The 55,660-nt window shown below is 68.4% G+C and carries 58 protein-coding genes and 1 pseudogene (2 of these 59 running past the window's edge); 32 read left to right on the top strand and 27 right to left on the bottom strand.

Features of this window, described 5'->3' with window-relative positions:
- From ON34_RS25830 to ON34_RS25820, 3 genes are all read left to right on the top strand, one after another.
- Nucleotides 1-87, top strand: partial view of an ABC transporter permease gene (locus ON34_RS25830; protein WP_040784060.1) — the end only. The gene continues 660 nt to the left of window position 1, outside the view; only the last 87 of its 747 coding nucleotides appear in the window; its start codon lies off the left edge, out of view; its stop codon occupies nucleotides 85-87.
- The gene (locus ON34_RS25825) at nucleotides 84-881 is read left to right on the top strand and encodes an ABC transporter permease (protein ID WP_040784057.1); all 798 of its coding nucleotides are present in this window, start codon (nucleotides 84-86) and stop codon (nucleotides 879-881) included. Before ON34_RS25830 ends, ON34_RS25825 begins: the two co-directional genes overlap by 4 nt.
- Before the next feature lie 89 nt (nucleotides 882-970).
- Complete coding sequence (locus tag ON34_RS25820; RefSeq protein WP_040784055.1) at nucleotides 971-2,059, top strand: ABC transporter substrate-binding protein; 1,089 nt, start codon at nucleotides 971-973, stop codon at nucleotides 2,057-2,059.
- Here the strand turns inward: ON34_RS25820 and ON34_RS25815 are convergent, their stop codons facing one another.
- Complete coding sequence (locus ON34_RS25815) at nucleotides 2,060-3,097, bottom strand: XdhC family protein (protein ID WP_040784051.1); 1,038 nt, start codon at nucleotides 3,095-3,097, stop codon at nucleotides 2,060-2,062.
- A gap of 13 nt (nucleotides 3,098-3,110) precedes the next feature.
- Nucleotides 3,111-3,707 carry a nucleotidyltransferase family protein gene (locus tag ON34_RS25810; protein WP_040784049.1) on the bottom strand — a complete coding sequence of 199 codons (597 nt, stop codon included), beginning with the start codon at nucleotides 3,705-3,707 and terminating at the stop codon, nucleotides 3,111-3,113.
- Nucleotides 3,708-3,848: 141 nt separating this feature from the next.
- Between ON34_RS25810 and uraD the strand changes: the two genes are divergently transcribed.
- The 10 genes from uraD (at nucleotide 3,849) to puuE (ending at nucleotide 15,203) form a co-directional block, all read left to right on the top strand.
- Entirely contained in the window at nucleotides 3,849-4,352 is a 504-nt protein-coding gene (uraD, locus tag ON34_RS25805) for a 2-oxo-4-hydroxy-4-carboxy-5-ureidoimidazoline decarboxylase (protein ID WP_040784046.1), read from the top strand.
- Nucleotides 4,349-4,666, top strand: coding sequence for a hydroxyisourate hydrolase (gene uraH / locus ON34_RS25800; RefSeq protein WP_040784043.1), 318 nt, complete (start codon nucleotides 4,349-4,351; stop codon nucleotides 4,664-4,666). The genes uraD and uraH overlap by 4 nt, the downstream gene beginning before the upstream one ends.
- Before the next feature lie 7 nt (nucleotides 4,667-4,673).
- Complete coding sequence (gene pucL / locus ON34_RS25795; protein ID WP_040784041.1) at nucleotides 4,674-5,579, top strand: factor-independent urate hydroxylase; 906 nt, start codon at nucleotides 4,674-4,676, stop codon at nucleotides 5,577-5,579.
- The gene (locus tag ON34_RS25790) at nucleotides 5,567-6,928 is read left to right on the top strand and encodes an 8-oxoguanine deaminase (protein ID WP_040784039.1); all 1,362 of its coding nucleotides are present in this window, start codon (nucleotides 5,567-5,569) and stop codon (nucleotides 6,926-6,928) included. The genes pucL and ON34_RS25790 overlap by 13 nt, the downstream gene beginning before the upstream one ends.
- A gap of 653 nt (nucleotides 6,929-7,581) precedes the next feature.
- Entirely contained in the window at nucleotides 7,582-8,430 is an 849-nt protein-coding gene (locus ON34_RS25785) for an FAD binding domain-containing protein (RefSeq protein WP_040784037.1), read from the top strand.
- Entirely contained in the window at nucleotides 8,427-8,780 is a 354-nt protein-coding gene (locus ON34_RS25780) for a hypothetical protein (protein ID WP_040784035.1), read from the top strand. Before ON34_RS25785 ends, ON34_RS25780 begins: the two co-directional genes overlap by 4 nt.
- On the top strand, nucleotides 8,780-11,779 hold the full coding sequence (locus ON34_RS25775; RefSeq protein ID WP_040784277.1) for a molybdopterin-dependent oxidoreductase: 3,000 nt from the start codon (nucleotides 8,780-8,782) through the stop codon (nucleotides 11,777-11,779). The genes ON34_RS25780 and ON34_RS25775 overlap by 1 nt, the downstream gene beginning before the upstream one ends.
- Nucleotides 11,776-13,110, top strand: coding sequence for a DUF6986 family protein (locus ON34_RS25770; RefSeq protein ID WP_040784032.1), 1,335 nt, complete (start codon nucleotides 11,776-11,778; stop codon nucleotides 13,108-13,110). The genes ON34_RS25775 and ON34_RS25770 overlap by 4 nt, the downstream gene beginning before the upstream one ends.
- A gap of 44 nt (nucleotides 13,111-13,154) precedes the next feature.
- Nucleotides 13,155-14,117: an allantoicase gene (gene alc, locus ON34_RS25765; RefSeq protein WP_040784275.1), complete on the top strand. Its 963-nt coding sequence runs from the start codon at nucleotides 13,155-13,157 to the stop codon at nucleotides 14,115-14,117.
- 171 nt (nucleotides 14,118-14,288) lie between these two features.
- Complete coding sequence (gene puuE / locus ON34_RS25760; protein WP_040784030.1) at nucleotides 14,289-15,203, top strand: allantoinase PuuE; 915 nt, start codon at nucleotides 14,289-14,291, stop codon at nucleotides 15,201-15,203.
- A 98-nt stretch (nucleotides 15,204-15,301) separates the two neighbouring features.
- Here puuE and ON34_RS25755 read toward each other — a convergent pair whose 3' ends face one another.
- From ON34_RS25755 to ON34_RS25735, 5 genes are all read right to left on the bottom strand, one after another.
- Nucleotides 15,302-15,739, bottom strand: a complete 438-nt coding sequence (locus ON34_RS25755) for a hypothetical protein (RefSeq protein WP_157172431.1) — start codon at nucleotides 15,737-15,739, stop codon at nucleotides 15,302-15,304.
- 188 nt (nucleotides 15,740-15,927) lie between these two features.
- Nucleotides 15,928-16,383, bottom strand: coding sequence for an RDD family protein (locus tag ON34_RS33840; protein ID WP_051023101.1), 456 nt, complete (start codon nucleotides 16,381-16,383; stop codon nucleotides 15,928-15,930).
- 116 nt (nucleotides 16,384-16,499) lie between these two features.
- Nucleotides 16,500-16,952 carry a DUF4254 domain-containing protein gene (locus ON34_RS25745; protein ID WP_051023100.1) on the bottom strand — a complete coding sequence of 151 codons (453 nt, stop codon included), beginning with the start codon at nucleotides 16,950-16,952 and terminating at the stop codon, nucleotides 16,500-16,502.
- Nucleotides 16,949-17,455 carry a DUF4254 domain-containing protein gene (locus ON34_RS25740; protein ID WP_051023099.1) on the bottom strand — a complete coding sequence of 169 codons (507 nt, stop codon included), beginning with the start codon at nucleotides 17,453-17,455 and terminating at the stop codon, nucleotides 16,949-16,951. The genes ON34_RS25745 and ON34_RS25740 overlap by 4 nt, the downstream gene beginning before the upstream one ends.
- A 299-nt stretch (nucleotides 17,456-17,754) precedes the next feature.
- Nucleotides 17,755-18,213: a MarR family transcriptional regulator gene (locus tag ON34_RS25735; protein WP_040784025.1), complete on the bottom strand. Its 459-nt coding sequence runs from the start codon at nucleotides 18,211-18,213 to the stop codon at nucleotides 17,755-17,757.
- 71 nt (nucleotides 18,214-18,284) lie between these two features.
- On the opposite strand from ON34_RS25735, the gene ON34_RS25730 reads away from it, so the two are divergent.
- From ON34_RS25730 to metE, 4 genes are all read left to right on the top strand, one after another.
- Complete coding sequence (locus ON34_RS25730; RefSeq protein ID WP_051023098.1) at nucleotides 18,285-19,133, top strand: alpha/beta fold hydrolase; 849 nt, start codon at nucleotides 18,285-18,287, stop codon at nucleotides 19,131-19,133.
- Nucleotides 19,134-19,586: 453 nt separating this feature from the next.
- Complete coding sequence (aceA, locus tag ON34_RS25725) at nucleotides 19,587-20,876, top strand: isocitrate lyase (RefSeq protein WP_040784022.1); 1,290 nt, start codon at nucleotides 19,587-19,589, stop codon at nucleotides 20,874-20,876.
- A gap of 211 nt (nucleotides 20,877-21,087) precedes the next feature.
- Nucleotides 21,088-21,957, top strand: coding sequence for a 3-hydroxybutyryl-CoA dehydrogenase (locus tag ON34_RS25720; RefSeq protein WP_040784019.1), 870 nt, complete (start codon nucleotides 21,088-21,090; stop codon nucleotides 21,955-21,957).
- Nucleotides 21,958-22,327: 370 nt separating this feature from the next.
- Nucleotides 22,328-24,643 (top strand): 5-methyltetrahydropteroyltriglutamate--homocysteine S-methyltransferase, encoded by a 2,316-nt coding sequence (gene metE, locus ON34_RS25715; RefSeq protein WP_040784017.1) that lies wholly within the window; start codon nucleotides 22,328-22,330, stop codon nucleotides 24,641-24,643.
- Nucleotides 24,644-24,687: 44 nt separating this feature from the next.
- Here the strand turns inward: metE and ON34_RS25710 are convergent, their stop codons facing one another.
- Complete coding sequence (locus ON34_RS25710) at nucleotides 24,688-26,184, bottom strand: amino acid permease (protein WP_051023097.1); 1,497 nt, start codon at nucleotides 26,182-26,184, stop codon at nucleotides 24,688-24,690.
- A 167-nt stretch (nucleotides 26,185-26,351) separates the two neighbouring features.
- On the opposite strand from ON34_RS25710, the pseudogene ON34_RS34990 reads away from it, so the two are divergent.
- Nucleotides 26,352-26,552, top strand: a pseudogene (locus ON34_RS34990) (TetR-like C-terminal domain-containing protein); the annotation flags it as partial.
- On the opposite strand, the gene ON34_RS33835 reads toward ON34_RS34990, so the two are convergent.
- From ON34_RS33835 to ON34_RS25690, 3 genes are all read right to left on the bottom strand, one after another.
- Entirely contained in the window at nucleotides 26,542-27,867 is a 1,326-nt protein-coding gene (locus tag ON34_RS33835; RefSeq protein WP_169333898.1) for a tetratricopeptide repeat protein, read from the bottom strand. The pseudogene ON34_RS34990 and the gene ON34_RS33835 sit on opposite strands and share 11 nt — an antisense overlap.
- 96 nt (nucleotides 27,868-27,963) lie before the next feature.
- Nucleotides 27,964-29,157 carry an AI-2E family transporter gene (locus ON34_RS25695; RefSeq protein ID WP_051023095.1) on the bottom strand — a complete coding sequence of 398 codons (1,194 nt, stop codon included), beginning with the start codon at nucleotides 29,155-29,157 and terminating at the stop codon, nucleotides 27,964-27,966.
- 73 nt (nucleotides 29,158-29,230) lie between these two features.
- A complete protein-coding gene (locus ON34_RS25690; protein ID WP_040784015.1) occupies nucleotides 29,231-30,283 on the bottom strand; it encodes an NAD(P)-dependent alcohol dehydrogenase in 1,053 nt (350 codons plus the stop codon).
- Nucleotides 30,284-30,431: 148 nt separating this feature from the next.
- Between ON34_RS25690 and ON34_RS25685 the strand changes: the two genes are divergently transcribed.
- A complete protein-coding gene (locus tag ON34_RS25685) occupies nucleotides 30,432-31,550 on the top strand; it encodes a S1C family serine protease (protein WP_051023132.1) in 1,119 nt (372 codons plus the stop codon).
- A 10-nt stretch (nucleotides 31,551-31,560) separates the two neighbouring features.
- On the opposite strand, the gene ON34_RS25680 is transcribed toward ON34_RS25685, so the two are convergent.
- The 4 genes from ON34_RS25680 to ON34_RS25665 all read right to left on the bottom strand — a co-directional run bounded on the left by ON34_RS25680 (nucleotide 31,561) and on the right by ON34_RS25665 (nucleotide 34,332).
- Nucleotides 31,561-32,124: a vitamin K epoxide reductase family protein gene (locus tag ON34_RS25680; protein WP_373291981.1), complete on the bottom strand. Its 564-nt coding sequence runs from the start codon at nucleotides 32,122-32,124 to the stop codon at nucleotides 31,561-31,563.
- Entirely contained in the window at nucleotides 32,124-32,900 is a 777-nt protein-coding gene (locus ON34_RS25675; protein ID WP_040784260.1) for a DsbA family protein, read from the bottom strand. Before ON34_RS25675 ends, ON34_RS25680 begins: the two co-directional genes overlap by 1 nt.
- Nucleotides 32,901-33,385: 485 nt before the next feature.
- Nucleotides 33,386-33,619, bottom strand: a complete 234-nt coding sequence (locus tag ON34_RS25670; protein ID WP_157172430.1) for a hypothetical protein — start codon at nucleotides 33,617-33,619, stop codon at nucleotides 33,386-33,388.
- Nucleotides 33,620-33,756: 137 nt separating this feature from the next.
- A complete protein-coding gene (locus ON34_RS25665) occupies nucleotides 33,757-34,332 on the bottom strand; it encodes a TetR-like C-terminal domain-containing protein (protein WP_040784011.1) in 576 nt (191 codons plus the stop codon).
- A gap of 94 nt (nucleotides 34,333-34,426) precedes the next feature.
- Between ON34_RS25665 and ON34_RS25660 the strand changes: the two genes are divergently transcribed.
- Nucleotides 34,427-35,764: a carboxylesterase family protein gene (locus ON34_RS25660; RefSeq protein ID WP_040784008.1), complete on the top strand. Its 1,338-nt coding sequence runs from the start codon at nucleotides 34,427-34,429 to the stop codon at nucleotides 35,762-35,764.
- Nucleotides 35,765-36,053: 289 nt separating this feature from the next.
- On the opposite strand, the gene ON34_RS33830 is transcribed toward ON34_RS25660, so the two are convergent.
- Both ON34_RS33830 and sigM read right to left on the bottom strand, forming a co-directional pair.
- Nucleotides 36,054-36,995, bottom strand: a complete 942-nt coding sequence (locus tag ON34_RS33830; RefSeq protein WP_157172429.1) for an RsmA family anti-sigma factor — start codon at nucleotides 36,993-36,995, stop codon at nucleotides 36,054-36,056.
- An 82-nt stretch (nucleotides 36,996-37,077) separates the two neighbouring features.
- Entirely contained in the window at nucleotides 37,078-37,662 is a 585-nt protein-coding gene (gene sigM, locus ON34_RS25650; RefSeq protein WP_373291980.1) for an RNA polymerase sigma factor SigM, read from the bottom strand.
- Nucleotides 37,663-38,119: 457 nt separating this feature from the next.
- On the opposite strand from sigM, the gene ON34_RS25645 reads away from it, so the two are divergent.
- The 3 genes from ON34_RS25645 (at nucleotide 38,120) to ON34_RS25635 (ending at nucleotide 40,722) form a co-directional block, all read left to right on the top strand.
- On the top strand, nucleotides 38,120-38,992 hold the full coding sequence (locus tag ON34_RS25645; protein WP_040784004.1) for an SDR family oxidoreductase: 873 nt from the start codon (nucleotides 38,120-38,122) through the stop codon (nucleotides 38,990-38,992).
- 6 nt (nucleotides 38,993-38,998) lie between these two features.
- Nucleotides 38,999-39,793, top strand: a complete 795-nt coding sequence (locus ON34_RS25640) for a helix-turn-helix domain-containing protein (protein WP_040784001.1) — start codon at nucleotides 38,999-39,001, stop codon at nucleotides 39,791-39,793.
- Nucleotides 39,794-39,858: 65 nt separating this feature from the next.
- Entirely contained in the window at nucleotides 39,859-40,722 is an 864-nt protein-coding gene (locus ON34_RS25635; protein WP_040783999.1) for an LLM class flavin-dependent oxidoreductase, read from the top strand.
- A gap of 7 nt (nucleotides 40,723-40,729) precedes the next feature.
- On the opposite strand, the gene ON34_RS25630 is transcribed toward ON34_RS25635, so the two are convergent.
- The 4 genes from ON34_RS25630 to ON34_RS25615 all read right to left on the bottom strand — a co-directional run bounded on the left by ON34_RS25630 (nucleotide 40,730) and on the right by ON34_RS25615 (nucleotide 43,501).
- Nucleotides 40,730-41,575: a polyphosphate kinase 2 family protein gene (locus ON34_RS25630; protein ID WP_040783996.1), complete on the bottom strand. Its 846-nt coding sequence runs from the start codon at nucleotides 41,573-41,575 to the stop codon at nucleotides 40,730-40,732.
- A gap of 106 nt (nucleotides 41,576-41,681) precedes the next feature.
- On the bottom strand, nucleotides 41,682-42,407 hold the full coding sequence (locus ON34_RS25625) for a hypothetical protein (protein WP_040783994.1): 726 nt from the start codon (nucleotides 42,405-42,407) through the stop codon (nucleotides 41,682-41,684).
- Nucleotides 42,404-43,069 carry a hypothetical protein gene (locus tag ON34_RS25620; protein ID WP_051023093.1) on the bottom strand — a complete coding sequence of 222 codons (666 nt, stop codon included), beginning with the start codon at nucleotides 43,067-43,069 and terminating at the stop codon, nucleotides 42,404-42,406. The genes ON34_RS25625 and ON34_RS25620 overlap by 4 nt, the downstream gene beginning before the upstream one ends.
- A gap of 39 nt (nucleotides 43,070-43,108) precedes the next feature.
- Complete coding sequence (locus ON34_RS25615) at nucleotides 43,109-43,501, bottom strand: hypothetical protein (RefSeq protein ID WP_040783993.1); 393 nt, start codon at nucleotides 43,499-43,501, stop codon at nucleotides 43,109-43,111.
- Between the two features lie 162 nt (nucleotides 43,502-43,663).
- Here ON34_RS25615 and ON34_RS25610 point away from each other — a divergent pair, with 162 nt between their 5' ends.
- Nucleotides 43,664-44,404: a GntR family transcriptional regulator gene (locus tag ON34_RS25610; RefSeq protein WP_040784252.1), complete on the top strand. Its 741-nt coding sequence runs from the start codon at nucleotides 43,664-43,666 to the stop codon at nucleotides 44,402-44,404.
- 61 nt (nucleotides 44,405-44,465) lie between these two features.
- Complete coding sequence (locus ON34_RS25605) at nucleotides 44,466-44,657, top strand: hypothetical protein (RefSeq protein ID WP_040783992.1); 192 nt, start codon at nucleotides 44,466-44,468, stop codon at nucleotides 44,655-44,657.
- 29 nt (nucleotides 44,658-44,686) lie between these two features.
- Here the strand turns inward: ON34_RS25605 and ON34_RS25600 are convergent, their stop codons facing one another.
- Nucleotides 44,687-45,118, bottom strand: coding sequence for a tautomerase family protein (locus tag ON34_RS25600; RefSeq protein ID WP_040784249.1), 432 nt, complete (start codon nucleotides 45,116-45,118; stop codon nucleotides 44,687-44,689).
- Between the two features lie 96 nt (nucleotides 45,119-45,214).
- On the opposite strand from ON34_RS25600, the gene ON34_RS25595 reads away from it, so the two are divergent.
- Nucleotides 45,215-45,790, top strand: a complete 576-nt coding sequence (locus ON34_RS25595) for a TetR/AcrR family transcriptional regulator (RefSeq protein WP_040783991.1) — start codon at nucleotides 45,215-45,217, stop codon at nucleotides 45,788-45,790.
- Nucleotides 45,791-45,952: 162 nt separating this feature from the next.
- Nucleotides 45,953-46,480 (top strand): hypothetical protein, encoded by a 528-nt coding sequence (locus ON34_RS25590; RefSeq protein WP_157172428.1) that lies wholly within the window; start codon nucleotides 45,953-45,955, stop codon nucleotides 46,478-46,480.
- A gap of 167 nt (nucleotides 46,481-46,647) precedes the next feature.
- On the opposite strand, the gene ON34_RS25585 is transcribed toward ON34_RS25590, so the two are convergent.
- The 4 genes from ON34_RS25585 to ON34_RS25570 form a co-directional block, all read right to left on the bottom strand.
- A complete protein-coding gene (locus tag ON34_RS25585; RefSeq protein WP_040783987.1) occupies nucleotides 46,648-47,280 on the bottom strand; it encodes a class I SAM-dependent methyltransferase in 633 nt (210 codons plus the stop codon).
- A gap of 4 nt (nucleotides 47,281-47,284) precedes the next feature.
- On the bottom strand, nucleotides 47,285-48,535 hold the full coding sequence (locus ON34_RS25580; protein WP_040783986.1) for a saccharopine dehydrogenase family protein: 1,251 nt from the start codon (nucleotides 48,533-48,535) through the stop codon (nucleotides 47,285-47,287).
- A gap of 35 nt (nucleotides 48,536-48,570) precedes the next feature.
- Entirely contained in the window at nucleotides 48,571-49,989 is a 1,419-nt protein-coding gene (locus tag ON34_RS25575; RefSeq protein ID WP_040783985.1) for an ABC1 kinase family protein, read from the bottom strand.
- Between the two features lie 219 nt (nucleotides 49,990-50,208).
- Nucleotides 50,209-50,877 carry a TetR/AcrR family transcriptional regulator gene (locus tag ON34_RS25570; protein ID WP_083889790.1) on the bottom strand — a complete coding sequence of 223 codons (669 nt, stop codon included), beginning with the start codon at nucleotides 50,875-50,877 and terminating at the stop codon, nucleotides 50,209-50,211.
- A 368-nt stretch (nucleotides 50,878-51,245) separates the two neighbouring features.
- Here ON34_RS25570 and ON34_RS25565 point away from each other — a divergent pair, with 368 nt between their 5' ends.
- The 5 genes from ON34_RS25565 (at nucleotide 51,246) to ON34_RS25545 (ending at nucleotide 55,241) form a co-directional block, all read left to right on the top strand.
- The gene (locus ON34_RS25565; protein WP_245548197.1) at nucleotides 51,246-52,463 is read left to right on the top strand and encodes a DUF445 domain-containing protein; all 1,218 of its coding nucleotides are present in this window, start codon (nucleotides 51,246-51,248) and stop codon (nucleotides 52,461-52,463) included.
- A gap of 105 nt (nucleotides 52,464-52,568) precedes the next feature.
- Nucleotides 52,569-53,075, top strand: a complete 507-nt coding sequence (locus ON34_RS25560; protein ID WP_040783982.1) for a helix-turn-helix domain-containing protein — start codon at nucleotides 52,569-52,571, stop codon at nucleotides 53,073-53,075.
- Nucleotides 53,072-53,734 carry a hypothetical protein gene (locus ON34_RS25555; protein WP_040783980.1) on the top strand — a complete coding sequence of 221 codons (663 nt, stop codon included), beginning with the start codon at nucleotides 53,072-53,074 and terminating at the stop codon, nucleotides 53,732-53,734. Before ON34_RS25560 ends, ON34_RS25555 begins: the two co-directional genes overlap by 4 nt.
- Before the next feature lie 79 nt (nucleotides 53,735-53,813).
- Complete coding sequence (locus ON34_RS25550) at nucleotides 53,814-54,104, top strand: DUF2516 family protein (protein WP_040783979.1); 291 nt, start codon at nucleotides 53,814-53,816, stop codon at nucleotides 54,102-54,104.
- A gap of 93 nt (nucleotides 54,105-54,197) precedes the next feature.
- Nucleotides 54,198-55,241 (top strand): alpha/beta fold hydrolase, encoded by a 1,044-nt coding sequence (locus ON34_RS25545; protein ID WP_040783977.1) that lies wholly within the window; start codon nucleotides 54,198-54,200, stop codon nucleotides 55,239-55,241.
- Between the two features lie 21 nt (nucleotides 55,242-55,262).
- Here ON34_RS25545 and purU read toward each other — a convergent pair whose 3' ends face one another.
- Nucleotides 55,263-55,660: the final stretch of a formyltetrahydrofolate deformylase gene (gene purU, locus ON34_RS25540; RefSeq protein ID WP_040784244.1), read on the bottom strand. Its footprint extends 493 nt past the window's final position; the window shows 398 of its 891 coding nt (coding positions 494-891); its start codon lies off the right edge, out of view; its stop codon occupies nucleotides 55,263-55,265.

The raw sequence follows: 55,660 nt of genomic DNA, 5'->3' as shown, positions 1-55,660 counted from the left end.
GCTGCGGCATTGGCCGGACTGGGCTACGCGCTGGTGGCGCTGGCCGCCCGGCTGGTCGCTCCGTGGACTGCGCAGGAGGCGCGATGAACCTGCTGCGCCGGATCGGGCGGTTCCTGTTCCCCCTGGGCACCTCGCTGCTGCTGATGCTGCTGATCTGGTACGTCTTCCTGAAGGCGTTCCCGCAAGTCGGCCCGCGGGTCGGCAAGACACCCGGCGATATCTGGACCTATCTGGTGACCGCGCCCAACGCGGACACCGCGCGTCAGGCCATCCTCGACGATCTCCAGATCACCCTGCGGGACGCGGCGATCGGATTCGGCGCGGGCATGCTCGCCGCGCTGGTGGTCGCCGCGTTGTTCGTGTCGTTCGCCGCGGTGGAGCAGACTTTCCTTCCGGTGGCGATGCTGCTGCGCTCGGTGCCGCTGGTGGCGTTGACGCCGATCATCGTGCTGGTCTTCGGCCGCGGCCTGGCCGGGGTCGCCGTACTGGCCGCCATCGTGGTGTTCTTCCCCGCCTTGGTGATGATCATGGCCGGACTGCGCAACGCGCCGCGGCAGGCGCTGGAGTTGGTGGCCGCCTACGGCGGATCCCGGTGGACCGGGCTGCGCATGGTCGCCGTGCCCGCGGCGCTGCCCTCGGTGTTCGCCGCCGCGCGGATCTCGGTGCCCGGCGCGCTGATCGGCGCGCTGCTGGGCGAGTGGCTCGGCAGCGGGACCGGGCTCGGCGCCAGCCTGATCCGGGCCATCCCGACCTTCCAATACAGCAAGCTGTGGGCCTCGATCGTCATCGTCACGCTGGTCTCGGTGGTGCTGTACGCGATCGTGGGCGTCATCGAGAATCTGGTGCTGGCCCGCTTCGGGGCGGAGGCGGGACGAAACTGACCGCCCGGTCGCCCGGCGAAATTCGCGCAAATTCCGGCTCGGAACGTCAAAGTAAAGAATTCGAAACGCGGTGCACTTAGATTCGGCCCATGACACCCGTGCAACGCTCCACGTTCGGGCACCTGAACCGACGCACCTTTCTCCGCTACTCCTCGCTCACCGCGGCCGTGCTCGGTGGCTCGGCGACCCTTGCCGCCTGCGGCGGCGAGTCGAGCGACACCTCGGGCGGCTCGACCCCGGACGGCTCGAAGTACGGCAAGGTCGCGGTGCAGCTGTCCTGGCTGAAGAACATCGAATTCGCGGGTGAGTACTTCGCCGACGCCAGAGGCTATTTCAAGGAAGCCGGTTTCGGCGCGGTCGACCTCATCGCGGGCGGCGCGGCGAGCACGTCGGTGGAAGCGGGATTGGACACCGGAAAGGTGTGGCTCGGACTGTCCGCGCCGCAGACCACCGCACCGGCGATCCTGGAGGGGCTGCCCGCGAAGATCGTGGCGACCACCTACCAGAAGAACCCGTTCGCGATCGTCAGCTCCGCGGCCAAGCCGATCCGGACGCCGCAGGAGATGAAGGGCCGCAAGATCGGCGTGCAGGACACCAACCAGCTGATCTTCAACGCACTGCTCACCGCCAACGGGATGAAGCCGAGCGACGTCACCGTCGTGCCCGCGCAGTTCGATCCGACCCCGCTGGCCAACGGCGAGGTCGACGGATGGGTCAGCTATGTGACCAACGAGCCGATCACCCTGGCCGCGAAAGGCTTCCAGAACACGCACTTTCTGTTCGCCGACTTCAACCTGCCGTTGGTCGCCGAGACGTTGACGGTCGCGCAGTCCACCATCGACAAAGAGCGCGACAAGCTGAAGGCGTTCTTGGCCGCCGAGATCAAGGGCTGGAAGGACGCGGTGGCGAACCCGGCCGAGTCGGCCCGGCTCGCGGTCGAGGTGTACGGCAAGGATCAGAAGCTCGATGTGGCCGAGCAGACCGAAGAGGCCATCGCGCAGAACGACCTGGTGGTCTCACCGGACACGGCCGCCAATGGCCTGCTCACGATGACCGACGCGCTGATCGAGCAGAATATCGCCGCGCTGCGCACCGCCAAGATCGATATCAAGGCCGAGCAGTTGTTCGACCTGTCCGTGCTGCGCGAGCTGTATGCCGAGAATCCCGGCCTGAAATAACTAGATGCCGAGCCCCACGGCGGTTTTCGGTGTGACCGGGAATTCACCGCTGTAGGGGTCGATCGGTCGTGCCGGTTGCGCGGCGCGTACGGCAAGGAGTTCGGCCGCGATCGAGACCGCGACTTCGGGGGCCGTGCGCGCCCCGATGTCGAGGCCCGCGGGCGAATGTAGTCGGGCGAGGGTCTCGTCGCCGAAACCGCCTGCCCGGAGGTCCTCCATGCGCCGGATGTGTACCTGACGGGAACCCATGGCTCCGAGGTACCCCAGCTCGGGTAGTCGCAGTGCCACGGTGAGCAGCGGGATTTCGAACGTGGGATCGTGCGAGAGTACGACGATGGCTGTGCTGCTGTCGATTTCACCGGCGGCGGAGAGGGTGTTGAGATAGCGGTGCGGCCAGTCGACCACGACTTCGGCGCCCGGAAATGATTCCGGGGTAGCGAAATTGGGGCGCGAATCGCAGATGGTCACCCGGTAGCCGAGCAGCTTGGCCTGCACGGTGAGGGCGGCGGCGAAAGAGTTGGCGCCGAAGATGATCAGGCGCGGAGGCGGGGCGAACGAGGCGACGAACACGTCCGAATCCGGCAGTGCGACCAGTTCGGTCGGGTGTCTTCGGTCGGTGATCAGGTGCTGGCCGATCAGATCGGCGTCGGAGTTCCACACCACCGTGAAGACGGTGACCCTCCGGTGCGCCGCGATCTCCGCGGCCACATCGGGGAACTCCGGGAAATGTCTTCGGGAGAACGGTTCGGTGAAGACGTCCATCATCCCCTCGCCGGTCGCGCCCGCCTCGAAGCCGCCGGGCACCCCGAAGCGGTGCAGCGCGCGCCGGCCGGTGCGCGCGGCCTGGAGCACCGCCTCGTACGCGATGTCCTCCAGCCCGCCCGCGGCGATCGATCCGTACACGCCGCCGTCCGGGTCGACCAGCATCGCGGAGCCCACCGGTAACGGGGCCGAACCCACCGTGCGCACGATGGTGGCCAGCCCACCGGTCCGGCCCGAGTGCCACACCCGCAACAGGTCGTCGATGATGTCCCGCATCAGCTAGCTCCGATCACCGTGCGGTCGTGGCCGGAAAGTCACGATCGATCCCCGTCGCCAAATCGTCGCACGTGACGCACACCATATCGTTTCTGCCGGTCAAATAGGTGCGAGCTCCGGAATCTCCCGCGGCGGCCCCACAAACTCCGTTCCAATGCTTGTGCGCGATAACAACTGGGTGCCCAGGTGTGTCGTGGAACACAGCACGCGCGAGGCCGCTGGGTGCCGCGACCGCGGCGGCGAGGACCCGGGCGACCACGTCGGCGCCGACGTCGGGGGTGTCCACCGGCATGATCGCGGCGTAGCGCGCGGGAGTGCGGGACGCGGCGATCAGACCGGCGCGGAGCGCGGCGCTGAGGCCGGTGGCCCAGTCGGCGGCCCACACGTGCTGCACGTTCGGCGGCAGGTCGACGATCCGCGGCGTCGGGCCGGTCGCGCCGAGCACGACGATCACCGGATCGCAGCCGCCGTCGCGCAGGGCGGCCACCGTCGAGCGCAGCCACGCGCCGCCCTCGGCGAGCACTTTGGGCCGCCCGTAGCGTGTTCCCGCACCGGCGGCGAGGACGACACCGGCACAGGGTGCGACAGCCGGGCGGTGCTGATCAGCCATGGCTATGACGGTAATACCGGGCGGTCTGCGCCGCACGATGTGAAAACCACTGCTCAGGCCGCGTTCACCTGGACGACACGCCGAGGGTGATCTCTCCCGTTTCCGGTGGCGGCCCGCGGGGTCGTATTCGATGCTGGTCGGATGACGGATCAGCGGCCCGGACTCGCGGCCTTCGACGCGCTGTCCGACGAGGCGGCCTACGAAGCGGTGCTCGGCTGTTGCTCGTCGCCGGGGTTCGCGCGGTCGCTGGTCGAGGGCCGTCCGTACCCGAGTGTCGAGGCGCTGCTCGACGCCGCCGACGCGGCGCTGGAGCGATTGCCCGAATCCGAGCTCGAGCTGGCGCTCGCGGGGCATCCCCGGATCGGGGAGCGACCGCGTTCGGCGGCATCGGCGCGGGAGCAGGCCGGGGTGGCGGGTGCGGCGGACGCGGTCCGCGTGGCGCTCGCCGAAGGCAATCGCGCCTATGAGGAACGGTTCGGGCACATCTACCTGGTGTGCGCGAGCGGCAAGTCGGCCGAAGAGCTGCTCGCGCTGCTCACCGCTCGGCTGCGCAATGATCCCGAGACCGAAAGGCGAGTCGTGCGAACAGAACTGGCGAAGATCAACCGCATCCGGCTGCGCGCGCTGCTGGGAGAACAGTCATGAGTGCGCTGAGCACCCATGTGCTGGACGCGGTCCGCGGTGTACCGGCCGCGGGCGTCACGGTGACGCTGTACCAGCAGGCGTGGCAGCTCGATTCGGGGGAAACCGACGCTGACGGCCGGATCAGCACGTTGGGCGGAGCGCTCGAACCGGGAACCTATCGGCTGGTGTTCGACACCGGCGCCTATTTCGCGCGCCAGGAGGTCGAAACCTTCTATCCCGAGGTCGTCGTCGCGTTCGCCGTCACCGAGGAGCGGCACTACCACGTCCCGTTGTTGTTGTCGCCGTTCGCGTTTACCACCTACCGAGGGAGCTGAGCCGAGCATGGAACTGACCGGGCCGATCGTGCTGTCGGACCACCGATACGGCAAGGCGGAGAATCGGATCGTCCGGATCTACCGGCAGACGGCGCGGCACGAGATCCGTGACGTGAACGTCTCCACGGTGCTGCGCGGCGATTTCGCCGACGCGTACGTCACCGGTGACCAGACGAAAGTGCTGCCCACCGACACGCAGAAGCAGACCGCCTACGCCTTCGCGAAACAGCCGGGACTGCGCACGATCGAGGACTACGCGCTGGCGCTGGCCGACCACTTCGTCACCGATATCGAGCCGGTGACCAGCGCGCGCGTCGAGGTCGACGAATACGCCTGGCAGCGGGTCTCGGTCGGCGGGGTCGAGCACGACCACACCTGGGTGCGCCAAGGGGCCGAAGTACGCACGGCGGCGGTAACCGTCACCGGCGAAGGTGAAGATCGGCTGGCCTGGGTCGTGGGCGGGGTGAAAGATCTGACCATCCTGAAGTCGACCGGCTCGGAGTTCGCGGGTTTCCTGACCGACGACTTCACCGTGCTCGCGCCCACCGACGACCGGATGCTGGCCACCTCGCTGGTCGCTGAATGGCGCTTCGCCGACACCGACGGCGTCGACTGGGACGAGGTCTACACGGGAGTGCGGGCACGGTTGGTGGAAACCTTCGCGACGCTGCACTCGAAAGCGCTCCAGCAGACGCTGTTCGAGATGGGCAAAGCCGCGCTGGCGGCGTACCCGGTGCTGGCCGAGATCCGGCTCGCCGCGCCGAACAAGCATCATTTCGACTACGACCTGGCCCGCTTCGGCATCGAGAACCGCGGCGAGGTATATCACGCCGACGACCGCCCCTACGGTCTGATCCACGCCACCGTGGCGCGTGCCGACGCACCGGAAGCGGGTCTCGCGTGGACCAGGTGACCGTCATCGACGGTTGCGCCATCGCGACCGTCGACGAGCGCCGCACCGAGTACGCGCGCGGCTACGTCGTCGTGCGCGGCAACCGGATCGAGGCGGTCGGCGCGGGCGATGCCCCCGAGGTCGAGGCGGGAGCGCGACGCATCGATGGCCGCGGGTGCCTGCTGACTCCCGGCTTGGTGAACACCCATCACCACCTCTACCAGTGGATAACCCGCGGCTTGGCCACGGATCACACGCTGTTCGAGTGGCTCACCACGCTCTACCCCGTCTGGGCGGGCATCGATGAGGACGCGGTGCGCGTCGCCGCCACGGCTGCGCTGGCCACCCTCGCCCGCACCGGGTGCACCACGACGACCGATCACCACTACCTGTTCCCACGGGAGGGCGGCGACCTGCTCGGGGCGGAGATCACCGCCGCGGCCGACGTGGGCCTGCGCTTCCATCCCTGCCGCGGCTCGATGGATCGCGGAGCGAGTGCGGGCGGTTTGCCGCCCGACCACGTAGTGGAGAGTCTGGAGGACATCCTCACCGCGAGCGCGGAAGCCGTCGAACGCTGGCACGACCCCTCGTTCGATTCCATGCTGCGCATCGCGCTGGCGCCGTGCTCGCCGTTCTCGGTCACGCCGGAACTGTTGCGGGAGTCGGCGGTGCTGGCCCGCACCTTCGGTGTCCGACTGCACACCCATCTCGCCGAGACCATCGACGAACAGGAATACTGCGCACAGGTTTTCGGGTGCACGCCCGCGCAGTACCTGGAACGGCTCGGCTGGCTCGGCCCCGACGTCTGGTACGCGCACGCCGTGCACCTCGACGACCACGCGATCGAAGCCATGGCGCGAACCGGCACCGGCGTGGCGCATTGCCCCACCTCGAACGCGCGGCTCGGCGCCGGTATCGCGCGCACCGCCGACCTGGTGCTCGCGGGCGTCCCGGTCGGGCTGGGCGTCGACGGCGCGGCGAGCAATGAGTCCGGCTCGATGATCGAAGAGCCGAGGCACGCGCTGCTGTGGGCCCGCAACCGAGGCGGACCCCGCGCGATGACGGTCCGCACCGCGTTGGAACTCGCCACCATCGGCGGCGCGCGGGTGCTCGGCCGCGCCGCCGAGATCGGCTCGATCGAAGCGGGCAAACTGGCGGATCTGGCACTGTGGCGCCTCGACACCGCCGCGCACGCCGGAATCGATGACCCCGTGACCGCACTCGTGCTCGGCGCACCGCCACCGCTGGCCGCGCTGCTGGTCAACGGACGCGAGGTGGTCCGCGACGACGAGGTACGCACGGTCGCCATGGACGTGGTCGCCGCCGAGGTGGCCCGGGCGCAGGCGGCGTTGCTCGCGAAAGCGGGATGAGGCTGCCGCTGCTTCGACTCGAGCGCTTCGCCGAGCGCCACGACCGCCTGTTCTCGCGTGACCGTTCCGGTGTCGCGGATGCCGTTCTCGGTGTCGGCCCGGGACGATCGCGGACCGGGATGCCGGGTACGCGCCATGCCGATCCGTGACGGGGTTTTCGGTACGTCGACACCGCGGGCGGGGATGTTCAGGAGGCGGGACGAGCGGCCCTCGAACGTGATGTGCCGGGGTAGTGCGGAGAGATTGCTGGCGGTGCGCGAGACCGAACTGGGGGACGCGCGTGGTGGATGCCGCCCATGATGGTGATCTCGGATCGGATACCTCGGGCACGCGCGAGGGTGAGTTGACGAGATCGGCGTCCGGTGCCGGTCAGCAGAGCGGGCACGGGGCGCAATCGCGGCGGTGAGCGAGGTTTCGTGCCTGGTCAGGCCGGACGCGAGATACTGAAGCAGTGTCGGCTCGGACGACTCGCGCAGGCGGGCGGGAGCTCTGGATCGCGGACGGGCGCCCGCGAAGCTGGGCCGTGGCGGCTTCCGGCCGTGGGCGGTCGTCGCGCGGCCAGGTAACGGCCGCGCAATCTGACGTACGTCGCGCGCAATATGGCGGCAACCGACTGGCTCTACCGTGACGGTGAGGCAGGAACGAGGTGTGACGTGGACCTGGACACGATCCGCGAGGTGGTGATCGCCCGCGAGCGAGCGGACCTGGCGCTGCTCGGCGAGTCGGCCGCGGTGCTCGCCGGGGGTACCTTCCTGTTCTCCGAACCGCAGGATCAGCTGGTGCGCCTGGTCGACATCACCACCATGGGCTGGCCCGCGTTCCAGGTGGTGGACGACGGACTGGAGATCGCCGCCACCTGCACCCTGGCCGAGTTCGCGGGCGCGGTGCGGGGGCGGGAGCTGGGCGCGCCGGTCCTGCGCGACCAATGGCCAGGGACGGCTCTGTTCGCGCAGTCCTGCCGGGCGCTGCTGGCCTCACACAAGATCTGGCGCACCGCCACCGTCGGGGGCAACGTCTGTCTCGCGCTACCCGCCGGAGCGGTGCTCGGTGCGCTCGTCGCACTCGACGGTTTGGCGCTGGTGTGGGCCGCGGACGGCGTCGATCGTCGTATTCCCTTGCGCGACTTCGTATCCAGTCCTGAAAGCACCGCCTTGCGGCCCGGCGAGGTGCTGCGCTCGATCTACCTGCCTCGCTCGAGTCTGCTGGCGCATACCAGCTTTCGGAAGATCGCGCTCGCCCCACTCGGCCGGTCCGGCGCGGTGGTGATGGGACGGCGGGATCCGGACGGCCGCAGCGCGGTCACCATCACGGCCGCCACGACCAAGCCGGTCGTCCTGGACTTCGCCGCACCGCCGAGCGAACCCGAACTACGGGACGCCATGGCCGCGATCGATCCCACGCTCTGGTTCGACGACCCGCACGGGTCACCGGAGTGGCGGCGGCACGTCACCGGGCTCCTCATCCGCGAGGTCGCCGGAGAACTGCGGGAACGCGCATCATGATGCACTTCGAGGTGGACGCCGAGTTCGTCGAGCTCGAGGTGCGGCCGGGTCGACGTCTACGCACGGCCCTGCGCACGCGCGGCGTTCGCGAGGTTGCCGGGGGATCGGGACTGGTGATGCGGTTCGTGGTGGACGGAAGGCTCGTCGAAATCGAGCCCTGGCCGGGCCGGTACCTGTGCGCGAGCGGCCATCGCGAAGTTTCCGGAGGAGGGCGGGGGATCGTGATCAGGTTCGTGGTGGACGGCAGGCCTGTCGAGTTGGAGGCGCACCCGGGGCAGTGCCTGCGCACGGCCCGGCATGCGACTGGTAAGCGGGAGGTCGCCGGAGAAGGGCGGGGGCGGCAATCGTGATCAGGTTCGAGGTGGACGGCAAGCCGGTCGAGTTCGAGGCGCGGCCGGGGCAGTGCCTGCGCACGGCCCTGCGCGAGAGTGGGCACCTGGCTGTGAAAAAGGGCTGCGACGCTGGCGATTGCGGCGCATGTTCGGTGCTGGTCGACGGAATGACGGTGCACTCCTGCGTGTTTCCCGCCTATCGCGCGGCCGGTTGTTCCATCACGACGGCCGCCGGGCTCGGGACGCCGGAGCACCCGCACCCGGTGCAGCGCCGATTTCTCGACAACGCCGGATTCCAATGCGGGTTCTGCACCGCGGGCATGGTCGTCACCGCGGCGGGATTGGGTAGCGCCCCGGAGGGGCCACTCGGCGGACGCGAGAGCGAACTCGCTGAACTGATGAAGGGAAACCTGTGCCGTTGCACGGGTTACCGCGCGATCCGGGCCGCATTGGGCGAGCCGCCGATACCGGACGACCCCGCAGCCATAGCGCCGGATCAGACCGTCACGGCGGCTGGAGGCGCGGGCACCGGAGTCGGCGCCCTTGCCGGACCACGCATCGTCACCGGCAGCGAGCCCTTCACCCTCGATCTGCCGCCTGCCGCCATGGCGGACGAGTACGCCGCTGCTTCCGCCGCGATGGACGCTCGGCAAGCAAGTGACACGGCCGCCGCGCCCCCGACCACCACGGGGGACGAACTCGCCGCTGATTCCGCCGTGGAGAGCAGGCACGGAATGGGCGCTGCGGTCGCCGTGCCCCCGACCGCGGTCGGGCCGCACACCGTCGCAGCGGACGAGGTCACTGCCGATTCCGCCGCGGAGAAAAGGTTGGGAAGGGCCGCACCCCCCACCGCGCCTCTGCATATCGCCGTGCTGCGGAGTCCGTACCCGCACGCCCGAATCCGCTCGATCCGCACCGCGGACGCCGAGGCACTGCCGGGCGTGCACGCGGTGCTCACCTACGCCGACGCGCCGGACGTGGCGTTCTCGACGGCACGCCATGAGCTGCGGACGGACGATCCCGACGACACCTACGTGCTGGACCGGACCGTCCGATTCGTCGGGCAGCGGGTGGCCGCGGTGGTGGCGGACACCGTCGCGACCGCGCGTGCGGCAGTTCGGCTGTTACACGTCGACTACGAGATCCTGCCCGCGGTATTCGACCCGCGGGAGGCACTGCGAGCCGACGCGCCGAAACTGCATGCGGACAAGCCGGATTCGGCCCGGATCGCCGATCCGGGCCGCAATCTGGTCGCCGAACTGCACGGCGAGGTGGGCGACATGGCGGCGGGTCTGGCCGCCGCGGCGCAGGTCGTGCGTGGTGTGTGGCATTCACCGCGCGGGCAGCACGTGCACCTGGAGACGCACGGCGGGGTCGGATGGCTGGACGACGCGGGCAGGCTGGTCATCCGATGCAGTACCCAGGTCCCGTTCCTGGTGCGCGCCGAACTGTGCCGCGTTTTCGGACTGCCGCCCGAGCGGGTACGGGTGTTCGCGGCCAGGGTCGGCGGCGGATTCGGCGCGAAGCAGGAGATGCTGGCCGAGGACCTGATCGCGCTGGCCGTGCTGCGGACCGGCAGGCCGGTGCAGTACGAGTTCACCCGCTCCGACGAGTTCACCGCCGCGACCTGTCGGCATCCGATGCGCGTCGCCGTGACGGCGGGCGCCGACGCGAACGGCGTGCTGACCGCGCTGGCGGTCGATGTGCTCGCGGATACCGGGGCCTACGGCAACCACAGCGGCGGCGTGATGTTCCACGGCGTGGGTGAATCGGTAGAGCTGTACCGCTGCGCCAACAAACGCGTCGACGCGCAAGCGGTGTACACCAACAACGTTCCCTCCGGGGCGTTCCGCGGTTACGGACTCGGGCAGGTCATCTTCGGGGTCGAGTCGGCGCTGGACGAGCTCGCGCACACGCTCGGCATCGACCCGTTCGAATTCCGGCGCCGCAACGTCGTGGTGCCCGGCGATCCGTTCGTCGGAGCGGCGGTGAACGAGGGCGACCTGATGTTCGGCAGCTACGGCCTGGACCAGTGCCTGGACCTGGCCGAGCGGGCACTGCTGCGGGGCAATGACGTGCACGCGCCCGGCCCGCAGTGGCGCGTCGGCACCGGGATGGCCGCCGCGATGATCGCCACCATCCCGCCGCGCGGCCACCGATCGACGGCGACAGCGTCGCTGTTGCCCGACGGACGCTACGAGATCCGGGTCGGCACAGCCGAATTCGGCAACGGCACGACGACCGTGCACGCGCAGCTCGCGGCTACCGCGCTGGACACCGACGTGTCCCGCATCGTGATCCGGCATGCCGACACCGACCTGGTCGAGTACGACACCGGCGCGTTCGGCTCCACCGGCATCGTGGTCGCGGGCAAGGCCGTCTACGCGGCCGCGGGCGCGCTGCATGGGCTGCTGCTGGCCAGGGCGGCGGCGCTGTCCGGCGTTCCGCGACGCGACTGCGTGCTGACCTCCGGCGGCGTGCACTGCGGCGACCAGCTACTCGGCGCGACGGAACTGCTGGCTCGCGGCGAGCTCACAGCACGCGCCGAGCACGCGGGCAGCCCCAGGTCGGTCAGCTTCAACGTGCACGCCTTCCGTGTGGCCGTGCACTCCGACACCGGCGTGGTCCGGATCCTCCAGTCGGTCCAGGCCGCCGACGCGGGCACCGTGCTCAATCCCGTGCAGTGTCGCGGGCAGGTGGAAGGCGGTGTCGCACAGGCCATCGGCACCGCGCTGTACGAGGACATGCGCAGCGACCACGGCGTGGTGCTGACGCAGACCCTGCGGCACTATCACGTGCCGCAGTTCGCCGACGTGCCCCGCACCGAGGTGTACTTCGCCGAGACGGCCGACACCCTCGGGCCGCTCGGCGCCAAATCGATGAGCGAGTCGCCGTACAACCCGGTCGCGCCCGCGCTGGCCAACGCGATCCGCGACGCGGTCGGCGTCCGCCTCGACCGCCTGCCGATGACCGCGGACCGGGTCTGGGCCGCGCTGCGGAAGAAGGAGTCGCGATGACCAAGGTGCCCGAGCATGTCCGCGCGCGGATCGAGGCGATGCTCGACACGGTCGACGCCGAGCTGCGCCGGAGGTATCCGGGATCGAACGGCAGGTCGCAGCCGATTCACACGGTGTACGTCCCGGCCGATCGCGTCGCGGAGGAGACTCCTGCCGAATGGGGCGCGACGGCGGTCGAATTGCTCGACCGCCACCACGACCTGCTGGCCACCCTCGACGAAACCGGGTCGCTGCCCGACGTCCGCAAGCGGCTGGAACAGGACCCGGTCCAGGATCTGCGCATCGACTTCGAAGACGGTTACGGCCTGCGTGCGGATGCCGAAGAGGACCGCGCGGCCATGGCGGCGGGCGCCGTGCTCGCGGCCTGGTCGCGGCGCTGCGGTGGCCCGCGGGCCGGAGATGCCACGGTTGCGGCGGGCGGCGGCGCCGGCGAACCGGACGGGTTTCCACCACGCCACCGGGCGCAGCAGATCATCGATGATGCGCGAGCGTGGCGAGCGCGCCCGGCGAGCAGCGGCATCCGGATGAAGGGTTTGGCGAGCGGTGAGCGTCGCCGTGCCCTGCGCACGCTCGACCTGGTCCTGGAGAGTGCGGGCGGGGTGCCCGAGGGTTTCGTCTTCACCGTCCCGAAAATCCGTGCCGCGCAGCAAGTTCGAGCTTTGGTGCAGTTGTGCGTCGGTCTGGAGCGCGGTTACGGCATCGCGGAGGGCAGTCTGCGGTTCGAACTTCAGATCGAGAGCCCGCAGGCCATCCTCGCCGCGGACGGCACCGCCCCGGTGGCCACCATGCTGACGCTGGCCGAGGGGCGGTGCAGCGCATTGCATTTCGGCACCTACGACTACACCGCGGCATGTGGCGTCGCCGCGCCGGACCAGGCGCTGGACCATCCGGCCGCCGACTACGCCAAGGCGGTCATGCAGGTCGCGGCCGCCCAGACCGGGGTGTGGGTGTGCGACGGCTCCACCCAGATCGTGCCCGACGCCGACCCCGAGGCCGCGCTGCGCAACCATCACCGCTTGGTCGCCCGAGCCCTGCGGCGCGGGTACTACCAGGGCTGGGACATGCATCCCGGCCACCTGGTCACACGCTGGCTGGCCACCTACGACTTCTTCCGCCGGGCCATCGACGTGGCGGTGCCGCGGCTGCTGGACTATCTGGCCCGGCGCGGCGGCGACGTCATGGACGAGCCCGCCACGGCGGAAGCGCTGGCCGCCACGGTACTGCGCGGCATCGATTGCGGGGCCCGGCCCACCGCGGGCGCCCCGGAACTGACCCAGGCGGTGCTGCGCGCACTGGCGGCGCGCGCACCGATTCCAGAGGAGACGACGTGAACGGCCTTCCGAACGGCGCGGTCCCGGACGACGCCGACCATGCGCTGGACGACGAGTTCACGCTGCTGCCGGATCTGGCGGTCCGCCCGCTCGGCGGCTCGGTGATCTGGGCCGACGACGAATTCTTCGCCGAGAAGGAGAATTTGATCAACCCCGGCCCCGCCGAGCACCGTCGGTCCACTTTCGGCCACAAGGGCCAGATCTACGACGGCTGGGAGACCCGCAGGCACCGCGGGCAGCCCGGCGACGATTCCGCGATCGTGCGGCTGGGCGTGCCCGGCGTGATCCGCGGCATCGTGGTCGACACCGCGTGGTTCACGGGCAACTACCCGCCCGCTGTCTCGGTGTCGGCGCTGGAGATCGAGGACTATCCGTCCGCGGAAGCCATTGCGGCACGCGACGATTGGGTGATGCTTGTCGACCGTTCGCCGGTCGCGGGCGACAGCCGCAACCTGTTCCCCGTCGAGAACGAGAAACGCTGGACGCATGTGAAGCTGACCATGCATCCCGACGGCGGCGTGGCGCGGTTGCGGGTGCACGGCGAGGGGAGACCCGATCCGCGACTGCTCGGTCTCGGGCCGCTGGACCTGGCCGCGCTGGAGAACGGCGCGCTGGTGCTGGACTGCTCCAACCGTTTCTACAGTTCGCCCAATCAATTGCTCTACCCCGGCCTGGCCCGCTCCATGGGCGACGGCTGGGAGACCGCCCGCCGCAGAGACGAGGGCAACGACTGGGTGCGCATCCGCTTGGCCGGACCCGGGTTGATCCGCCTCGCCGAGCTGGATACCTCCTACTTCCTGGGCAACAGCCCGGGCGCGGCCCGGCTCACCGGTCGCACCACCGACGGCACCGAACTGGAGCTGTTGCCGCGCACCGCGCTACAGCCCGACACCAGACACCGGTTCCCGATTCCGCCGATGGCCGCGTCGGTCGAAGAGGTCCGCCTGGACATCTACCCCGATGGCGGGCTGGCGCGGTTGCGGCTCTACGGAGAGCTCGGCGGATGAGCGTGCGCAGCGAGCGAATCATCGACACAGCCGAGCCTTCGCTCGTGCCGGAGCGGAGCGTCAGCGAGGTGCAGGCATGAGCGAGCGAACCATCGGCATGCGCGTTCAGGCCCGGAGGCGGCAGCGGAGCGTGACCGCGGAGTGCTGCGCTCATGGCCGAAGGGAGAGCGCATGAGCGGCCAGGCCAGGGATTTCGTCGGCTATGGCCCGAACCCGCCGGACCCGCAATGGCCGGGCGACGCGCGGATCGCGGTCCAGTTCGTGCTCAACTACGAGGAAGGCGGCGAGAACAACGTCCTCGACGGGGACGCGCATTCCGAGACGTTCCTGTCGGAAATGACACCGGCGGAAGCGTTCCCGAACCGGCATATGAGCATGGAATCGCTCTACGAATACGGCTCTCGCGCCGGACTGTGGCGGGTGCTGCGCGTTTTCGAACGCCGCGGGCTGCCGCTGACCGTCTTCGCCGTCGCCCGCGCCCTGGAACGCAACCCGGAGGCGGTGGCCGCTTTCCAGGAGCTCGGCCACGAGATCGCCTGTCACGGGCTGCGCTGGAAGTCCTATCAGCTGACCGACCGCGACACCGAACGCGCGCACATGGCCGAGGCCGTGCGCATCCTGACCGAGCTGACCGGCGCGGCGCCCCTGGGCTGGTACACCGGACGCGATTCGCCGCACACCAGGGAACTGGTGGTGGAGCACGGCGGGTTCGTCTACGACGCCGATTCCTACGCCGACGATCTCCCGTATTGGGTGCGCGTCCACGACCGCGACCACCTGGTGGTGCCCTACACCCTGGACACCAACGACATGCGCTTCGCCTCGCCCGCGGGCTTCCCGACCGGCGAACAGTTCTTCGCCCACGTCCGCGACGCCTTCGACGTGCTCTACCGGGAAGGCGCGGAAGGCAGCCCGAAGATGCTGTCGATCGGGCTGCACTGCCGCCTGATCGGACGACCCGCCCGCACCGCGGCCCTGGAGCGATTGCTCGACCACGTGCAGTCCTACGACCAGGTGTGGATCACCCGGCGCATCGACATCGCCGAACACTGGCGCAAGAAGCATCCGGCAGGCTTCACGTCTTGAGCTCGGCGCAGCCGCGGCACACCCGGACATCACGGAACCGATCCTCGACCCGGTCATCGCCTTCAGGACACGGCTGGTGCGGGTGGAGGTCCGGACCGTCAGCTTATCTGGGTGCCCGACCAGCCGAAGCTGAAGCTGTGGCCCTTCGAGGTGCAGGTCAGCGCGCCTCGGCCGCCGCCGGTGCAGCTTGCGCCCGCGTAGTTGATCGTTCCGGCGATAGGTTGGCTGCCGGGGCGGCCGTGTGCGCCGACCAGGCCGAAGGTCGGATGGGCGGGCAGGAACGGCAGATCGATGGCGAGGTCGTAGATGGGGAAGCCGTACAGGTTCGTGCCGAAGGGGATATCGCACCCCACATCACCATTCGGCCGGATAGCGCAGTTCGAACTGGCATAGGCGAAGTACACGGTGTCCCCGACGAGATATTCGGCCGGGTCTTGATTCGCGATCTGCGTCGGCGCGGCGGCGGCGACCGCGCTGCCCGCCATCGAGACCGCCGCCGCGGCGACAACAGAACCGAGCAAAGTACGTGCTTTCACGGATTCTCCTTCTCTCTGGACTTTCTTTGGACTACCCACGGGCGCAAGGACTATCGCGCACAGCATCGATCGGCCGTAACGGCCCGAACCCGCCACCGACTCTAGGAGGCCCGCGAACCGCGCGCTATCAGGTCCATGCCCCTATTTCGTTGGTGCCGTGGGCGCGAAATGGCCTGCTAGCGTGGCGTTCACGGCGTGCGGCGCCGCTCATCACGCCTGCGCACAGTTCGCAGGCCGCACGCCTGCCCCACACTCTCGCCCTCCAAGACGTACTGCAAGGCGATGAAAACGAAGCCGAACAGCCACCGCCACAGCGTCTGCCAGAAGCGCGGGCGTCGCCCGTCCTTCCACCGCAGCACCCGCATGCCGAAGAGCAGCTTGGCGGCACTACCCCGGAACAGGAGCGTGCCGATCACATGGTTGACGAAGGACAGCGCGAGCACGCACACGACCCAGGCCGCGAGAAACGCCAGAGCGCCATCGGTGTCGGGGAAGACGCGCTGAGACACACCGAGACCGACGAACAACACCAGCAAGCTGTCCGCTACCGCGGCCAGAGCCAGCCTGTTCTCACCCGCCTCCTCCGGCACCCGCACCTGCGACTGCTGGTTTACCTGCGGCTGCGGCTGCGGGCTGAAAATCATTGCTGAATTCCCTGATTCGATACCACTTGATGGAGTGGCCGATCTTAGTGGCGGAAAGAACGGTTCCCCCTGATGGGGACCTGCGCGTGACAGCCTCGCCTACAACCGTTTCTCCACTATCGGCGGGGGTCACGGACCGGGAGGCGTCTGGTTCCGGCGAGCACTTCGGCGGCGAGATCTTCATAGCCTTTCGCCAGATCGTCTAGTTGGGTATGGATGTCGTGGAGCGGCATCTCCAGTCCGTCGATCAGCATGGCGAACGCGTGTGCCGTGAGCTGGGCCATTCGGTCGATGATCTGTCCAAGTGTCTCGGTGTGCAAGGGTGCACCGGGAGACGGCGCCGGTGTGGTCGAGGCGACCAGGTAGTCGATGGCGGCTGCCCACCGCAGCCGCGCCCGATCGATCTGCCTTGCATCGCCGTCCGGTCGGCTCATCCGGATCTCGTGCAGCTCAGACAGTTCAACGGCCGCCGCCAGGATCGGGCTATCGGTTGTCGGCGGCCAACCACGGCACGCCGCCAACAGCGCCTCCCGACCCGGGAGCGTGCCCTGGTCTGGTCGCAGGGTCACCAGTTCTCTCCTGCCGGTGCCGGCAGTCGCCGCAGCCCGTCGGTCACTTGTGCGACCAGATCGTTGTATCCATCGACTAGTTCGGCCAGCCGGTGCCATGCGGCATGTACATGAGGATCCGCTGCTGTCCGGCAAGCCATCAGTACGGTGGTGGCGCGCGAGTGGGCGTCCGCGATGCGGTCGATCACCGACCCGAGCGTCTCGGTATGCATTGCGGCACCGTGGCGATGCTGCGGCACATTGTGCTCGGCCCAAACGTCGATCGCGTGCACGAGATCCGCACGGATACAGCGCTTCTCGCCGCTGCCGTCGAGTCGTCGCAGGCGATGCAGCTCGGCGAGCCGGTGTGCCCACCGCGCCAGCGGGTGGTCGCCCACGTAATTCCCGCGCATCGCGCACAGCAACTCCTTTGCCGACAACAGCGGGCCCGCGTCGAGTGCGGTCGTCCCCTCCGTCGGCAGAGTGCGGCCGCGGCCACGCCGCGTCGCAGGCAGTTCGTCCATCACTCGCACCGCTACACTCCGAAGTCCGACGTCGGCAGGACGATCAGCCGCACCAGTTGTACCGAGAGTCGCATCCATCCTCAGCTGCCGTTGATTCGGTCGAATTCCCCCGAATCCAGAGGGGCGGCGTTGCAGCGGCCCGGTTCCGTCTCTGATCCGGTGACATCTGTCTATTCGCACACTGTGACGTGCTGCGGACAGTCGAGACCAGACACGAGGACGGGGTTGCACAAACGTTGCAACCGGCACACCCGCAGGGGCACCGCGCCAAAGGCGTGAACGCACCTGGGCATCTCGTCCTAAGTGGAGCGCCTCCCGCGGCCGCCGTTTCCGGCCTCCCGCGGCCGGAGGTGGCGAGCCAGCGTGGCGAGTGCGTCGAGCACCTCGCGCACGGCGGCCGGGTCGTCGTCGGCAAGTGCCGCCGCTACCGCATTGTCCACGGGCGTCGCACGCACCTCGGCTACCCGCGGCGACACCCGGTCGGCCGGGCGTACCAGGGAGCGCCGCCGGTCGCGCGGGTCGATCGTCGTGGTGATCGAACCGGCCTCCCTGAGCCGAGCCACGGCGGTGGACACGGCGCTCTGCGGCAGCCCGGTGCGCGCGGCGATCTCGCCCACCGTGCTGTCCGGGTGCTCGAGGATGTCGCTGGACACGATGAGTACCGGTCGGTGCCCGCCGCCCAGTCCCTCGGTCGGCAGCGCCTGCTCGCCGATCTTCATCAGGGTCCGGCCCAAGAGGAACAGCTCCACTCCGTCCATGGCACCCACGATACATCAGATTAGATACATCACCATTAATGTATCAGTACTGATTGATTAGTGTGCTCGGCATGAGCGCGATTTCCACACACGTCCTCCAAGTCCCCGGCGCCGAGCTGTACTACGAAGTGCGCGGCAGTGGCCCGATGTTGCTGATCGCACAGAGCGGGGAGGGCGACGCGCGGCGTAGCGAGGATCTGGTTCGGCATCTGGAACACGACTTCACCGTCGTCACCTACGACCGGCGCGGCCTGTCGCGCAGCGCTCCGCGCGATACCCAGCGGTCCGCATTGATCGCGACACACGCCGATGACGTCTATCGCTTGCTCGGCGCCGTGACGGATGAGCCGGTCCGGATGCTCGGATGCAGCATGGGCGCGGTCATCGGCCTGCACGTGGCCGTCCGGCATCCGGATCGGCTGCACACGCTCATCGCGCACGAGCCCGTCGCGCCGTGGCTGCTCGCCGCGGCCGACCGTGCCCAGCACCTGATGGAACTCGAACGCTGTCAGGAAGTGTTCGTCCGGGACGGCTGGCGTGCCGCGCTGGCGCCGATGGTGCGCTCGCTCGGGATCGATCCGGCGAGTGCGGACCGGGAACCCGGTGTGACCGCGCCTGAGCTCGGACCCGAGCGAGCCGCGAACTTCGAGTACTTCCTCGGCCATGACTTCACCGCGATTCGGGAAGACCACCTCGACGCCGCCCGCTTGCGGCGGTCTCCGGTCCGCATCGTTTCCGCTTGTGGGCGTACGACCGCGCGGCATGTCTTCGACTACAAGTGCGCGCTGGAGTTGGCGACGTTGCGCGATGGGGTCGTTGTGCAATTTCCCGGCGGGCACAACGGGAACCTGACGCACCCGGCCGGTTATGCCGCGAAGGTGTGCGAGGTCCTTGGTATCGGCCTCCGTGGGGAGTCGTAGCGGAGTCCCTTGGGCGGCGTGCAGTTGTCCGCGGATCGGGACGCTCGTGACCCAGTTGGATCGGCGACGCATCGCGGTGGCGTGGCACACACGAACGGCACCCGCCCGAACTTGTGAAGGTGCTCACAGTCGGGAATCGGCGGCCCGCGATAGGTGGCCCCGCTGGCGTTCCGGTAACAGTACGAGCGTTACGCTAAAACCGCACGTCAGGGCTACCGGCGGGTAGATTCGACCTTTGCAATTCAGTGGCAAATTTTGCAGAGTTAGCAAAGAGGGCGGCAAACCTAGCTCAGATTCGCATTAGCAACAGGTAGACGGCCATTTCTTCGTGTGCCATCGTGTGGAAGTACATCCCCAGGCCATAGCAAGCCTGCGAATTGCCGCTCCAGCAGTTCGAGTTGTCCACCAGCTCGAGCGTTGGGCATTCGACTGAACGAGGAAGTGGAGTCACAGATGTCGACCACCGGCACCCCGAAGACCGCTGCGGAAATCCAGCAGGATTGGGACACCAACCCGCGCTGGAAGGGCATCACCCGTAACTACACCGCGGAGCAGGTGGTGAAGCTCCAGGGCACCGTCGTCGAGGAGCACACGCTCGCTCGCCGCGGCTCGGAGATCCTGTGGGATCTCGTCAACAACGAGGACTACATCAACTCCCTCGGCGCCCTCACCGGCAACCAGGCGGTCCAGCAGGTCCGCGCTGGCCTGAAGGCCATCTACCTGTCCGGTTGGCAGGTCGCCGGTGACGCGAACCTCTCCGGCCACACCTACCCCGACCAGTCGCTGTACCCGGCCAACTCGGTTCCGGCCGTGGTCCGCCGCATCAACAACGCGCTGCTGCGCGCCGACGAGATCGCCAAGGTCGAGGGCGACACCTCCGTCTCCAACTGGCTGGCCCCGATCGTCGCCGACGCCGAGGCCGGCTTCGGTGGCGCGCTGAACGCCTACGAGCTGCAGAAGGCCATGATCGCCGCCGGCGCCGCCGGTGTGCACTGGGAGGACCAGCTGGCCTCCGAGAAGAAGTGCGGCCACCTGGGCGGCAAGGTGCTCATCCCGACCCAGCAGCACATCCGCACCCTGACCTCCGCGCGTCTGGCCGCCGACGTCGCCGACGTCCCGTCGGTGATCATCGCCCGCACCGACGCCGAGGCCGCCACCCTGATCACCTCGGACGTCGACGAGCGCGACCGTGAGTTCCTGGACGGCACCCGCACCCCCGAGGGCTTCTTCGGTGTGAAGAACGGCATCGAGCCTTGCATCGCGCGCGCCAAGGCCTACGCCCCCTACGCCGACCTCATCTGGATGGAGACCGGCGTGCCGGACCTCGAGGTCGCGCGCAAGTTCGCCGAGGCCGTCCGTGGCGAGTTCCCGGACCAGCTGCTGGCCTACAACTGCTCGCCGTCCTTCAACTGGAAGGCCCACCTGGACGACGCGACCATCGCGAAGTTCCAGCGTGAGCTCGGCGCGATGGGCTTCAAGTTCCAGTTCATCACCCTGGCCGGCTTCCACTCGCTCAACTACGGCATGTTCGACCTGGCCTACGGCTACGCCCGCGAGGGCATGACCGCCTTCGTCGACCTGCAGGAGCGCGAGTTCAAGGCCGCCGCCGAGCGTGGCTTCACCGCCATCAAGCACCAGCGTGAGGTCGGCGCCGGCTACTTCGACACCATCGCCACCACCGTGGACCCGAACACCTCCACCGCGGCGCTCAAGGGCTCCACCGAAGAGGGTCAGTTCCACTGAGCCGACCGTCGGCACCGAGGGAAGCGAGGTTTCCCGACGTGAATACCGACCATCCTCTACTCCGGTAGGGGTGTACTGCCCTCCCCGCTGAACAGCCCCGGCGGGGAGGGCATCCCTATACCTTGGACCAGCGAAGGGCGCTCGCTCACACCGGAGCGGCACCTTCGCAGACCAGCCACCCCAGAGCCAGACAACCCAGCAGGAGCGGGACGTGAGCAGCGAAAAGATCCAACGCGTCGGGATCATCGGCGCCGGACAGATGGGCGCAGGAATCGCGGAGGTGTGTGCACGCGCGCACGTCGACGTGCTGGTGTACGAGCAGACCCGGGAACTAGCTGCCGCGGGCCGCGCCCGCATCCTGCGATCCCTCGATCGTGGCGTGAGCAGCGGCAAGATCACCGAGCGCGAGCGCGAACAGGCCGCATGGCGGCTGCGCTTCACCTCCGACCTCGGCGACTTCGCCGACCGCCAGCTGGTGGTCGAGGCGGTGCTCGAGGACGAGAAGGTGAAGACGAGCATCTTCGCCGAACTCGACAAGGTCGTGACCGACCCGTCGGCGGTGCTGGCCTCCAACACCTCCTCCATCCCGATCATGAAGATCGCGGTCGCGACGGCGAACCCCGAGCGCGTGGTCGGCATGCATTTCTTCAACCCGGTACCGGTGCTGCCGTTGGTCGAGCTGGTCACCACGCTCAAGACCAGCGAGTCGGTCTCCACACGGGCCGAGGCCTTCGCCGGCGACGTGCTCGGCAAGCAGGTGGTGCGCTCGGCCGACCGCTCCGGTTTCGTGGTCAACGCGCTGCTGGTGCCCTACCTCCTGTCGGCCATCCGCATGGTGGAATCCGGCTTCGCCACCAAGGAGGACGTGGACAAGGCCATGGTGCTCGGCTGCGCCCACCCGATGGGCCCGCTGGCGCTGACCGACCTGGTCGGCCTGGACACCGTGAAGTCCATCGCGGACTCGATGTACGCGGAGTTCAAGGAGCCGCTGTACTCGGCCCCGCCGCTGCTCATGCGCATGGTCGAGGCCGGGCTGCTGGGCAAGAAGACCGGAGCGGGCTTCTACCAGTACCGTGCCTGATTGCCGCGCCTGCGGCGCGGCGTGTTCGCGGCCCCGGGAAGTCTCGCATCCGAGCGACCGAGACTCGCGCCTGCGGCGCATGCGCTTCGGCCGCTCGGATGCGAGACGGGCCGCGAACGGTGCTCGTAAGACTCGCACCCGACCGGGCGGGGAAGGTGGAGATCGGGCGTTTGTTGTCCGCGATTCGCTGGCGAGGTCTGCGCGCCGATGGTGCTCGGACCTCGGTGAGTGCGAGGAATCAGCTAGAACTTGGTGATGCTCAGCCGGTGGCAACTATCGGCATAAGCTCCAAGAAGGCCGGGTCGTGGGAGCGGCTCGGCCGAATATCCAGGGCATACCGCCCAGGTGACCGAAAGGGAGTGTCCCGCTCATGGTGAACGTGACCGACGGCTACGGGTCGAGCATTCTCGGCTATCCCAGGATCGGACCACACCGCGAGCTCAAGCGGGCGCTGGAGTCCTACTGGCACGGTGGTATCGACCGCGACGAACTGCTGGCGGTCGGGCGCGAGATCCAGGAGACCCAGTTCAACGAGCTGGCCGCGACGGGCCTGACCCAGGTCCCTGGCAATACCTTCTCCTTCTACGACCACGTGCTGGACAACGCGCTGCTGTTCGGCGCCGTGCCCAAGCGGTTCGAGCCGTACCGGGAGGGCATGCACCCGCTGGATTTCTACTTCCTGATGGCGCGCGGCCGCCCGGATCTGCCGCCCCTGGAGCTGGTCCGGTTCTTCGGCACGAACTACCACTACCGTCAGCCGGAACTGGACGCCGACACCGAGTTCTCGCTGCATCCCGAGGCGCTGCTGGACGAATTCGACCGGGCCAAGCAGCAAGACATCGAACTGCGGCCGGTTGTTCTGGGTCCGGTGTCGCTGCTGCTGCTGTCCAAGGCCGGGCACATCCCCGGCGAGCCGGGCGGGTTCGACACCCTGAGCCTGCTGGACAAGCTGCTGCCGGTCTACGAGGAGCTGTTCGAGATCCTCGCCAAGCGCGGCGCCACCTGCGTGCAGCTGGACGAGCCCGCGTTCACCAGCGAGCGCACGCCCGCCGAGCTGGCGGCGTTCGAGGCCGCCTACCACCGGCTGTCCAAAGCGCCGCTGCGTCCGCGCATGCTGGTCACCGGGCAGTACGGCGATTTCGGTGAGGCGTTGACCATCCTGGCCGGTACCGGTGTCGAGGCGATCGGCCTCGATCTGGCGAGTCATCGGATGCGTCCGGAGGATCTGGCGAAGGTCCCCGGCATCCGGCGCAAGCGCCTCTACGCGGGCGTGATCAGCGGCCGCAACGTGTGGCGCGCCGACCGCTACGTGACGCTGGAATACCTCAACGAACTCGCTCAGGTGTGTCCGGATTTGGTGGTCTCGACCGGGACCACGCTGCTGCACGTGCCCTACGACCTGCTCATCGAATACGACATCGAGGGCAATGTCGCCGACCGGCTCGCGTTCGCGAAACAAAAGGTGGGCGAAGTGGTTTCGCTCGCCAAGGCGCTCACCGAGGGTCCGTCGGAGAAGTGGCGCAAGCGGCCCACCGAAGTGCACTTCAAGCAGAAGCACGCGGTGCGGCAACGGGTGTACGCGATCACGTCGGAGATGCGCTCGCGCGAGCCCTACGAAGTCCGCCGGGAAGCGCAGCAGCGCAAGCTGAACCTGCCGCCGGTGCCCACGACCACACTCGGGTCCTTCCCGCAGACCACACAGATCCGTCAGGCGCGCTACGACCTCGGTGAGGGGCGGTTGTCCTACGAGGAGTACCGCAAGCGGATCGAAGCCGAGATCGAGGCGACGATCCGGCTCCAAGAGGACATCGGGCTGGACGTGCTGGTGCACGGCGAGCACGAGCGCAACGACATGATCCAGTACTTCGCCGAGCTGCTCGATGGCTTCGCGACCACCCATTTCGGCTGGGTGCAGGTGTACGGATCGCGGTGTGTGCGTCCGCCGATCCTCTACGGTGACGTGTCGCGGCCAGCGCCGATGTCGGTGGAGTGGATCAGCTACGCGCAGTCGCTCACCGACAAGCCGGTCAAGGGCATGGTGACCGGACCGGTCACCATGATCGCCCGTTCGTTCGTCCGGCAGGACCAGCCGCTGCACGAGACCGCCGACCAGGTGGCGCTGGCCATCCGGGACGAGGTGGTGGACCTGGAGAAGGCGGGCATCTCGATCATCCAGGTCGACGAGCCCGCGATCCGGGAGATGCTGCCGCTGCGTCCCGAGGGCAGGGCGGAGTACCTGCGCTGGGCGGTCGGCGCGTTCCGGCTGGCCACCTCCGGTGTGCAGGCCGAGACCCAGATCCACACGCACATCGGCTATTCCGGCCGCGCCGAGGTGGTCGACGCGATCGAGGAGCTCGACGCCGACGTCACCGCGATCGTGGCGACCCGCTCCATCGAGTGGGTGCTGCGTGCGCTGAAGGAGGACTGCGCCTCCGGGCACGGACTCAGCCACGGCGTCGGCCCCGGCGTGTACGAGAGCCGGTCCGCGCGCATCCCGGACATCGACGAGCTGGACGAATTGCTCACCGCGGCAGCGGAAGCGGTGACGCCGCACCGTTTGTGGGCCAATCCGGACGGCGGCCTGAAGACTCGCCATTATTGGCAGCTCGAGCCGTCGCTGCGGAACATGGTCGCCGCGGCGCGCCGCGTCCGCAGGCGCGCCCAATCCGCGGAAGCCGTCGAGTGAACTAGGTGTACCTTCGCCACTCCGCCGTTCACCCTGCCGCAAGGCTATCGCCGTGAGGGGTCACCCGGTGTTTTCGCGGATGCATTGGCGCTGTCGGCTTGTGCGACTTGGACGGGCAGGTTCTTTCGAGTGAGATACCAGCCCACCATGAGTGCCGGAGCGATAAGTAGCAGCGTCGCGACGGTCCATTGTTGCACGTCATCGTCACTGCAGGCCATGAGTACGGGCACAGCCGCAAGGAACGCCAGGGTCGCCAGACCGGTGTAGGGTGTGCCTGGCAGGCGATATGCGGGCCGCTCGACTTTTCCGGCGCGGGCTCGACGCCAGAGCTGTATCTGGCATGCGACGATCATCGCCCATGCCGTCAGTATTCCGAGTGTGGCCATGTTCAGGGCGATCTCGAACGCTTTCCCTGGCGCGATGGCGTTGAGCGCCACCCCGACGAGGGCGACCGAGCCCGTCAACAGGACTCCGCCATAGGGCACGCCCGTCGTCGATATTCTGGCGGCGAACAAGGGTGCGCTGCCGGTGACGGCCATCGTGCGCAGGATACGGCCCGTTCCATACAGTCCGGCGTTCAAGCTGGAGAAGGCGGCTGTCAGCACCACAACGTTCACGGCGGTTGCCGAGCCGCCTACGCCGAGCGTGGAGAAGAATGTGACGAACGGACTGACGCCGGCCGCGTATGCCGTGTAGGGCAGCAGCAGCCCGAACAACAGCAGAGAACCGACATAGAACAGTGCGATTCGGGCTATCACCCTGTTGATCGCCCTGGGCATCACCTCGGCGGGATTTTCGGTCTCTCCGGCGATCGTGCCGATCAGTTCGACTCCCGAATATGCGCACAGCACACCGGAGGTCACCATGATCAGCGGTAGTGCACCTGTGGGAAGGATTCCGTCCGTTCCTGTGATCACGTCCAGCCCGGTGCTGTGGCCCTGTATGCGGAACCGGCCGGCGAGAAATACAGTCCCGACGATCAGGAACACGACAACGGCGAGGACTTTCACCAGAGCGGCCCAGAATTCGAACTCACCGAACCGCCGCACCGATACCAGATTCACTCCAAGCACCGCCGTCAATGCGACCAGTGCCAGTAGCCACTGCGGAGCAGCGTCGAACAGACGCCAGTAGCGGAAGTAGGTAGCGATCGCAGTGGTTTCCACGACCGCGCTCATCGCCCAGAACAGGAAGTACATCCACCCCGCCACGAAAGCGGCTTTCTCCCCGAAGAATTCCCGGGCGTAGGACACGACCGATCCTGACGAGGGTCGATACAGCACCAGTTCGCCGAGCGCCCGAAGCATCAGGAAGACGAACGCCCCGCAGATGGCGTACACCAGGAACAGGCCAGGTCCCGCTGTCGCCAGTCGCCCACCAGCGCCCAGGAACAAGCCGGTGCCGATAGTGCCGCCGATCGCCATCATCTGCACCTGCCGCGGCTTCAATGCCTTGCAGTACCCCTCGTCCCCAGACGACACGGGACGATCTTGAAGAGCACCGTTCACGACTTCTCCGAGGTGGCTGTGTAAACACGTCATGATATGCCGCTATCTAAGAGTACATCGGTTAGCGTAGCGCTGGACAGCGGTACGTAATGAGCTTTTGGGAGATCGTTTCAGCGGCACGTAATCCGCTGGGTCTGGTGAGTGACCGGCTGGCCGTCCTGATGCCGCGACCGGTCTTCTGATGTTCGGCCACCGTCTTCGAACCGCGGCGCCGGACCACGGCGACCGCGCTGCAGTCGGCTATCGCGCGCGGCGAGATCGAGCCGGGAATCGACCTCGATTTCGTGCTCGACGCGGTCGCCGCGCCGATCTATTACCGTGCGCTGTTCGGACACCTGCCGCTCTCGGACGATCTCGCCGGACAGTCGGTCGCGGCGGTGCTGCGCGCGATCACCCGGTGACCGCCGGCAGTGAGCTCAGCGTCGCGAGCACCTCGGTGGCGGCATTGGCGACGGAGTCGGTGTCCGTCATGGCCAGCGCGGCCGCGGCGGCCAGGCGAATGTCGGGGAACAGCGCCACGCAGGCCGTCGCGGCGGCGCGGTCGGCCGGGGTGAGCGCGTCGTCATCCTCGGCGGCGGATTGCCATGCGGCGGTGGCGATCACCTCGTGCAGCCAGTTCAGCAGTTCCAAGCGCAGCGGCTGCGGCTCGCGCAGCCATGCACGGGCGTAGCTGACGTCGGTGCGCTCGTGCAGCAGGGCGCCGAGCACGACCACGGCGGCGGGCGCGGTGACCGAGTAGATCGAACCCTGGTGAAGGACCGTGGAATACAGGAAATCGATGCCGCGGGACCGGTCGGCCACGTCGTCACCGATCAGGTCGGCGAGCATGACGGGAGCGTCGGCGGCGGAACCGTGGGCGTGGGCCAGTCCCGCCCAGTCGGTCTCGCGCAGGGTGGTCGCGGCCCGCTCGTGGTAGATCGGCGCGAGCTCGTCCGCCGCGCGCGTGCGCGCTTCGGCGTCCGTCGACTCGAGCGCGCGCTGAAAAGCGGCCAGCGCCGTCTCCGTGTCGCCGAGCCTGCTGCTGAACATCCCGATGTCGAAGCTGGCCCGCGCGGCGACGGCCGGATCGTCCGATGTGGCCAGGGAGCGGCTGACCTCCCTTGCCCCGGTCAGATCTCCGGCGTCGCTCAGGTGCTGGACCAGGTCGCCCGCGACGATCACCGACTGATCGGCGGGCCAATCGTCGATGACGGTGCGGTAGGCGGCTTTCAAGCCGTCCATATCGTCCTCGGTGCGCAGGAGATAGGCCAGGTTGGACAGGGCGAGCCGGGCGATCTCGCCGGGACCGGAGGCGATCGCGTGCTCGTAAGCGGCGCGCGCCGCGGCCGAGTCGCCGCGCTTGGCGCGCGAATACCCGAGATTGATCCAAGCGCGCGGCGCCGCGTCGGAATGCCCGGACTCGGCCGCGCGCTGGTACATCGCCTCGGCGGCGGCGGTGTCCCCGCGCTCGGCCAGCAGCAGGCCGAGGTTGTACGCGGCGCGTGGCGCCGCGTCCGCGTGGCCGGAATCGACCGCCACGTGGTAGGCCCCCTCCGCGGCCGGTTTGTCGTCCGCCGCGCTGAGCAGGTCGCCCAGCTCGGCGGCGGCCAACGGGGCCCAGTTCGGGTGCCCGGACGCGATGGCGGTTTGGAACGCGTCGCGCGCGGCCGCCAGGTCATTGCGCCTGAGGTGCATCTTGCCGAGGTCGAAGGCCAGGTCCGGGGGCCGCTTCAGCATTGTTTCCATCCAGCATCGGCACTTTGTGGTGCGGATCGTTTCGAAGAGTTCTACATCGGCTGGCGACTCTCTGGCCACTCGTGGGAAGACGCGGTTCTACTCCGTGGGCGGCTGCTTGCGACGTGCGAGATGAAGCGTCAACTGCCTGGCCCACATTCGGCGCCGTTTCGGCGGCCGCCGCCGGACGTCGGTCTCGTCGGTCTCGACGTCGTAGCGGCGGATATAGGCGCTGGAGAACGCCTGCACCGTCGCGGTCACCGGAATGGCGAGCAGCGCTCCGGTCGGGCCGAGCAGCGCCGCGCCGGCCAGCACCGCGCCGAACGCGACGGCCGGGTGCATGTCCAGCGTGCTCGCGGTGATGCGCGGGTGCAGCACGTAGTTCTCGAACTGCTGGTAGAGCAGGATGAAACCGAGAATCCACAGCGCGGTGCTCGGGCCGTGCACCAATGCGACTATGACCGGCAGCGCACCCGCGAGGTACGTGCCGACGGTGGGGATGAACTGCGAGACCACACCGACCCACAACGCCAAGGCGAACGCCGACGGCATGTCCAGCACCCGCAGCACCACGTAATGCGCGAGCGTCGAGATGAGCGCGAGCAGACCGCGCGAATAGATATAGCCGCCGGTCTTGTCCACCGCGATGTCCCAGGCGCGCAACACATGTCGCTGGTGTCGGGGCGGCAGCAGCGAGCAGACGGCATTGCGGAAGCGCGGGCCTTCCGCGGCGAAGTAGTAAGTGAACAACAGAATGCCGAGGCCTTGGAAGAGCGCGCCGACCGCGGCGGCGCCGATGCCCCACACGTTGCCCGCCAGTCCGGTGAGGTAGCCCTCCAGGGTCGAACTCCAGTCGGTGGCGTACTTCTGGATGTCGGTGCTGGACAGATCGGTCTTGAACGTGCGGTTGATCCAGTCCACCACCCCGTCGGCGTACTCGGGCGCGTGCTTCACCAGCGTGGTGACCTGGTCGACCAGCAGCGCGCCGAGGGTCCACAGAAAGGCGACGGTCAGTGCCGCCAGGGCGAGGAACACCAGCCCGGTCGCGAGACCGCGGCGCATGCCGCGCCGGGCCAGCCAGTTCACCGCGGGTTCGATGGCGAAGGCGAGGAACAGCGAGACGAGCAGAACCGTCAGCAGGCCCTGTAAGCGCTGGAGCACCCAGGACGCCGCCAGCAGCCCCGCTACCGTCGCCGCGGCGAGTAGGAACGCGCGCGGCAACCACTGCGGCATGCGCGTGGCGCCGCCGGGTTCGGCGGCTTGTGTGGTCTCTTCCTTGTCCTCCGCAGACACAAAGTCAACGTACCCACGCGGTGACCGGTTCGCGGCCCCACATCGTTCGGCCGCGCGGGTCAGGGGAGGCGGATCACATGGTGGAGACGTCGATGACGAACCGATACCGCACGTCGCTGGCCACGACCCGGTCGTAGGCGCCGTCGATCTCGTCGGCGGAGATCAGCTCGATCTCCGCGCCGATGCCGTGCTCGGCGCAGAAGTTCAGCATCTCCTGGGTCTGCGCGATGCCGCCGATCATCGAGCCCGCCAGCGAACGCCGGTACCCGGCGAGGGTGAACGGCCGGACGCTCAACGGATTCTCGGGGAGGCCGAGGATCACCAGGGTGCCGTCGAGGTTGAGCAGGCGCAGGTAGTCGTCCAGCGGGAGGTCCGCCGAGACCGTGTTGAGGATGAGGTCGAAGCGGCCGCGCAGGTCGCGGAAGGTCTGCTTGTCGCGGGTCGCGTAGTAGCCGCTCGCCCCGAAGAGTTTGCCGTCGTCCTGCTTGCTCAGCGAGTGGCTGAGCACGCTGACCTCGGCGCCCATCGCGGCGGCGATCTTCACGCCGACGTGCCCGAGCCCGCCCATGCCGATGATCGCGACCTTCTTGCCCGGCCCGGCGTCCCAGTGCCGCAGCGGCGAGTACAGCGTGACGCCGGCGCACAGCAGCGGCGCGGCGACATCCAGCCCGATCCCCTCGGGGATCTGGACCACGAAGTTCTCCGTGACGACCACCTGGGTGGAGTAACCGCCGAGGGTGTGCCCGCCGGGCTGCACCGCGGGATCGACCGGGGTGTTGTAGGTCATCGTCGCCCCGGCGGTGCAGTACTGCTCCTCGTCGGCGAGGCATGGTGCGCAGACGCCGCAGGAGTCGACCATGCAGCCGACGCCGACGCGGTCGCCGACCCGGTGCTTCGTCACCGCGGATCCGACCGCGGCGACCACGCCCGCGATCTCGTGCCCCGGCACGCACGGGTAGCGGGTCCCGCCCCACTCGTCGCGCGCGGTGTGGATGTCCGAGTGACAGATGCCCGCGTACTTGATGTCGATCAGCACGTCGTGCGCACCCAGTGCTCTGCGCTCGATCGTGACCTTCTCGAACGAGCCATCGGGGGCGGACAGGGCGTAGGCGGCAGCAGTACTCATGGATACATGCCTACCGCCGCATACGTGCGGTTGCCAACCATGACACGTAAACAACCAGGTCACAACCATTCTTCCGGTTCGATGATCTTTGCCGTGATCTCCGGTGACAATGGAATCGGTCAGCGATTCGGCCGAGGCGGGGAGAGCCATGGACGAAGGACGGCAGCGGATCATCGCGCGGCGCGCGCCGGGTGGCGGGCGCTCGCTCGTCATGGTGATCACCCTGGTGCTCACCGTGGCCGCGTTTCTGGGGTATCGCGGCGAACTGCCCGCCCGGTACGTGCCCGACCCCACCCGGACCGCGACCTCCGCTCTGCCCGCACTGTCCGAGCCGCTGGACCCCGCGTTCGTCACGGCGGCCGTGCGACCGGCGCTGGTCAACATCAGCGCGTCCACCAAGCTCGCGGGCCCCGGCGCGGCGGGTTCCGGCATCGTCCTGACCGCCGACGGCGAGGTGCTCACCAGCCACCACGTGGTCAAGGGCGCGGACACCGTGACCGTCACCGATATCGGCAACGGGATGGCCTACGACGCCGTAGTGCTCGGCTACGACTCCGGCGCCGATATCGCCCTGCTCGACCTGCCCGCGGCCGCCTTGCCGACCGCCACGATCGGCAGCTCGGCCCGGTTGCGGCTGCGCGAAGAGGTGCTGGCGATCGGCAACGCGGGCGGCACCGGCGGTCCGCCGTCCGCGGTGCACGGCCCGCTCACCGACCTGGACAGTGAGATCGTGGCGGTCAACGTCGCCGATCTGTCGCGCAAAGCGCTCAGCGGCATGCTGGAGGTCGAGGCGGCGGTCACCTCGGGACAGTCCGGTGGGGCACTGGTCGATCGGAACGCGGCCGTGGTCGGCGTCATCGCGGCGGCGTCGGGTGACCGGGAGCATGCCCAGGAACGCTCGCCCAACGGTTACGCGGTGCCGATCGACGCGGCGATGCGGGTGGTGGAGCAGATTCGATCCGGCACCCCGACCGACACGGTGCACGTCGGCCCGACGGCCACCCTCGGTGTGCTCATCTCCAACGCGCTGCCCAGCGGCACGGGCGCCCGCGTGGACGTGGCGATCTACGGGATGCCCGCGCACGCGGCGGGGCTGAACGCGGGCGACGTGATCACCTCGGTCGACGATCGCGCCGTCACCAGCGTCCAATCCCTGCGCGCCGCGCTGAACACACGCAAACCGAACGACATCGTCCGATTGGGCGTCATCGGCGCGGCCGGGGAGCGCACGGTCGCGGTCGTGCTCACCGCGGGTCCGCCGAACTGATCCGGCCGGATCAGACCAGCGACAGCCAGTAGTCCTGGAAACGCAGGAACACCAGCAGCAGCACCACCGCGAAGAACACCACGACCAGGGTCCAGCGCCACTCGGCGAGCACGCCCAGCGGGCCGCTGGAACGACCCCACAGCTGGTCGATGGTCACCGCGAGCAGCGGTGTGATGATCGCCCACACCACCATGCAGTACGGGCACAGCGCGTTGATCCGATAGAGGCTTTGGAAGATCAGCCAGCAGACGAAGCCGACGCCGAACACGGTGCCGAGCCACAAGCCACCCCAGATCCAGCGCGGGAAGCCCAGCCCGGCGACCGACAGCACGCCGAGGGTGACCACGACGGAGAAGGCCACGACGCCGATCAGCGGGTTCGGGAAGCCGAACACCCTGGCCTGATCGGTCACCATCACCGACCCGCAGGACAGGATCGGGTTGATGCTGCACGAGGGGGTGTAGCCGGGATCGGTGAACAGTTTGATCCGTTCCACGAGCAACGCCACCGACGCCAGCCAACCGGCGAGTCCGCCGAGCAGCAGGATCCACGCTGCTCGCGGCCCCGCGGCGATCACTGGGCCGCGGCGGCGATCACGGGCGCCAGGCCGCCGGGGCTCATGAGCTCCTGGGCGGTCTGGATCTGCTTGCCGTTGACGAACACCGACGGGGTCGACTGGATGCCGCTTTCCAGCACGTCCTTGGTGCGGGCCTGAATGTACTTGTCGTAGGTGTGGTCGGTGATGCACTGGGCGACCGCGGCGTCGGTGTAGCCCGCGCTCTTGGCGATCTGGACCAGCTGGTCGTCGGTCAGGCCCGCGCCGCCCTCCGGCGGCTGCTGGGCGAACATCGTCTTCAGCCAGTCCTGGTACTTGGTCGGGTCGGCCTGGGCGACACAGTAGGCGGCGTTCGCCGCGCGCGTCGAGTACCGCGTGGTGGACGCCTTGTCCAGGAACGCGATGACGTTGTACTCCACGACCGCGGTGCCGTTGTTCACCGCGTCTTCCAGGACCTGTCCGTTGGCCGCCTCGAAGGCCTTGCACGCGGGGCACTGCAGGTCGGCCACGACGCGCACGGTGACCTTCGCGTCCGGCTTGCCGAGCCGGACGGCGCCGCTGTCGGTGATCGAGCCGGGAACGCCGCCGGAGTTCAGGTTCCCGGTCGCGGCGATGGACGGGGTGGGGCCGGGATCGTTCTTGCGGGCCTGCTTGACCGCGATGCCGATGCCGATGGCCGCGATCAGCCCGACGAGCACGACCGCGACACCCACCTGGATCAAGATCTTGCGGTTGCGGTCGGCGCGTTCCGCCGCCAGCAGCGGGTTCGACTTCCCACCCTGGTTTTTGCTCACCGTGCGCTCACCACGCCTTTCGCTCGCCGGACGGTTTCCTGCCGCCACGATGGTAGATCCGCCGACCACGTCCACGGGCGGCCGGGCCACAGCCGCCATCATCGTCGGCCTACCTGAGAGATTCCGAAATTTCGGCCGGTGCGGCGCTGCGTTCAGCGTGGTGCGATCGCGCCCGGGCGCGATCGATGCGTCGCGTGCCAGGTCGGGGGCAGTGCCTGGCCGAGTGGTGTGCGGTGCGGATGCACTGGAACGCCCAGGGGAGCATGCTCGGCCGGGCTCGTGTTCGGGCTCAGGGCCGGAGCGTGATCCTTCTCGTGGCCAGGTATCGGGATGCCCCGGCCGTACGGACGAAACCCGCTCCGGCCGGGGCATTGTCGAAATCAGGGCGATCAGCGGCAGTCGGCACCGTTACGCCGCCGCCGTTCCTCGCTGGAGACGATCGCCCCGATTGATCAGGCGGCCGGACGCGCGCCCCGTAGCGGAGCTCAGCGCCAGCACTGGGGGGCGTGTCGATTGAGGATGCAGCCGATGGCTTGCCCCATGGAGGCGCTCAGCGATGCGGGCATGCCGTCGACGACCGGCTGGGCCGGTGACCGGGTGTCGGTGGCTTCGGTCGGCTGCTCGAGCGGAATCGTCCCTGCGGACGCGGTAGCCGTACCGAGCCCGGTCGCCAACAGTGCTGCGCCGATGGTGACGGCAATCATCCCAAAGCGTTTCATTCCGTACCTTCCATGTGCCTCGATCGACGGAGATGAATCGATCGAGCACGAAACTACCCGGCTTCCTGTGCCGCCAATCTTGTTGCTGTGCCCCCAATCCTGGTGGCCCGGGGAAAATGGCCGGTGCGGCGCTGCGTTCAGCGTGGTGCGATTCCGCCCAGCACGAGATCGACGGCCTCGCGCGCCAAATCCGGGGGCAGCGCCTCGCCGAGTTGGGTGACGTGCAAATGGACCAGACCGCCCAGGGCGAGCATGGTCAGCCGCGGGTTCACCGTCGGCGTGACCTCCCCGCGGGCGATGCCACGGCGGATGATCTCCTCCGACGCCGACAATCGCCGCACCCAGAATTCGCGCCGCGCGGCGTCGACCTCCGGGTCGGCGTCGCCGATCACCGTTCCGCGGATCAGCGCCATGCCCGACGGCGTTTCCGCGAACCGGATGAGGTCGGTCGTGAACCGCTCCAGATCGCCGCGCAGCGAGCCGGTGTCCGGGAGGGGGATCTCCTCGGCCACCCGGGACAGCAGCGCGTCCAGCAGCAGCCGGGGCAGCGTTTTCCAGCGCCGGTAGATCGAGGTCTCGTGCACGCCCGCGTCCGCGGCGACGTCGGCGACCCGCACGTTGCCGATGCCGACCGACTCGATGCGGGCCAGCGTCGCGTCGATCACGGCTTTTCGCAGCCGTGCGCCCCGGAGCTGTGGTGAAGGTGAACCCATGCCGCCGATTATCGCAAGTCCTCTTGCGTTGTGGGTATCCGGTGCCTAGCGTGGTGCTATCGCAAGCCGACTTGCGATAGAAGGTGAGAGTGGCATGGACAACGTGGTCGCGCCCTCGGGGCGCTGGCGGGGCGAATCCCTCGGCGGGGTAGCGGTGTTTCGCGGGATCCCCTACGCGCGGGCCGAGCGGTTCGGTGCGCCGGAGCCGGTCGCACCACATGACGGGGTGTACGACGCGACCCGGCGGTACGCCGTTGCGCCGCAGCTGCCGGGGCGACTCGAACCCGTGATGGGGCGGGCGGAACGGCTGGATCAATCCGAGGATTGCTTGGCGTTGACCGTGACGACTCCGGAGGACGCCGAACCCGGCGGCTGTCCGGTGCTGGTGTGGTTGCACGGCGGCGCGTATCTCGCGGGCAGCGGCCAATGGAATCTGTACGACGCCGAGCGGCTGGTGCGCGAGACCCGCATTGTCGTGGTCTCGGTGAGCTACCGACTCGGCGCACTCGGATACCTGCGGGCCCCCGGTGTTTCGGTGGGCAATACCGGTTTGCGCGACCAGATCGCGGCTCTGCGGTGGGTGCGTGAGCACATCGCCGAGTTCGGCGGCGATCCGGAGCGCATCACCGTCTCGGGGCAGTCGGCGGGCGCGCAGTCGGTCGTCGCGCTGCTCGGCATCGCGGAAGCGAGGGCGCTGTTCGCTCAGGCGATCGTGCAGAGCGCACCGTTCGGCATCGGATTCCAGAGCCACCGGCATGCCGAACGGGTGGGTGCGATGTTTCTCGCCGAACTCGACGCCGACCCGTTCACCGCGCCTCTGCCCGAACTCCTTGCCGCACAGGGGCGTACGGTCCGCCGAATGGCGGGGCCCGGCGCCCTGAACTCGGCCCCGCCCTTCCTGCCGGTGACCGACGCGGACCCGCTGCCCGACGAGCACACCTGGCGGCAGACGGTGCACGACGCGGCCGCCGATCTGCGCGTGGTGCTCGGCTGCACGGCCGAGGAGATGCGGGCCTTCTACGGCGGCCGACATCGGGTGTTCGGCAAGGTCCGCCGACTGCCACTGCTCGGCGAACGGATTACCCGCACGGTGGAGCGGGTGATCGGCCGAAAAGCCTTCGAGAAGGGCCTCTTCCGCTTCGCCGACGAGTTGGCCGACGCAGGCGCGGCCGTCTACTGCTATCGCGTGGGGCAGCTGCATCCGGCCAACCCATACGGCGCCTGCCACTGCATCGATTTGCCGCTGCTGTACGGCAGCAGCTCAGCTTGGGCCGCCTCCCCGATGCTCGCGCCTCTTGCGCCTGCGGAGATCAACGCGCTCGGCGTCCGGGCCCGCCGATATTGGGGCGAATTCGTGCACACCGGGCAGGCCGGGGACACCAGCTGGCCACGACATCGGCCCGGCGCCCGTTTCGCCCAGCCCCTGCCCTGAGCTGACCAGCCGAGGTCTAGAAGTAGTCCTCGAGCATCTCAGTAGCCGTGCCGATGTTGAATCACTTCCGGTTTCGTGCCCTCGCTGGCGGGTCAGGTTCGCCAACCTTCGGCGGCGGTGCAGCGCGACCCGCACACCGAAGCTCCACGAGTCGAACGTGGCGGTAGCCGCGGCCGAGAACGCGGCCGGGGAATGTCCCGCGACCGGTGAAATCCTCTGCGCCATCGACACGCTCACGCGGCGGGCCCGAAGCCTTGCGTTCACCGGGTGTGTGACCGTTGTCTCGTTGTCAGCCGATGTCGTGCAATGCCCTTCGCTGTGGATCGCCTGTGGTGCAGCCGGTTCCGACGACCAGGGCGGTGACGGTGGGTGGTCGAGGGCCGGTGAGGAGGATGAGGACCGCGTTGCCGCCGTGGAAGGTGATATCGGTGGAGCCGAGGACGGTGCGGTGGAGTCCGTTGGCTTGGACGCAGCGGTCCAGGGCGGCCGGGTTGGCGAGACCGCCCGTGGCAGTGTGGCGGCCGAGGGCGGAGAGCGCGACGGTGGCGGTGAGTTCGTCGCCGAGTTGGCCGGGTGCGGTGCTGGGTTGGGCGGTGGGCGCGGGATCGTCGCCACTCCGCAGCATAGAGGCAACCCCGCCGACGGCGGTGACGGCGAGGATCGCCGCGGCGGCCGCGGCCAACCAGCGGATCCTGCTGCGGCGCTGGCGCTCGGACAGTGCCACCGGTTGTGCCAGTGGGGATTCCAAAGCCCTTGGCTGACGGTCTGATTCACCGATCGACTCGGATGGCGGCGCGGTGGCAGCGGATGGCGGCGCGGTGGCCAGAGGGTGAATCGTGGTGTCCTGCGGGGCGGGCAGGGAATGGATGGCAGCAGATGTGGTGGCGTGCTGCGCGGCCGAGCCCGCTGCGCTGCCGTCCTCGGTGGCGGCGTCACCAGTGTTTTCGGGTGGGTCCAGTTCGTCGACGAACTGGGTGAGCCGGGCCGCGACGTCGGCGGGCATGGGGTGGATGATGCGTTCGTCACAGCCAAGGGCACGCAGCTCGGCGCTGACCGCATCCAGCGACCGCAGGAAACGCAAAGCTTCCGGGCTCCGGGAGACTTCCGGCCACAACTGTGCCCGCTGCTCCGGCGTCAGGTTGTCGGCGTGCAGGTCGGCGAGCAACTCGGCCGTGAACGCAGGCCGCGGCACCCCGGTCGCCATCACACCTCCGCTGTTCGCCTCTGCCATCGCAGGCAATCCCCGCACCCGTCCCGGCGGGGCCTGCTCCTACATCGTCTCGTAGCCCGTCACTGTTAATGACGCAGCCGAGCTAGCTGCGGTTCCCCGGATCACGCAGAAATTCCAACCGCTGCTGCAACCGCTGCCGCGCCCGCGCGCACCGGCTTTTGATCGTTCCCTCCGCGACTCCGAGCAACGCGGCCGCTTCGGCCACGCTATACCCCTCCACATCGACGGCGACCAACGCGGTGCGCTGCTCCGGTGGCAGCGAGAACAGCGCGCGATCGATCACCATCGACATCTCCAGCTCGGCCATCGCATCGCGGTCGTCCTTCGGTTCGGGCATGGTCTCGGCGGTGAGTGAGAGCGCGCGGCGGGTCTTGTTGCGCCGGATCCGATCCAGGCAGGCGTTCACCACGATCGCGTGCAGCCAGCTGCGGACCTCGGCCTCACCGCGGAACGACCCGGCCGTGCGATGCGCCGACAACAGCGCGTCCTGCAACGAGTCCGCCGCGTCCTCCCGGGTGTAGGACGTGCGCAACGCCGTCTGCCAGAGGTGATCGTTATGCCTGCGCAGCAGCTCGGCGAACGCGTGCCGCTGGCCGCCCACGTGTGCCCGCAACAACTCCACATCAGAACATTCCTCGGGGATGAACGAGCGCTGACGGCACGACACCAGACCCGGCGGCCACCCGCCGAACCCCTCGTTCGATTCGGACGACAATGTCAACCCTCCGGTCTGCTGGACCGCGTAGGCCGTGACCACGTCGTCGTGCACATCGGCGCCGATCGGCAGCACGTCACTGCCTGGAGCCTCCATTTCGGCGGCGGTGCGGATGCCTATCCTCATCCTGGCAGCTCAACTCCAGACATACTCTCGCCCACGCTCATGACCGCCAGACTCGAAGTCGGAAGCCGGGCATGCCCGACCAGCGACGGCGGTCTGTTGAATTCGTTGCTGCTGCGTACTTTTCGTTCCTGCGCCAACCAGCTTCGAGCATTGGGGCCATGGCATCGGGCTGTCAACGAGGCGGCTGTAAACAACTTGTGGACAACGATGGCTCCCGATCCCGCCGAATGGCGGCTAGCCTCACTCAACAAGATCGGCCATCTCAGCCAGAGGACCATCCGCTATGAACAGCCCCCTACATACGCCCGCGACCGAGGATCTGCTCAGGGGAAGGACCGCTGTCGTCACGGGAGCCAGCCGTGGCATCGGCCGGGCGATCGCGATCAGGTTCGCGGCGGAGGGCGCGAACGTCGCGATGATCGCGCGAACCCAGGAGCCGCACCCCAAACTGCCGGGCACGATCCACACCGCGGCGGCCGAAGCGGAGGCCGCGGGCGGCGACGTGCTGCCCCTGGTGGCGGATGTGCGCGATGACAAGGCGCTGGCCGATGCGGTCGATCAGATTGTCGAGCGGTTCGGCGGCATCGACATCGTTGTCAACAACGCCGGATCGGTCGATCTGACGGGCGCCGAGCAGATCAGCATGCAGCGCTACGACCACATGCAGGCGGTCAACCTCCGCGCCCCGTTCCTGCTGTCCAAGCTCGCGCTCCCGCACCTGCGCGCTTCTGCGGGAGCCGGGCGCGACCCACACATCCTCACGCTCTCCCCACCGCTCAATATGAACCCCGAGCACATCGGCAACGGCGTCGCCTACACCGTCTCCAAATACGGTGTGAGCCTTGCCACCATCGGCCTGGCGCACGAGTTCCGCCCGTACGGCATCGCCGTGAACTCGCTGTGGCCACGCACGAAGATCGACACTGCGGCGGTACGCAATCTGCTCGGCGGCGCGGAAGCCGTCGCGGCATCCCGGACCGCCCACATCTGCGCCGACGCCGCCCTCCTGATGGTGACCAGCCCCGCCGCGACCTACACCGGCCAACTGCTCTTGGACGAGGACGTCCTCGCTTCCCACGGCATCACCGACCTGGACCGATACCGCGTGGTACCCGGCACCGGCGCACTCGCCAACGACCTGTTCATCGACGCGTAGACCACTATGGAGGAAGCCGAACTACGCAAGAAGCCCGACAATCAGCTGCTCGGCGAGCTGATGACCGCGGAGCGCGAGGCAGCCGGACTGAGCAGAACCCGAGTCGCCGAAGCCTGCCACATCTCCCGGCAACTGGTGCACTACTGGGAGACCGGCGTGCGCGTGCCCGACGGCGAGGCGCTGAGGCTGTGGTTCGAAGTGGTCGGGGTGCCGAACTGGAAGCGCCAACGGTTCATCGCGGTGATTCAGCGAGTCCGGTCCTTGGCCCACAAGGCGGCACTGGAAACCCTCGACTGGTCGAGCGTGCCGCAGGTCTGGACCGCAGAGGATCAGACCGGCCTCGACCGCATCCTGGACCCGGCTTGCTGCCACGATCGCGTAACGTTCGACCTGTACGGCTGCAACAAACCTTTCCTCGATCGCTTTCCAGGACTCGTGCCAGCCTCGCCCGATGCCGAGCAGCCAGCCAGTCTCATTGTCTGGATGTTCACCGATCCCGTTGCGCGCAAAGTCATTGCGAACTGGGATCTGCGTGCCCGGCTCATGGCAGCGGCGTTCGGAACCCTTGCCCCAGGAGCCGTGCCGCAGCGCCGCATCGATGAGATCGTGCACGCCTGCCAGGTGGAGCCGGCCTTCATGGAGATGTATCGCAGCACTCCAACCGATGACGAAGTGACCAACCAGCGCGTCGTCCTCTGGGACCCTGAGCGCGAGGAGTTCGTGACGCATCTGATGCGCGCATCCATCTTCAAATACCCACCCCGGCCGTGGGATCAGTTGGTTCTGCAGGCACCGGCATGACGCCGCAGTGCAGCACTCCGAGAATATGACTGCGCCGATCCGCCGTGGCGGGTAGGAATGTCGGGGTGACTGTTCTCGGTGCTGTGTTCCGTCCGCAAAATCCGCCCGAGTTGCTGCGTGAGGCGGTTCGTGTCGCGGAGGCGACGGGGCTGGAGGAGCTGTGGCTGTGGGAGGACTGCTTTCTGGAGAGCGGAATCGCCACGGCCGCGGCGGCGCTGGCGTGGAGCGAGCGGGTGCGTGTCGGGATCGGGCTGCTGCCGGTGCCATTGCGCAACGTCGCACTCACCGCCATGGAGGCGGCGACGCTGTACCGGCTGTTCCCCGACCGGCTGGTCCTCGGTATCGGACATGGTGTGCAGACCTGGATGGAGCAGGTCGGCGCGCGCGTCGAGTCGCCGGTGACATTGCTGAGCGAGCACTTGGGAGCGCTGCGTGCGCTGCTGGCCGGTGAGCGGGTCACCATGTCCGGTCGCTACGTGCACCTCGACAATGTGGCGCTGGACTGGCCGCCCGCGGCGCCACCGAAGGTCTACGCGGGCGCTCGCGGTCCGCGCTCGATCCGGTTGTGCGGCGAGCACGCCGACGGCACGCTGCTCGATTCGATCGTCGACGCCGACGGCGTTCGCGTCGCCCGCAAGCTGATCGATGAGGGTCGCGCCGCCGCGGGCCGGACCGATCGTCACCACGTCGTGGCGAATCTGCTCGCGGTCACCGGCCCGGACGCCGAAGCCCGCCTCGCCGCCGAACGCACGCCAGCTCACGCCCCCGGTGCGGGCGTCGCGGGTGACGCGCACGCCGTCGCCGAAGCCGTCATCCAGCTGGGCGAGGCGGGCGCGGACACCGTCGTCGTGCAGTCCACCGCCGACGACCCGGACCCCGCCGCGTTCCTGCGCTTCGTGGCGGAGCAGGTGCGGCCGCTGATCTCCTGAGCGGGCACTACGCCTGCGCGAGCCGCCGTTTCTGCTCCTCGACGTCGAATCGTGGTGCGGGCCAGTCGAGTTCCAGCCGTTCCAGGGCGTCGATGAGCAGTTCGGTGACCGCGAGGCGGGAGAACCATTTGCGATCGGCGGGCAGCACGTACCACGGCGCGTACTCGGTGGACGTGCGGTCCAACATCGCCTGGTATGCCTGTTGGTAGGCGGGCCAGTGCGCACGCTCGTCGATGTCGGCGGGATCGAACTTCCAATACTTGTCCGGGCGCTCCAAGCGCTCGGCGAGCCGCTTCTTCTGTTCGTCGAGCGAGACGAACATGGCGACCTTCACCAGCGTGGTGCCCTCGTCCACCAGCTCACGCTCGAAAGTGTTGATCTCGTCGTAGCGCGGCTCCCATTCCGTGGGCGGCACCAGGTTGTGCACCCGCACCACCAGCACGTCCTCGTAGTGCGAGCGATCGAATACGCCGAGCTGTCCGCCGCGTGGCAGCGCCTTGCGGATGCGCCACAGATAGTGATGCCGCAGTTCCTCCCGGGTCGGCGCGCCGAAGGCGGTGTGGTCGACGCCTTGGGGGTCGACCGAGCCGATGACGTGCCGGACGATGCCGCCCTTGCCCGCGGTGTCCATCCCCTGCAACACCAGCAGCACGCTGCGCTTGTCGCCGGAGCGGCCGTTCGCGTACAGCCTCTCCTGGAGCTCCGACAGCACCTGGCTACGTTCCGCGAGCAACTCGACGCCCGCCGTCTTGTCGCCGGTGAATCCCGGCCGCGCTGACGTGTCGAGCTCGGCGATACGCAATCCATCGGCTTTCAGGGCCTCGGTAGCCGGCACCGTCCACTGCTTGGCCATGACCTACAGCTAACGCCATCGCGGCCGATCAGGCCAGAAGCGAGCGCCGCGGTACGGCCGTGGCCGACTCGACGGCAACTCGACAGCGTCCGCCCGCCGCGCCCGTTCAGACGTGCGCCAAGCGCAGCAGTTGCGCGGCGAACTCCTCATCCGACACGGGGGTGAGCATGAGGTCGTGTGACGTGGTGAGCAGGTAGCGGCCGTCGCCGGTGATGTCCAGCCAGGTGCGGTGACGGGTGGGCGGTGACATGGGATTGTCCGGCTGCACCGTCACGGTGATGAAGCCGCGTCCGTCGACCGGTTTGCGCAGTGTCTGCCGGAATCGCGCCGCGCCGCGATGGCCGTTGGTGACGAACGGCTCGGTGCGATCCGGGCTCAGCACCGCGTCTTGTGGCTCGCGCATGGCGGCGAGCTTGCCCGCCCGCGCGGAGCCGATGATCTGCACCAGGCGTTCTCCCACGGCGCGGGCATGGCACATCAGCACGGTCACCTTCTCCGGCGTGGCCACCAGGATGCCCGCGTGGTTGTGCACCACCGCGGCGAAGGCGAGAATCCGTTCGACCTGCGCGGCGTTCCCGTCGCGCGAGAGGACGCCGCGTTCGCCGGAGACGGTGATGGTGGTCGCGTCGTTGCGTGCGCACAACATCAGCGCGGCGGCCAGGTCGGGGTCGGCTTGGCGGGCGAAACGCTGCGGCAAGCGCAGTGCGCGATACTCGGACTCCGTGCGCACGGTGGCAGCGGGAACCATGTTGACCGGGTAGGGCCTACGGTCCAGGCTTGTTTCGTTCGTCCAGACATGCGTGAATTCGTCCGGGGTGAGCACCCATTTCACCGCGCGCCGCCTTCGCGGACGGTGCTGGGATCAGCGGGTGTGGCATTGCTGGCCGCCGAAGGTTCCTGCGGCCGAGGGAACTGGGGAACGCGGTCGCCGGTGGCGGGCATGGTCGGGGTGTAGACGTAGGTCATCGTGTCCCGGACATCCGCCTCGATGTCTGCCGCCGCACTATCGTGTTCCATCCTACGTTTTCCACCGTAAACCGCTTCGGCGGCCGGGTCGGCCAGCGGCTCGTACCGCTGGGGCGGCGTGATCGCACCCCGGACCGTTTGCGCGGCATCGCTATTCAACTCCATCAGCCGCGCGACCGCCCGGCACACATCGTGCGCCTCCCCGCCCGCGCGGACGAACTGCCTGGTCGCGGTCACCGCCGCGTCCGCGGCGCGACCGGCCCACTGCGCGAACTCCCGATTCGTGGCATCGGAAAAGGCTTGGAACGCCGTGGCAACCGCCGTGGCGTTGGCCTGCCAGGCCGCGGCCGTCCGGCCGAGCGCCGCCGGGTCGAGCGCTTCGTGCACCAGGTCCCAGATCTGCTGGTGGGTGTAGGCGCCGAACAACTCCCGGTCCGGCGCATAAGCGGGATCCGTTGCCCCATCGGAGAATTCGGACAGTTGCCGCCGGATACCGTCGGCGGCCGCGCGTGCCGCGGAGTCAGCCATGATCGCCCCCTCAGTCGGTCCCGGCGCACCGGCGCGCGCTCACCGGGGCTCCAGGTACTCGGTGATCAACCGCAGCGCGGCCTGATTCGCCGCCTCGGCGTCGGCCAGCCGGTTCGCCGCGGCCAGATACGCGGCCTTGAACAGCAGCGCCGTCTCCTGGAACGCCGCAAGGGTGTCCAGGTACTGCCTGCCTTTGTCGGCGAAGCCGCGCGTGAGGGCGTGTCCGGTCGGCAGGTCGGGGAAGCCCGTCACATCCGTGACGAGTTGACCGTCGTCCATGGCGCGACGCAGATCGTCCACCAGCTTGTCGCATGCGGCGGCGAGATTCTCGGCGACCGCGGTGTCCAGCTCGAATGCTTCGCCCCCGCCCTCGCCGATGGCCGCCGCGTACAGCTTGCGCGCCGTCCCCTGTCCGGTATCGGGTACTGCCATCAGGAAGCCCCCTTCCGCTCGGTCCTATCCGTACCGCGCTGTACTGGATTCGCACTCTACCGCCCGTTATCGCGGCTCGGAGCGCCCCGGTGCGCGCTCCCGGGCATCGGACCGGACCGTTGTTAGACTGAACAGCGGTCCGCGGGGCAGGGGAGGCGAATGATGGCCGAAATCGACGACGGACTCCCGAAATACCTGCGGATCTCGACGTATCTGCGCACGCTCATCGAGCGCGGCGAATTGGCTCCCGGCGCCGAGGTGCCCTCCGAGCGGGAACTCGCCGCCCAATGGAAGGTGGCCAGGCCCACCGCCGCGAAGGCGCTGAACACGTTGCGGCAGCAGGGAATCGTCCGGTCCCGCCGCGGATCGGGCACGTACGTGACCGATCGGATCGCCCTGATGCGGGAGAACGCGCCGCGATACGGAACGCCGTCCGACGCCGACTCGGTGACGGTGCTCGAAGCAGCCGTGGTCACGGCGCCGCAGGAGGTCGCGGCGGAGCTCGGCCCATCCTGGGCACGTGCTGTTCTTCGAAAAGAGCTGAGCCTCGGAACCGATGGATCGGTCGCGCTGATCGGCTCCTGGTACCCAGAGGAATTCGCTGAAACCGCCCCTCGATTGCTTACTCGCGAACGGCTGCCCGGCGGGGCCCTGCGCTACCTGGAATCCGCCATTGGACGCGATACCGCGGTTGTGCGCGAGCGCATCGGCGCCCGCCTGGCCACTGCCGACGAGCGCCGTCATCTGGCGCTGCCGTCCCCGGCCGCGGTGCTGGTCGTCCACCGCACCTGTCTCGACGCCGACGGCCGGGCACTCGAGTTCCGCGCGGCCGTCCACCCGCCGGGCCGGTGGGTCCTCCAGCGGGAGTATTCCACCAGCTCAGCGGCCGATTTCCGCCGTTGACACCCCTCGACCGGAACTGGCATAGTCCAGTTATCGGAAGCGTCGAAGGGTGGGAGTTGCGATGTCCGATCAGTTGACCATCGGCGGCTGGGTGATCGTGGGGGAGCACTGCTCGGTCCGGCTGGCCCCGCTCCACCGCGACAACTACCTCGCCTTCGTCTTCGAGAGCAGCGGAACGGAATTCGAACTGGCGCTCGCCCCCGCAATCCTCCACCGCATGGTGGATCTAAGTACCGCGCCACCCGCAGCCTGACGCCAAAGGTGTTGGCGCACTGATGCGATTCACACGTTCGCGCGCTGCCCCTTGGCCAAGGCGGCCAGCTCGGCGAAGCGGACCACGTTCCCGGCAGCGCCCCAGGTGCCTTCGGGCTGTTCGTGGATGAGCACCCATACCCGCAATCCTTCGGTGGCCGCCAACCCGGCCGCGCCAAGGACGTCCGCGGTCACCTCCTTGATCAGGCCCTCCTGGCGGCGATCGGACAACGCACCCTCGGGCACGGTGACGTCGACGCGGAACCGCGGCAGATCGTCCTCGGCGCTGCCGAAAGCGCCTTCGGGCACCTCATCGATCCGGCACCAGGCCAGCGCGCGGAAGAAGGCGGTGTCGGGCGCTCCTTCCCACTTCAGCAGGGTGGTCGCGAGCGTATTCCGCAGCGCGGCGCGGTCCTCGGGAGCGAGGACTCCGATCGGGAGGGTCAGCTGAATCATCGGCATATCGAGCTCCATTCGCGAGAGATCCCGGCTTATAACAGACGTTATAACTCCTGCACGGTACGCTATGACAGTCGTTATGGGCAAGGGAGGAGAGGGATGGCCGAGATGCCGCAGGCGCGGGAACGGATGGTGGCCGGCGCGGCCGACATGATCCGCCGCCGCGGCTTGAACGCGACGAGCGTGCGTGAACTGGCCAAGCACGCCCAGGCGCCGCTGGGCTCCACCTACCACTACTTCCCGGGCGGCAAATCCGAGCTGGCCGCGGAGGCCGTACGGTTCGCCGAGACGTTCGCCGTCAGCAAGCTCGCCGATGGGCTTGCGGCCGGGCCGGTCGCCGCTCTCCGGTCGTTCGCGGACATGTGGCGAAAAGTGCTGATCGACAGCGATTTCCAAGCCGGATGCCCGGTGCTTGCGGTCGCCATCGAGGATCCCGTCGACGACGACCGGCCGCAGCGAGCCGCCGCAGCCGCGTTCGAGAACTGGACCGCGCTGCTGGCGCGATCACTGCGCGACCACGGCGCCACCGACGTCGACGCCGAGCAGACCGGCACGCTGATCGTGGCCGCGCTGGAGGGCACCGTGGCGATGTGCCGGGTGGAACGCAGCACCCGCGCCATCGACCAGACCGTGGACAAGCTCGAGTTCCTGATCCGAGCCGTCACCACGGAATGATCACCGTGCCAGCGCGCGAGACACGGGGTTCCGGGGAGGACGGTGTTGTCGAGACAGCAGCGGTGTCGGACAGGGGACGCTAAGTCGATGTTAAGCCGATTGCAAGTCCGCGCCGCAATCATTGCCGACAGCTAGGTACAGCTCGGACAGGAGTGACACATCGTGAATCAACGAGCGAGCACGGCTATCGGGATTGCCGCGGTGGGAATCGTGGCCGCGGGGTTACTGGCGCCGCGGGCCGCCGCCGATCCGAATCCGCAGCGGCATACGCTCGCGCCCGGTGTCTGGTGCGTGGGGACCACTTGCCGCAACGACACCGATCAGACCCATCGTATCGACTGGGATGCGATCTGCTGGAATCTCGGAGCGGCGGCGGAGTGGGTCACGGTGCCGGGGCAGCATACCTGGGTGGGACCGCACAACTGGGCGGGCCTGAATACGGAATGTCCAACCGAGCAGGAACCGGGCAAATGGGTGCAGGACCCTCCCCGCTACCTGGGTTATTACAACGATGGCCTGAGCTACTTCGAATACCCACCGCCGCGCTGGGAAGAGGGCGACACCCACAAGGGTGTAGTCCGGGATGCACGGTACACCGGTGCGGTTCCGGATAACTCGCAGCCTCCCGCCCCCTCACCGACCCAATCTCTCCTGTCTCTCCTGGGTCTCCCCACCGGGTCGGCCGGCTGAACGATCCCCTCGGCAATCCGCAGACTTCCTCTCCTATGCCGCGTTGATCGCGGCGAGGAATAAGCCGATGGGCCGCCTACCGAACCCCTACACCGGGCAGCGAACCCCGAAAGCCGCTGCGAGACTTTCGGGGTGGTACAGGATCGCCGGGGTGTTGCGGTGGCCGACTACGCGGGCTTGGTCGCGCTGACGTACTGCAGCATGCGATGGATGCGCTGGTCGATCTCCAAGAGGCCGTTGTCGGCGAAGAGGGTGGGGAAGGTCTCGGTGTCGAAGACGCGCAGACCGCTCCAACTGCCGACCACCCGGCTCAAATCGCCGATCGGATTGTCCGCACGGTGGCTGGTGGTGATGGCGATCCGGCCGCCGGGCGCGAGGACCCGGATCATCTCGCGGGTAGCGGTGAGCGGGTCCGGAATGAGGTAGAGCGCGCCGAAACAGCAGACGGCGTCGAATGTCTCGTCGGCGAACGGGAGCCTGCGCGCGTCACCGCGCAGATAGCCCACGCGGGGTCCGGCGTTGTCGACGATGGCGCGCGCCAGCATCGGCGCGGAATAGTCCACGCCGACCGCGTAGCCGTCACCGGACAGCGCTTCGCTCAGGTACTTGGTGAAATTACCCGGCCCACAGGCGATGTCGAGTACCTTCTGCGCGCCGCGCAGGCGCAGAGTGGCGACCGCGTCCCGCCGGTCGACCGCGGTGGTGCGGCCGCTGGCGAGATAGAACACCGTCGGCCGCCAGGCCCGTTCGTATACCGCGGCCAGGGCCGGGGCGTTCATGGTCTTGCGAGCGAGATTCATTGCCTCAGGCGCGGTCCACTGTGATGGTCATGCCCGCCGCGCGCAGCCGATCGGTGAGTGCGTCGCCCATCGCGGCGGCGGGCGTCAGCATGCCCGCGAGGTCGGGTTGCTTGTCGGTGTCGAACGCCAGGCACAGGCCGCTCTCGCCGAGCAGCACCGCGGTGGCCTGATATCCGGGATCGCCGGTGCCGGAGAAGGTCGCCACGTATTTCGTGCCGGACGTGGTGCGCGCGAACGTCTTCATGGTGAACCAGCCGCTGGTCCGCGCTTCTTCGCTCGGTCCGGTCCCCGGCTTGGGCAGCACCCGGTCGAGCACCTTGCGGCCCGCGGACGACCGCGACAGCAGCGCGCCCACAGTCATACCGGCCACGATGCCGCCCGCCATACCCGCGGCGATGAGCGGCGCCGCCGGTGACTTGCCCGCATTCATGACCTCGCGGTAGCGGAAATTCTTGCCGTACACCCAGCCGAGCAGACCGTTGGTGCGGCGGACGATCTTCGTGTTGTGCGCGGCCATGACGAACGTGCTCACCCAGCCGTCCAGGCTCGGGTCGATCGCGCTCGCCCGCGACAGCGCCTGATCGGATTGGCGGCCGACATCGGGATCCCGCGACTTGTCCGGGCTCAGCGAATACGGGTGGGACAGCACCTTGCCCTTGGCCGGATCGGCGGCGATCGCCTCCATCATGGCGCGACCGGAATCGATGGTGCCGCCGCTGACGCCGCCCTCGAGCCAGGCGACGGTCGTGGTGTCGACCAGCTCGCCGGTGTTGTCCTCGACCGAGCGGCGGTAGAGCTGGTAGACGTTGAGGTCGGACGGAATCGAATCGTAGCCGCAGGAATTCACGATCTTCGCGCCGGTCGCGGCGGCCTGGTCCTGGTAGGTGTCGATGGCCTCGCGGATGAACAGCGGCTCACCGGTGAGGTCGGCGTAGTGGGTTCCGGCCTTGGCGCACGCCGCCACCAGCGGCATCCCGTAGCGCAGGTACGGACCGACGGTGGTGACCACCACCTTGGTTCGCGCGGCCAGCTCGTCCAGCGCGTTCTGGTCGGTCGAGTCGGCGACCACCAGGCCCCAGTCGGCGGCCTTCGGCCCGAGTCCCTCGCGCACGGCGGTCAGCTTGTCCAGCGACCGCCCGGCCAGCGCGACGCGCGCGGATTCCGGTGCGGCGCCGGCGAGGTATTCCGCGGTCAGCTTGCCGACGAAGCCTGTCGCGCCGAAGAGGACTAGGTCGAATTCCCGTGTGTCTGGCATGGTTTTCCGTTCTGGATCGGGTCGCCGCTCGGCGGCTACTTCGTGGTCTTCTTCCGCGCGCGCGGCCGCTTCGGCGCGGCAGGCGGATGGTCGGCGAGCCAGACGTGGTGTGCGCGGCCGAGCTCGGTGACCGGTGGTTCGTCGTACAGCCATTCCCGGGCGATCCGATGCCAGTTCGCGGTGCAGCCGAGCTGACCGAGCATGCCGAAGGTCAGGAAGTCGGCGCGGCGCGAGAACAGGTGCTCCGGAGGCAGATTCTGCTGCTTCATCCCGGTGAACTCGCTGGCCCTCGGGTCGACGGCGAGCAAGAAAGCGCCGCTGGCCAGCTCGGGGGTGATGGTCAACTCCTCGTCGACCAGGCACCATTCCGAGGCCGCCAGCACGTATTCCAGGCACTCTTCGGCGCCGATCTCCTGCGGCGAATCGATCACGCCGCGCTGGATCATCAACTGCCGCAGGTCTTCGGCGCGTTCCTCGGTGGCGGCGCGCAGGCAGATCAGCTCGAACCGCACATGGTCGGGATCCATCCGGTTGAACAACCCGAAATCCAGGAAGCCGACCCGCCCGTCCTCGGCCAGCAGCACGTTGCCCGGGTGCGGGTCGCCGCAGAACTCGTTGAAGGTGAACAGCGAACCGACATAGAAGCGGTAGATGATCTCGCCGATCCGGTTGCGTTCGGCCTCGGGCAGTTGCCGGATCTCCTCGAAGCCCTTGCCCTCCACATACTCGGTGACCAGCACCCGAGTGGTGCTGAACTCCGGCAGCGATCGCGGCACGATGATGAACGGATGCTCGGTGTAGAGCTCGGCGATCTGCAACTGGGTCGCGGCCTCGGCACGGTAGTCGAGTTCGGCCTCCATGTTCAGCCGCAGCTCGTCCAGCACCGCGGGCGTCACCCACGGCATCGCGGATTGCAGCACGCGCCGGAACATCGCGAGGTTCTTCAGGTCCGCGCGCACCGCGATGTCGATGCCCGGATACTGCACCTTCACCGCGACCTGGCGGCCGTCGTGCAGGCGCGCCCGGTACACCTGGCCGATCGAGGCCGCGGCCACCGGCTCGGCGTCGAACTCGGCGAACACCGCGTCGAGCGGTGTGCCGAAATCCTCTTCGATCACCGCGCGCATGGCCGCGAAGGAGACCGTCGGCGCCGCGTTCCGCAGCACGGCCAGGCGTTTCTGGAATCGTTCCCGGTGGTCCTCGGGCACCAGATCCAGGTCGAGCACCGACATCATCTGCCCGAGCTTCATCGCGACGCCCTTCATGGTGCCCAGCACCATGACCACCTGCTCGGTGGTGCGAATCATGGATTCCTCGGCCATTTTCGCCCGAACCGCCTCGGACCTGCCCCGCATGGTCAGGCGCGTCCGCTGGGTGCGAAGCACCGAACTCGCCGCCACCGCGCCCAGCTTGGTGCCACGAGCAAGCCGAGAGGTCGGTACTTGCTTCGCCATCGAGGTACCTCCGTTGGTGCCGCGGTCGGTGCGACGGACGCGCGGGCGGTAACTCGCGTGACCATGGCCCGCGCGGACCGCCGTCGAGTACGGCGCTTGCGGTGACGCAGCGCACTCGGCGCACCGCTCGGCTTCAGACTAGCCAACGTTTCGGCAAAGTCGAGAGGGCTGATGAACTTTTGCTAGCGGTCCAGCTAGCACCTGGGCGATCGGCCCCGATCAGTCCGCCGCGGGCGTCTCGGGCGTGGGCAGCACGTGCGGCTGGGCGTTGAACACCGCGGGCGAGCCACCGGCGCGGGCCATGCCCTCGATGGCGCTCCAGGCCAGCATGGTCAGGTAATCGATGACGTCCTCACGGGACAGCGACTTGTTCGTCGACCACCAGTGCGTCGCCAGCTGGATGCCGCCGACCAGCACATACGACGCCAGCGCCGCGCCTTCGGTGCGGACGCCGCGCTCCACGGCGCGCTCGGTGATGACGGTGCACACCACCTCGGCGAAGAGCTTCTCGAACTCCGCCAGCGAGGACTGGTCGGCCGCGCCGTTGCCCATGATGAAGCGATAGACCTCCGGGTCCTCGTCGACGGTGCCGACGTACTCGGCCAGCGCCGAGCGGACCAGCTGGTATTCATCGGCGTCCAGGCTGATCGCGCCGTACACCCGGGGCATCAGGGTGGTCTCGATGTACCGCTGCATGGTCGCGTGGACCAGATCGTTCTTGTCGGAGAAGTAGCGGTACAGCACGGTCTTGGAAACGCCGATCTCGGCGGCGATCTCGTCCATGCCCGCGTTGCTGCCGCGCGCGCGGACGGCGGCGAGGGTGCCGTCGACCAGCTCCTCGCGGCGATCGATCTTGTGTTGCCGCCACCGGCGCTTGCGGCCGTCCATCCGGCCGCCGCGCACCGCCGTCGGCCGCTCGCCGATGTCGACAAGGTCTTCGGTGGACAGCGTGGGCTCCCTCGTTCGTAATTGCTCCGGTAGCTACCAGCTTAGGTCCCGGATACCCGTGATATGCGCGTTTGAGCCCGGATGCGGTGGGAACCACAGCGTCGGGCGTGCCTGGCGTGTCGAGATCCACTCGCCGGCGCGCCCGGATCCCGCGGCACAGCAGAATGGGAGGCATGCAGAAAGCTCCCGGCAACACCGCGGTGCTGAACGACCGGGGCGAGCGCGCCGGAGGCACCGCGCCTGCCGCCACGCCCCTCGGCTTCGCCGCCGTGCTCGACGAGGCGGCCAAGCGCCGCGACCTGTGGCGGATGAAGGCACTTGCCACCGGCATGCTGGCGCTGGCCACCGCGATCTATTTGTTCTGCCGCTGGACCGAATCGCGCGGTGCGGGTGGCGACTGGGTCGGCTACCTGCGTGCGGCTTCGGAGGCGGGCATGGTCGGCGCGCTGGCGGACTGGTTCGCGGTGACCGCGCTGTTCCGGCACCCGCTCGGCCTGCCCATTCCGCACACCGCCATCATCCGGCGCAAGAAGGACCAGCTCGGCGCCAGTCTCGGCACCTTCGTCGGAACGAATTTCCTCGCACCCGAAGTGGTCTCCGCGAAGCTGAACTCCGCGCGGATCTCCTGGCGGGTGGGGCGCTGGATGGCCGATCCAGGACACGCCGCCCGGGTGGCCCAGGAGAGCTCGACGATTCTGCGCGCCGTCGTCGGGGTCCTGCGTGACGAGGACGTGCAGCAGGTGATCGACAACACCATCGTCAAGCGGATCGCCGAGCCGCTGTGGGGTCCGCCGATCGGGCGGGTGCTCGCGGAACTGCTCGCCGACAACCGGCAGCAGGCGCTGCTGGACCTGCTCGCCGAACGCGCGCACCAGTGGGCGCTCGGCTCGCAGGAGACGATCGACCGCATCGTGCTGCGGGACGCGCCGCAGTGGGCGCCGAAATTCGTCAACATCCTGCTTTCCGAGCGGATCTACCGGGAACTGGTCGAGTTCACCTGGAAAATCCGTTCCAACCCCGAGCACGAGGTCCGGCTGGCGGCCAACCGTTTCCTGGAGGAATTCGCCGAAGACCTGCAATACGACGACGCCATGATCAAGAAGGCGGAACGCGTCAAGGCGCAGATCATGGGCCGGGAGGAGATCACCGGCATGGCCGAGGCCACCTGGCGGGCGGCCAAGCGGCTCATCCTGGAGTCGGCCGACGACCCGAACAGCACACTGCGGCGCAAGGTCGCCGAAAACGTCCAGCAGCTCGGTGAGCGCTTGCGCGACGAGCCCGAAATGCGTGCGAAGGTGGACGGCTGGATCGACCGTGGCGCCCGCTACCTGGTGGGCAACTACGCGGACGAGATCAGCACCCTGGTCACCGACACGGTTGCCAGGTGGGACGCCGACGAGGCGAGCAAGAAGATCGAATTGCAGGTCGGCCGGGATCTGCAGTTCATCCGCATCAACGGCACCGTCGTCGGTTCGCTTGCCGGACTGGCGATCTACACGATCTCCCATCTGATGTTCGGCGGCTGATCCGGCGGTGCGCGGAACGTTTGCCGAGACTCTGCTAGCACGCTGCTTGCAATAGCTAGCACCCTGATTTAGAATCGAACCCGTACAACCGCCAGAAGGTGAGTGATGGCAGACCAGCCCGAGGTTTCCGCCGAGTACACCGACAGATCGGACGAGCACTCGTCCGGTGTCGGCGAACGAGGGGGTCGCGTCGCCAGCGCGGCGCACGACATCGGAGGCTTCATCAGGGCGCAGCGAGAAGCCGCGCAAGTCTCGCTGCGCCAGCTCGCCCAGCTGGCGGGGGTGAGCAATCCGTATCTCAGTCAGATCGAGCGCGGACTGCGCAACCCGTCCGCCGAAGTGCTCACGCAGATCGCCAAGGCGCTGCGGGTCTCCTCGGAGGTCTTGTACGTACGGGCTGGCTATCTCGAGCAGCGGCCGCACAGTCCGGTCCGGGATGCCCTGCTTGCCGACACGTCGATCAGTGAGCGGCAAAAGCAGGTGCTGCTGGACATCTATGAATCGTTTCGCCGGGAAAACGGAGGAAACGACGTAGGGGGGGACGTTTGGGACAGCGACGTTCCGCGCACGACAACCGACACTCCGCCACGCCAGGAGAACGAAACACCATGACCGAGAAGAACGCCACCGTGACCAAGCCCCTACTCGCCACCGTCGGCGCGGGTGACGCCCTGTACGCCGCCGTCAACGACGTCGTCGCGCAGGTGCGGGAGCGTGCGGCCGCCGCCGACGTTCAGACCCGGGTCGAGGAGGCCCGCGAGCGCTTCGCCAACGTGCCCGCCGACGTGCAGGCCCAGTTCGAGTCGCTGCGCGAGCGGCTGTCGGGGCTGCCTTCCGAGCTGCCGGACGACCTCGCCGAGCTGCGCGAGAAGTTCACCGCCGAGGAGCTGCGCGTGCGGGCCGAGAAGTACTACCGCCAGCTGCTGGACGCCTACGCCGATCTCGCGGTCCGCGGTGAGGAGACCATCGAGCGGCTGCGCGCCAACGAACGCGTCGAGGAGCGGATCGGCAAGGTCGAAAGCCTCTACGGCGACGCGGTCAGCCGCGCCGAGGACGTGCTCGATCGGGTCAACGGCCTGCTCGGCCGCCCGGCCAAGGCCGAGGACGCCGCCGAGGCGGATCCGGTCGTCGAGGCCGAGGTCGTCGACGTGACCACCGAGGAGACCCCGGCTCCCGTCACGAACGGTGCGCCGAAGAAAGCTCCGGCCAAGAAGGCCACCACCGCCGCGAAGAAGGCTCCGGCCAAGAAGGCCGCGCCGAAGAAGGCCTGAACGCCGCGCGGATAACCGTTCGACGCCCTCGTGCACCCCTGGTGTACGGGGGCGTTGCTCTTATCATGGTGGGGTGAATATGGTGCACGGATTGACCGGGATGATCCTGCTGGTGCTGTGGCTGGCGGCGCTCGGTGCGACGATTTTCGCGCTGATCCACGCCGTGCGTCAGCGTCCGGACGCGTTCACCGCGGTGGACAAACTGACCAAGCCGATCTGGCTGGCGATTCTCGGGGTGGCCGTGCTCGTGCTTCTCCTCTCGCCTGCGGGGCTCGGCCTGCTTTCGTTCGCGGCGATCATCGCGACCGGCGTCTATCTCGCCGATGTGCGGCCCAAGGTGGACGAGGTTCAGCGGGGTCCGCGCTGGTGAGACGGTAGTTCGGCGGACTGGTACGGGTGCTTGCACTAGCAAGCGGCGCGAATCGGGGTTACTGTATCTATCAGTAACACAAAGGAGTGTCCGATGCGTGCAATGCTGCCGACCGCGTTGACGAGCTTCCGGGCCCTGGTCCGGGGCCTGCGCGACGCGCACAGCGCCGAGCTGCGTTCCCGTACCTACCAGACCGCTGCGTTCAATCCGCCGACGATCGCCCCCGAGGTGATCCCCGTGCGCGCCAGGGACGGCGCGCAGCTGCGGGTGCACGCCTACGGCCCGTCCGATCGGCCGGTCATCGTGCTGATCCACGGCTGGACCTGCTGCCTGGAGTACTGGAACCCGCAGATCAACGCCTTCGTCGGCGAGTACCGCGTGATCGCCTACGACCAGCGCGGCCACGGCGAGAGCGAATACGGGTCGAGCAAGCTGGACATGGAGCTGCTGGCCGACGATCTGGCAGCGGTGCTCGACGCCGCGCTCGCGCCGGGACAGCGGGCCGTGCTGGTCGGCCACAGCCTAGGCGGCATGACCATGCAGGCGTGGGCCGGACGCTACCCCGAGCGGGTCGAGAAGCAGGCGCTGGCGGCGCTGCTGGTCAATACCGCGGCCGACCGGCTGATCCTGGAGACCACCCTCGTGCCGCTGCTGAACCGGCCGCTGCGGCTGCTGCAACTGAAGGTGCCGCTGCCGTTCCTGTTCGGCAGGCTCGGACTCGGGACTCCGCTCGTCTTCCCGCCCATCGCGCCGGTGCGCTGGCTGTTCGCACGGCAGATCCTCACCACCGCGGCGAAAGGCGACATGCTCGCGTTCAGCATGGCCATCGTCCGTTCGTGTCCGGCGTGGGTGCGCTCCAGGTTCGGTGTGCTGCTCGCCACGATGGATGTCGGGGAGTCGGCGCGCAATCTCGTGGTGCCCACCACGGTCCTCGCGGGCCAATTCGACGACATGACCCCGCCGGTCCACTCCGAACGGATCGTCGAGATGCTCCGGCGGACCGGCAATCTGATGCGCTACGGCGTGCTGCCCACCGGGCATCTCGGCAACGTCGAGGCCTACGAGCGGTTCAACGAGGAACTCGCGCGCCTGCTCGCCGCGGTGCGCCCGCGCCGCCGCGCCGACCTCGTGGGCTGACTCCCGGGCCTGTTCCGGCGGTCAGGAGAACACGACCGTGCGGCGGCCGTGCACCAGGACTCGTCCTTCCAGATGCCAGCGCAGGCCGCGCGCCAGGACCACCCGCTCGATGTCACGGCCCTGGCGGACCATGTCGCGCACCTCGTCGGCGTGGTCGATGCGGATGACGTCCTGCTCGATGATCGGGCCCGCGTCCAGTTCCGCGGTCACGTAATGGCAGGTGGCCCCGATCAGCTTCACGCCGCGGGCGAAGGCCTGATGGTAGGGGCGCGCGCCGACGAACGAGGGCAAGAAGCTGTGGTGGATGTTGATCGCCTTGCCCGCCCAGTGCTCGCACAGTTCCGGGGGCAGCACCTGCATGAACCGGGCGAGCACCACCGCGTGCGGGTCGTGCGCGTCCACCAGGGCGCGGACCTCTT

This window comes from Nocardia pneumoniae NBRC 100136, assembly GCF_000308755.1.
GTDB classification, from domain to species: domain Bacteria; phylum Actinomycetota; class Actinomycetes; order Mycobacteriales; family Mycobacteriaceae; genus Nocardia; species Nocardia pneumoniae.
This window is presented reverse-complemented; position numbering and strand designations above follow the sequence as displayed.

Bases quoted from the DNA above. Each gene is read 5' to 3' on its own strand.
- ON34_RS25825 (WP_040784057.1), top strand. From the start codon at position 84: ATGAACCTGCTGCGCCGGATCGGGCGGTTCCTGTTCCCCCTGGGCACC.
- ON34_RS25820 (WP_040784055.1), top strand. From the start codon at position 971: ATGACACCCGTGCAACGCTCCACGTTCGGGCACCTGAACCGACGCACC.
- ON34_RS25815 (WP_040784051.1), bottom strand. From the start codon at position 3,097: ATGCGGGACATCATCGACGACCTGTTGCGGGTGTGGCACTCGGGCCGG.
- ON34_RS25810 (WP_040784049.1), bottom strand. From the start codon at position 3,707: ATGGCTGATCAGCACCGCCCGGCTGTCGCACCCTGTGCCGGTGTCGTC.
- uraD (WP_040784046.1), top strand. From the start codon at position 3,849: ATGACGGATCAGCGGCCCGGACTCGCGGCCTTCGACGCGCTGTCCGAC.
- uraH (WP_040784043.1), top strand. From the start codon at position 4,349: ATGAGTGCGCTGAGCACCCATGTGCTGGACGCGGTCCGCGGTGTACCG.
- pucL (WP_040784041.1), top strand. From the start codon at position 4,674: ATGGAACTGACCGGGCCGATCGTGCTGTCGGACCACCGATACGGCAAG.
- ON34_RS25780 (WP_040784035.1), top strand. From the start codon at position 8,427: ATGATGCACTTCGAGGTGGACGCCGAGTTCGTCGAGCTCGAGGTGCGG.
- ON34_RS25770 (WP_040784032.1), top strand. From the start codon at position 11,776: ATGACCAAGGTGCCCGAGCATGTCCGCGCGCGGATCGAGGCGATGCTC.
- puuE (WP_040784030.1), top strand. From the start codon at position 14,289: ATGAGCGGCCAGGCCAGGGATTTCGTCGGCTATGGCCCGAACCCGCCG.
- ON34_RS33840 (WP_051023101.1), bottom strand. From the start codon at position 16,383: ATGATTTTCAGCCCGCAGCCGCAGCCGCAGGTAAACCAGCAGTCGCAG.
- ON34_RS25740 (WP_051023099.1), bottom strand. From the start codon at position 17,455: ATGGACGAACTGCCTGCGACGCGGCGTGGCCGCGGCCGCACTCTGCCG.
- ON34_RS25735 (WP_040784025.1), bottom strand. From the start codon at position 18,213: ATGGACGGAGTGGAGCTGTTCCTCTTGGGCCGGACCCTGATGAAGATC.
- ON34_RS25730 (WP_051023098.1), top strand. From the start codon at position 18,285: ATGAGCGCGATTTCCACACACGTCCTCCAAGTCCCCGGCGCCGAGCTG.
- aceA (WP_040784022.1), top strand. From the start codon at position 19,587: ATGTCGACCACCGGCACCCCGAAGACCGCTGCGGAAATCCAGCAGGAT.
- metE (WP_040784017.1), top strand. From the start codon at position 22,328: ATGGTGAACGTGACCGACGGCTACGGGTCGAGCATTCTCGGCTATCCC.
- ON34_RS25710 (WP_051023097.1), bottom strand. From the start codon at position 26,184: ATGACGTGTTTACACAGCCACCTCGGAGAAGTCGTGAACGGTGCTCTT.
- ON34_RS33835 (WP_169333898.1), bottom strand. From the start codon at position 27,867: ATGCTGAAGCGGCCCCCGGACCTGGCCTTCGACCTCGGCAAGATGCAC.
- ON34_RS25690 (WP_040784015.1), bottom strand. From the start codon at position 30,283: ATGAGTACTGCTGCCGCCTACGCCCTGTCCGCCCCCGATGGCTCGTTC.
- ON34_RS25685 (WP_051023132.1), top strand. From the start codon at position 30,432: ATGGACGAAGGACGGCAGCGGATCATCGCGCGGCGCGCGCCGGGTGGC.
- ON34_RS25670 (WP_157172430.1), bottom strand. From the start codon at position 33,619: ATGAAACGCTTTGGGATGATTGCCGTCACCATCGGCGCAGCACTGTTG.
- ON34_RS25665 (WP_040784011.1), bottom strand. From the start codon at position 34,332: ATGGGTTCACCTTCACCACAGCTCCGGGGCGCACGGCTGCGAAAAGCC.
- ON34_RS25660 (WP_040784008.1), top strand. From the start codon at position 34,427: ATGGACAACGTGGTCGCGCCCTCGGGGCGCTGGCGGGGCGAATCCCTC.
- ON34_RS33830 (WP_157172429.1), bottom strand. From the start codon at position 36,995: ATGGCAGAGGCGAACAGCGGAGGTGTGATGGCGACCGGGGTGCCGCGG.
- ON34_RS25645 (WP_040784004.1), top strand. From the start codon at position 38,120: ATGAACAGCCCCCTACATACGCCCGCGACCGAGGATCTGCTCAGGGGA.
- ON34_RS25640 (WP_040784001.1), top strand. From the start codon at position 38,999: ATGGAGGAAGCCGAACTACGCAAGAAGCCCGACAATCAGCTGCTCGGC.
- ON34_RS25630 (WP_040783996.1), bottom strand. From the start codon at position 41,575: ATGGCCAAGCAGTGGACGGTGCCGGCTACCGAGGCCCTGAAAGCCGAT.
- ON34_RS25620 (WP_051023093.1), bottom strand. From the start codon at position 43,069: ATGGCTGACTCCGCGGCACGCGCGGCCGCCGACGGTATCCGGCGGCAA.
- ON34_RS25615 (WP_040783993.1), bottom strand. From the start codon at position 43,501: ATGGCAGTACCCGATACCGGACAGGGGACGGCGCGCAAGCTGTACGCG.
- ON34_RS25610 (WP_040784252.1), top strand. From the start codon at position 43,664: ATGGCCGAAATCGACGACGGACTCCCGAAATACCTGCGGATCTCGACG.
- ON34_RS25605 (WP_040783992.1), top strand. From the start codon at position 44,466: ATGTCCGATCAGTTGACCATCGGCGGCTGGGTGATCGTGGGGGAGCAC.
- ON34_RS25600 (WP_040784249.1), bottom strand. From the start codon at position 45,118: ATGCCGATGATTCAGCTGACCCTCCCGATCGGAGTCCTCGCTCCCGAG.
- ON34_RS25595 (WP_040783991.1), top strand. From the start codon at position 45,215: ATGGCCGAGATGCCGCAGGCGCGGGAACGGATGGTGGCCGGCGCGGCC.
- ON34_RS25585 (WP_040783987.1), bottom strand. From the start codon at position 47,280: ATGAATCTCGCTCGCAAGACCATGAACGCCCCGGCCCTGGCCGCGGTA.
- ON34_RS25580 (WP_040783986.1), bottom strand. From the start codon at position 48,535: ATGCCAGACACACGGGAATTCGACCTAGTCCTCTTCGGCGCGACAGGC.
- ON34_RS25575 (WP_040783985.1), bottom strand. From the start codon at position 49,989: ATGGCGAAGCAAGTACCGACCTCTCGGCTTGCTCGTGGCACCAAGCTG.
- ON34_RS25570 (WP_083889790.1), bottom strand. From the start codon at position 50,877: ATGGACGGCCGCAAGCGCCGGTGGCGGCAACACAAGATCGATCGCCGC.
- ON34_RS25565 (WP_245548197.1), top strand. From the start codon at position 51,246: ATGAAGGCACTTGCCACCGGCATGCTGGCGCTGGCCACCGCGATCTAT.
- ON34_RS25560 (WP_040783982.1), top strand. From the start codon at position 52,569: ATGGCAGACCAGCCCGAGGTTTCCGCCGAGTACACCGACAGATCGGAC.
- ON34_RS25555 (WP_040783980.1), top strand. From the start codon at position 53,072: ATGACCGAGAAGAACGCCACCGTGACCAAGCCCCTACTCGCCACCGTC.
- ON34_RS25550 (WP_040783979.1), top strand. From the start codon at position 53,814: ATGGTGCACGGATTGACCGGGATGATCCTGCTGGTGCTGTGGCTGGCG.
- ON34_RS25545 (WP_040783977.1), top strand. From the start codon at position 54,198: ATGCGTGCAATGCTGCCGACCGCGTTGACGAGCTTCCGGGCCCTGGTC.